At 73.9% G+C, this 55761-nt stretch carries 55 protein-coding genes, 1 tRNA gene, 1 pseudogene and 2 riboswitches (2 of these 59 only partly in view); of the genes and pseudogenes, 30 read left to right on the top strand and 27 right to left on the bottom strand.

Annotation, left to right across the window (positions count from 1 at the left end; translation table 11 throughout):
* On the top strand, positions 1–1267 hold the 3' portion of the coding sequence (locus ABD823_RS01850) for a DEAD/DEAH box helicase (RefSeq protein ID WP_344855146.1). Its footprint begins 482 nt before the window's first position; 1267 of the gene's 1749 nt are visible here — the last part of the coding sequence; the start codon falls outside the window, past its left edge; its stop codon occupies positions 1265–1267.
* A gap of 85 nt (positions 1268–1352) precedes the next feature.
* Here the strand turns inward: ABD823_RS01850 and ABD823_RS01845 are convergent, their stop codons facing one another.
* From ABD823_RS01845 to ABD823_RS01835, 3 genes are all read right to left on the bottom strand, one after another.
* Positions 1353–1973 (bottom strand): hypothetical protein, encoded by a 621-nt coding sequence (locus ABD823_RS01845; protein WP_344855145.1) that lies wholly within the window; start codon positions 1971–1973, stop codon positions 1353–1355.
* A gap of 112 nt (positions 1974–2085) precedes the next feature.
* Positions 2086–2661, bottom strand: a complete 576-nt coding sequence (locus ABD823_RS01840; RefSeq protein ID WP_344855143.1) for an isochorismatase family protein — start codon at positions 2659–2661, stop codon at positions 2086–2088.
* 24 nt (positions 2662–2685) lie between these two features.
* Positions 2686–3963 (bottom strand): nicotinate phosphoribosyltransferase, encoded by a 1278-nt coding sequence (locus ABD823_RS01835; RefSeq protein WP_425566554.1) that lies wholly within the window; start codon positions 3961–3963, stop codon positions 2686–2688.
* Positions 3964–4033: 70 nt separating this feature from the next.
* Between ABD823_RS01835 and clpS the strand changes: the two genes are divergently transcribed.
* The 6 genes from clpS to ABD823_RS01805 all read left to right on the top strand — a co-directional run bounded on the left by clpS (position 4034) and on the right by ABD823_RS01805 (position 6973).
* On the top strand, positions 4034–4303 hold the full coding sequence (gene clpS / locus ABD823_RS01830) for an ATP-dependent Clp protease adapter ClpS (protein ID WP_344855278.1): 270 nt from the start codon (positions 4034–4036) through the stop codon (positions 4301–4303).
* Between the two features lie 85 nt (positions 4304–4388).
* Positions 4389–4913, top strand: coding sequence for a DUF2017 domain-containing protein (locus tag ABD823_RS01825; RefSeq protein WP_344855140.1), 525 nt, complete (start codon positions 4389–4391; stop codon positions 4911–4913).
* A 9-nt stretch (positions 4914–4922) separates the two neighbouring features.
* A complete protein-coding gene (locus ABD823_RS01820) occupies positions 4923–5339 on the top strand; it encodes a M67 family metallopeptidase (RefSeq protein WP_344855138.1) in 417 nt (138 codons plus the stop codon).
* Between the two features lie 80 nt (positions 5340–5419).
* On the top strand, positions 5420–5557 hold the full coding sequence (locus ABD823_RS01815) for a hypothetical protein (protein ID WP_344855136.1): 138 nt from the start codon (positions 5420–5422) through the stop codon (positions 5555–5557).
* Between the two features lie 87 nt (positions 5558–5644).
* Positions 5645–5923: a MoaD/ThiS family protein gene (locus tag ABD823_RS01810; RefSeq protein ID WP_344855135.1), complete on the top strand. Its 279-nt coding sequence runs from the start codon at positions 5645–5647 to the stop codon at positions 5921–5923.
* A 102-nt stretch (positions 5924–6025) separates the two neighbouring features.
* Complete coding sequence (locus tag ABD823_RS01805) at positions 6026–6973, top strand: PLP-dependent cysteine synthase family protein (RefSeq protein WP_344855133.1); 948 nt, start codon at positions 6026–6028, stop codon at positions 6971–6973.
* Positions 6974–7101: 128 nt separating this feature from the next.
* Here the strand turns inward: ABD823_RS01805 and ABD823_RS01800 are convergent, their stop codons facing one another.
* A complete protein-coding gene (locus ABD823_RS01800) occupies positions 7102–8907 on the bottom strand; it encodes a DUF3352 domain-containing protein (RefSeq protein WP_344855131.1) in 1806 nt (601 codons plus the stop codon).
* A gap of 445 nt (positions 8908–9352) precedes the next feature.
* On the opposite strand from ABD823_RS01800, the gene ABD823_RS01795 reads away from it, so the two are divergent.
* The 8 genes from ABD823_RS01795 (at position 9353) to ABD823_RS01760 (ending at position 16279) form a co-directional block, all read left to right on the top strand.
* A complete protein-coding gene (locus tag ABD823_RS01795) occupies positions 9353–10144 on the top strand; it encodes a thioesterase family protein (protein WP_344855129.1) in 792 nt (263 codons plus the stop codon).
* Between the two features lie 159 nt (positions 10145–10303).
* The gene (gene murI / locus ABD823_RS01790) at positions 10304–11140 is read left to right on the top strand and encodes a glutamate racemase (RefSeq protein WP_344855127.1); all 837 of its coding nucleotides are present in this window, start codon (positions 10304–10306) and stop codon (positions 11138–11140) included.
* A gap of 14 nt (positions 11141–11154) precedes the next feature.
* Complete coding sequence (locus tag ABD823_RS01785; protein WP_344855125.1) at positions 11155–11907, top strand: MBL fold metallo-hydrolase; 753 nt, start codon at positions 11155–11157, stop codon at positions 11905–11907.
* Between the two features lie 5 nt (positions 11908–11912).
* Positions 11913–12629 carry a ribonuclease PH gene (gene rph / locus ABD823_RS01780; protein ID WP_344855123.1) on the top strand — a complete coding sequence of 239 codons (717 nt, stop codon included), beginning with the start codon at positions 11913–11915 and terminating at the stop codon, positions 12627–12629.
* On the top strand, positions 12626–13252 hold the full coding sequence (rdgB, locus tag ABD823_RS01775) for an RdgB/HAM1 family non-canonical purine NTP pyrophosphatase (protein ID WP_344855120.1): 627 nt from the start codon (positions 12626–12628) through the stop codon (positions 13250–13252). Before rph ends, rdgB begins: the two co-directional genes overlap by 4 nt.
* Positions 13253–13446: 194 nt before the next feature.
* The gene (locus tag ABD823_RS01770; protein ID WP_344855117.1) at positions 13447–15147 is read left to right on the top strand and encodes a molybdopterin-dependent oxidoreductase; all 1701 of its coding nucleotides are present in this window, start codon (positions 13447–13449) and stop codon (positions 15145–15147) included.
* 116 nt (positions 15148–15263) lie between these two features.
* Positions 15264–16013, top strand: coding sequence for a toxin glutamine deamidase domain-containing protein (locus ABD823_RS01765; protein WP_344855115.1), 750 nt, complete (start codon positions 15264–15266; stop codon positions 16011–16013).
* Complete coding sequence (locus ABD823_RS01760) at positions 16010–16279, top strand: hypothetical protein (RefSeq protein ID WP_344855113.1); 270 nt, start codon at positions 16010–16012, stop codon at positions 16277–16279. The genes ABD823_RS01765 and ABD823_RS01760 overlap by 4 nt, the downstream gene beginning before the upstream one ends.
* A gap of 17 nt (positions 16280–16296) precedes the next feature.
* Here ABD823_RS01760 and ABD823_RS01755 read toward each other — a convergent pair whose 3' ends face one another.
* The 5 genes from ABD823_RS01755 to ABD823_RS01735 all read right to left on the bottom strand — a co-directional run bounded on the left by ABD823_RS01755 (position 16297) and on the right by ABD823_RS01735 (position 22653).
* Positions 16297–18816, bottom strand: a complete 2520-nt coding sequence (locus ABD823_RS01755; protein WP_344855111.1) for an ABC transporter permease — start codon at positions 18814–18816, stop codon at positions 16297–16299.
* Between the two features lie 2 nt (positions 18817–18818).
* Positions 18819–19589 (bottom strand): ABC transporter ATP-binding protein, encoded by a 771-nt coding sequence (locus ABD823_RS01750; protein WP_344855109.1) that lies wholly within the window; start codon positions 19587–19589, stop codon positions 18819–18821.
* 291 nt (positions 19590–19880) lie between these two features.
* Positions 19881–20489, bottom strand: a complete 609-nt coding sequence (locus ABD823_RS01745) for a dihydrofolate reductase family protein (RefSeq protein WP_344855107.1) — start codon at positions 20487–20489, stop codon at positions 19881–19883.
* A gap of 272 nt (positions 20490–20761) precedes the next feature.
* Positions 20762–21454: a response regulator gene (locus ABD823_RS01740; RefSeq protein ID WP_344855105.1), complete on the bottom strand. Its 693-nt coding sequence runs from the start codon at positions 21452–21454 to the stop codon at positions 20762–20764.
* Entirely contained in the window at positions 21451–22653 is a 1203-nt protein-coding gene (locus ABD823_RS01735) for a sensor histidine kinase (protein WP_344855103.1), read from the bottom strand. The genes ABD823_RS01740 and ABD823_RS01735 overlap by 4 nt, the downstream gene beginning before the upstream one ends.
* Positions 22654–22817: 164 nt before the next feature.
* On the opposite strand from ABD823_RS01735, the gene ABD823_RS01730 reads away from it, so the two are divergent.
* Complete coding sequence (locus ABD823_RS01730; protein ID WP_344855100.1) at positions 22818–23417, top strand: hypothetical protein; 600 nt, start codon at positions 22818–22820, stop codon at positions 23415–23417.
* Between the two features lie 53 nt (positions 23418–23470).
* On the opposite strand, the pseudogene ABD823_RS01725 reads toward ABD823_RS01730, so the two are convergent.
* The 3 genes and pseudogenes from ABD823_RS01725 to ABD823_RS01715 form a co-directional block, all read right to left on the bottom strand.
* A pseudogene (locus tag ABD823_RS01725) lies at positions 23471–24273 on the bottom strand (transposase).
* A 278-nt stretch (positions 24274–24551) separates the two neighbouring features.
* A tRNA-Leu gene (locus tag ABD823_RS01720) sits at positions 24552–24624 on the bottom strand.
* 905 nt (positions 24625–25529) lie between these two features.
* Complete coding sequence (locus ABD823_RS01715) at positions 25530–26204, bottom strand: winged helix-turn-helix transcriptional regulator (RefSeq protein ID WP_344855098.1); 675 nt, start codon at positions 26202–26204, stop codon at positions 25530–25532.
* A 140-nt stretch (positions 26205–26344) separates the two neighbouring features.
* Here ABD823_RS01715 and ABD823_RS01710 point away from each other — a divergent pair, with 140 nt between their 5' ends.
* On the top strand, positions 26345–26917 hold the full coding sequence (locus ABD823_RS01710) for a dihydrofolate reductase family protein (protein ID WP_344855097.1): 573 nt from the start codon (positions 26345–26347) through the stop codon (positions 26915–26917).
* Between the two features lie 222 nt (positions 26918–27139).
* Here ABD823_RS01710 and bcp read toward each other — a convergent pair whose 3' ends face one another.
* Positions 27140–27607 (bottom strand): thioredoxin-dependent thiol peroxidase, encoded by a 468-nt coding sequence (gene bcp, locus ABD823_RS01705; RefSeq protein WP_344855095.1) that lies wholly within the window; start codon positions 27605–27607, stop codon positions 27140–27142.
* 111 nt (positions 27608–27718) lie between these two features.
* Here bcp and ABD823_RS01700 point away from each other — a divergent pair, with 111 nt between their 5' ends.
* Positions 27719–28066: a DUF3618 domain-containing protein gene (locus tag ABD823_RS01700; protein ID WP_344855093.1), complete on the top strand. Its 348-nt coding sequence runs from the start codon at positions 27719–27721 to the stop codon at positions 28064–28066.
* Between the two features lie 38 nt (positions 28067–28104).
* On the opposite strand, the gene ABD823_RS01695 is transcribed toward ABD823_RS01700, so the two are convergent.
* Complete coding sequence (locus ABD823_RS01695) at positions 28105–29298, bottom strand: amino acid deaminase/aldolase (RefSeq protein ID WP_344855092.1); 1194 nt, start codon at positions 29296–29298, stop codon at positions 28105–28107.
* A gap of 184 nt (positions 29299–29482) precedes the next feature.
* On the opposite strand from ABD823_RS01695, the gene ABD823_RS01690 reads away from it, so the two are divergent.
* Positions 29483–30121, top strand: coding sequence for a DUF6286 domain-containing protein (locus ABD823_RS01690; protein WP_344855090.1), 639 nt, complete (start codon positions 29483–29485; stop codon positions 30119–30121).
* A gap of 182 nt (positions 30122–30303) precedes the next feature.
* Here ABD823_RS01690 and ABD823_RS01685 read toward each other — a convergent pair whose 3' ends face one another.
* From ABD823_RS01685 to ABD823_RS01650, 8 genes are all read right to left on the bottom strand, one after another.
* Positions 30304–32085 carry a hypothetical protein gene (locus ABD823_RS01685; RefSeq protein ID WP_344855087.1) on the bottom strand — a complete coding sequence of 594 codons (1782 nt, stop codon included), beginning with the start codon at positions 32083–32085 and terminating at the stop codon, positions 30304–30306.
* 226 nt (positions 32086–32311) lie between these two features.
* The gene (locus ABD823_RS01680; RefSeq protein WP_344855086.1) at positions 32312–33688 is read right to left on the bottom strand and encodes an L-serine ammonia-lyase; all 1377 of its coding nucleotides are present in this window, start codon (positions 33686–33688) and stop codon (positions 32312–32314) included.
* Between the two features lie 78 nt (positions 33689–33766).
* Complete coding sequence (gcvH, locus tag ABD823_RS01675; protein ID WP_344855084.1) at positions 33767–34150, bottom strand: glycine cleavage system protein GcvH; 384 nt, start codon at positions 34148–34150, stop codon at positions 33767–33769.
* Complete coding sequence (gene gcvT, locus ABD823_RS01670; protein ID WP_344855082.1) at positions 34147–35241, bottom strand: glycine cleavage system aminomethyltransferase GcvT; 1095 nt, start codon at positions 35239–35241, stop codon at positions 34147–34149. Before gcvT ends, gcvH begins: the two co-directional genes overlap by 4 nt.
* Before the next feature lie 33 nt (positions 35242–35274).
* A riboswitch (glycine riboswitch) is annotated at positions 35275–35371 on the bottom strand.
* Positions 35372–35470: riboswitch (glycine riboswitch) on the bottom strand.
* Between the two features lie 69 nt (positions 35471–35539).
* On the bottom strand, positions 35540–36235 hold the full coding sequence (locus tag ABD823_RS01665; protein ID WP_344855080.1) for a gamma-glutamyl-gamma-aminobutyrate hydrolase family protein: 696 nt from the start codon (positions 36233–36235) through the stop codon (positions 35540–35542).
* A 104-nt stretch (positions 36236–36339) separates the two neighbouring features.
* The gene (locus tag ABD823_RS01660; protein ID WP_344855079.1) at positions 36340–37104 is read right to left on the bottom strand and encodes a 3-oxoacyl-ACP reductase; all 765 of its coding nucleotides are present in this window, start codon (positions 37102–37104) and stop codon (positions 36340–36342) included.
* A complete protein-coding gene (locus ABD823_RS01655) occupies positions 37104–38447 on the bottom strand; it encodes an aldehyde dehydrogenase family protein (protein WP_344855077.1) in 1344 nt (447 codons plus the stop codon). The genes ABD823_RS01660 and ABD823_RS01655 overlap by 1 nt, the downstream gene beginning before the upstream one ends.
* 91 nt (positions 38448–38538) lie before the next feature.
* Positions 38539–39882, bottom strand: a complete 1344-nt coding sequence (locus tag ABD823_RS01650; protein WP_344855075.1) for a glutamine synthetase family protein — start codon at positions 39880–39882, stop codon at positions 38539–38541.
* Positions 39883–39969: 87 nt separating this feature from the next.
* On the opposite strand from ABD823_RS01650, the gene ABD823_RS01645 reads away from it, so the two are divergent.
* The 5 genes from ABD823_RS01645 (at position 39970) to ABD823_RS01625 (ending at position 42831) form a co-directional block, all read left to right on the top strand.
* Positions 39970–40689, top strand: coding sequence for a FadR/GntR family transcriptional regulator (locus ABD823_RS01645; protein ID WP_344855073.1), 720 nt, complete (start codon positions 39970–39972; stop codon positions 40687–40689).
* Positions 40690–40701: 12 nt separating this feature from the next.
* Entirely contained in the window at positions 40702–41481 is a 780-nt protein-coding gene (locus ABD823_RS01640) for a hypothetical protein (RefSeq protein WP_344855071.1), read from the top strand.
* Positions 41482–41533: 52 nt separating this feature from the next.
* Positions 41534–41851: a hypothetical protein gene (locus ABD823_RS01635; protein ID WP_344855069.1), complete on the top strand. Its 318-nt coding sequence runs from the start codon at positions 41534–41536 to the stop codon at positions 41849–41851.
* A gap of 4 nt (positions 41852–41855) precedes the next feature.
* Positions 41856–42545, top strand: a complete 690-nt coding sequence (locus tag ABD823_RS01630; protein ID WP_344855067.1) for a nucleotidyl transferase AbiEii/AbiGii toxin family protein — start codon at positions 41856–41858, stop codon at positions 42543–42545.
* Between the two features lie 94 nt (positions 42546–42639).
* Positions 42640–42831 (top strand): CsbD family protein, encoded by a 192-nt coding sequence (locus ABD823_RS01625; RefSeq protein ID WP_344855065.1) that lies wholly within the window; start codon positions 42640–42642, stop codon positions 42829–42831.
* Positions 42832–42843: 12 nt separating this feature from the next.
* Here the strand turns inward: ABD823_RS01625 and ABD823_RS01620 are convergent, their stop codons facing one another.
* Positions 42844–43197, bottom strand: a complete 354-nt coding sequence (locus ABD823_RS01620) for a hypothetical protein (RefSeq protein WP_344855063.1) — start codon at positions 43195–43197, stop codon at positions 42844–42846.
* Between the two features lie 246 nt (positions 43198–43443).
* Here ABD823_RS01620 and ABD823_RS01615 point away from each other — a divergent pair, with 246 nt between their 5' ends.
* The 3 genes from ABD823_RS01615 to ABD823_RS01605 all read left to right on the top strand — a co-directional run bounded on the left by ABD823_RS01615 (position 43444) and on the right by ABD823_RS01605 (position 48459).
* Positions 43444–45564 (top strand): ABC transporter ATP-binding protein, encoded by a 2121-nt coding sequence (locus ABD823_RS01615; protein ID WP_344855061.1) that lies wholly within the window; start codon positions 43444–43446, stop codon positions 45562–45564.
* A gap of 299 nt (positions 45565–45863) precedes the next feature.
* A complete protein-coding gene (gene hutU / locus ABD823_RS01610) occupies positions 45864–47528 on the top strand; it encodes a urocanate hydratase (protein ID WP_344855059.1) in 1665 nt (554 codons plus the stop codon).
* 28 nt (positions 47529–47556) lie between these two features.
* Positions 47557–48459 carry a MurR/RpiR family transcriptional regulator gene (locus tag ABD823_RS01605; RefSeq protein ID WP_344855057.1) on the top strand — a complete coding sequence of 301 codons (903 nt, stop codon included), beginning with the start codon at positions 47557–47559 and terminating at the stop codon, positions 48457–48459.
* Between the two features lie 91 nt (positions 48460–48550).
* On the opposite strand, the gene ABD823_RS01600 is transcribed toward ABD823_RS01605, so the two are convergent.
* From ABD823_RS01600 to ABD823_RS01590, 3 genes are all read right to left on the bottom strand, one after another.
* Positions 48551–49303 carry an ABC transporter permease gene (locus ABD823_RS01600; protein WP_344855055.1) on the bottom strand — a complete coding sequence of 251 codons (753 nt, stop codon included), beginning with the start codon at positions 49301–49303 and terminating at the stop codon, positions 48551–48553.
* Between the two features lie 21 nt (positions 49304–49324).
* Positions 49325–50284: an ATP-binding cassette domain-containing protein gene (locus ABD823_RS01595; protein ID WP_344855053.1), complete on the bottom strand. Its 960-nt coding sequence runs from the start codon at positions 50282–50284 to the stop codon at positions 49325–49327.
* A 140-nt stretch (positions 50285–50424) separates the two neighbouring features.
* Entirely contained in the window at positions 50425–50958 is a 534-nt protein-coding gene (locus ABD823_RS01590; RefSeq protein WP_344855051.1) for a PadR family transcriptional regulator, read from the bottom strand.
* A gap of 84 nt (positions 50959–51042) precedes the next feature.
* On the opposite strand from ABD823_RS01590, the gene ABD823_RS01585 reads away from it, so the two are divergent.
* Entirely contained in the window at positions 51043–51732 is a 690-nt protein-coding gene (locus tag ABD823_RS01585) for an SDR family oxidoreductase (RefSeq protein ID WP_344855049.1), read from the top strand.
* A 204-nt stretch (positions 51733–51936) separates the two neighbouring features.
* Here the strand turns inward: ABD823_RS01585 and ABD823_RS01580 are convergent, their stop codons facing one another.
* On the bottom strand, positions 51937–53034 hold the full coding sequence (locus ABD823_RS01580) for a glycoside hydrolase family 19 protein (RefSeq protein WP_344855047.1): 1098 nt from the start codon (positions 53032–53034) through the stop codon (positions 51937–51939).
* A gap of 261 nt (positions 53035–53295) precedes the next feature.
* Between ABD823_RS01580 and ABD823_RS01575 the strand changes: the two genes are divergently transcribed.
* Together ABD823_RS01575 and ABD823_RS01570 are read left to right on the top strand one after the other, a co-directional pair.
* Positions 53296–54579 carry an allantoate amidohydrolase gene (locus tag ABD823_RS01575; RefSeq protein ID WP_344855276.1) on the top strand — a complete coding sequence of 428 codons (1284 nt, stop codon included), beginning with the start codon at positions 53296–53298 and terminating at the stop codon, positions 54577–54579.
* Positions 54567–55761, top strand: the 5' portion of a protein-coding gene (locus tag ABD823_RS01570; RefSeq protein ID WP_344855044.1) for a formimidoylglutamate deiminase. Its footprint extends 164 nt past the window's final position; the window shows 1195 of its 1359 coding nt (coding positions 1–1195); the start codon lies at positions 54567–54569; its stop codon lies off the right edge, out of view. Before ABD823_RS01575 ends, ABD823_RS01570 begins: the two co-directional genes overlap by 13 nt.

Below are 55761 nucleotides of genomic sequence, written 5' to 3'. Positions count from 1 at the left end.
GGCGTTCGAGCCCGCCGCGCGGCGCCTGGCCCTGACCGGCACCCCCTTCCGGTCCGACGTGAACCCCATCCCGTTCGTCACCTACGCCGAAGACGGCGAGGGCGTGCTGCGGAGCGTTTCCGACTACTCCTACGGGTACGGCCCGGCGCTCGCCGACGGCGTCGTCCGGCCGGTCATCTTCCTCGCCTACGCCGGGGAGATGCGCTGGCGCACCCGGGCGGGCGACGAGATCGCCGCGACGCTCGGCACCCCCCTCACCAAGGACCAGATCGGCCAGGCGTGGCGGGCCGCGCTCGACCCCAAGGGCGACTGGATCCGGCAGGTGCTGCGCGCCGCCGACCGGCGCCTGACCGAGGTGCGCCGGGGCGTGCCCGACGCGGGCGGCCTGGTCATCGCCACCGACCACGAGACCGCCCGGGCCTACGCCCGCCACCTGCGCACCATCACGGGCGAGGGCGCCACCGTCGTGCTCTCCGACGACCCCGACGCCTCCAAGAAGATCAAGCAGTTCTCGGCCTCCACGGACCGCTGGCTGGTCGCGGTCCGGATGGTCTCCGAGGGCGTCGACATCCCGCGCCTGGCCGTCGGCGTGTACGCCACCAGCACCTCCACGCCGCTGTTCTTCGCCCAGGCCGTCGGCCGCTTCGTCCGGGCCCGCAAGCGCGGCGAGACCGCCTCGGTGTTCCTGCCCTCGGTGCCGACCCTGATGGGCCTGGCCGGGGAGATGGAGGCCGAGCGCGACCACGTGCTCGACCGCAAACCGCCGGAGGAGGGCCTCGACGACTTCCTCGTCGAGGACGCCAACCGGAAGAAGGACAACCCCGACGTCCTGGGCGACGAGCTGCCGTTCGAGACCCTGGAGGCGGTCGCCACCTTCGACCGGGTGCTCTTCGACGGCGGCGAGTTCGGCACGGCCGCCGAGCCCGGCTCCCCGGAGGAGGAGGACTTCCTCGGCCTACCCGGCCTGCTGGAGCCCGACCAGGTCCGGACCCTGCTCAGCAGGCGCCAGTCGGAGCAGCTCAAGGCGGCCCGGAAGAAGCCGGAGCGCAGGGAGCCGGAGCGCGCCCCGCACGAGGTGCTCGCCGACCTGCGCCGGGAGCTCAACGGCCTGGTCGGCGCGTGGAACCACCGCACCGGCCAGCCCCACGGGGTCATCCACGCCGAGCTCCGGCGCGCCTGCGGGGGCCCGGCGATCGCGCAGGCCACCGCCGAGCAGGTGCAGGCGCGCATCGACAAGATCCGCCAGTGGGCCACCCAGCGGCGCTAGCCGTACGGCCGTCCGCGGGCGGCGGGTCCGGTGCCCGCCGACGACCGGCGGCCCCGACGCCCGCGGCGCGGACGGTGGCGCCGGGTCAGCCCGGCGTGATCGGCAGGCCGGTGCGGCCGTCGACCGCCACCAGGTCCGCGCCGCCGGGCAGGGGCGGCACGAGGCGGACCCGGGTGGAGGCCGTGCCGCCGAGCACGCGCACCGGCAGGGTGCGGGCGCCGGCGCGCCGCACCGCGGCGCCCTCGTGCAGCCACACCCGCAGCGTGCGGCCGCGGCGGCGCAGGACGACGGTCGCGGTGTCGCACTCGCCCACCGCGGCCGTCCAGGACAGCGCCACCGCGCGCAGCTCGCCCCCGCGGGTGATCAGCCTCGCCTGCTCGGGTGCGCGGGGCGAGGAGGCGCACGTCACCGGGCGCGCCACCACGTCGCCCGGTGTGGACGGCGCCGGGGCCAGCGGCTTCGGTGAGGCGGGCGCCAGGGGCCGGGCAGAGGCGGACGCGGCGGGCCGGGAGAGCGCGGGCTCGGGCGCCGCGGGCAGCGCGAGCGGGGCGGTGGGAGCCCGCTCCGCGGCGTCGAGCCCGACGGTGGCCGCCTGCAGCGCGACGAGCACGAGGAGCGCGCCGACCCGCACCCGGGCCCGGCCGCGCACCAGCAGCCACAGGCACACGGGGGCCAGGACCAGCCACGAGACACCGAGCACGAGCATGTGGTCACCACCGCGAGGTATGAGGATCTCGACTCTCCGTCATACTCCTGCGGCATCCGGTGATGGCGGGGTTTACCCCCTCCTTGCCGATCGGTGATCGTTCGTATCCGCGTCAGGAGGGGCGGACCACCGGGGTGCCGCTGAGGCGGACCCCGGCGGCGGCGAGCTCCGCCAGCGCGGCCTCGGTGGTCTGCGGGGCGACCCCGGCGGTGAGGTCCAGCAGCACGCGGACGGCCAGGCCGCCGCCGGCCGCGTCCAGGGCCGTGGCGCGCACGCAGTGGTCGGTGGCGATGCCGACGACGTCCACCGTGTCGACCCGGCGCTCGGCCAGCCAGTCGGCCAGGCCCGTGCCGTCGCCCGCCGCGCCCTCGAAGCCGCTGTAGGCGGCGGCGTGGGCGCCCTTGCTGAACACCTCCTCCACCCGCGCGGTGTCCAGGGCGGGGTGGAAGCCGGCGCCCGGGGTCCCGGCCACGCAGTGCGCTGGCCAGGAGGCCACGAAGTCCGGCTCCGCGGCGAAGTGGTCGCCCGGGTCGATGTGGAAGTCGCGGGTGGCCACGACGTGGTCGTAGCCGTGCGTGGCGGCGTGCCGGGAGATGGCGGCGGCGACCTCCGCGCCGCCGCTCACCGCGAGGCTGCCGCCCTCGCAGAAGTCGTTCTGGACGTCGACGATGATCAGCGCGGTTGCCATGAGGTCAGTCAAACACGGCCGGGACTAGCCGAACACGGTGGGGATGGCCGCGTCCCCCCGGGACAGCTGGTGGGCGGTGACGGGGAGCTCGGCGAAGGCGGCGCGGTGCCGGGCGCGGGACTCCTCCAGGCCCTCCTTCCAGACGACCTCGCCGTCGCGGACCAGCGGCACCTGGAGCGGGCGGGTACCGGGCGGCTGCTCGCGCGCGACGGTGACCAGCTCGGCGACCGCGGTGCCCGAGTCGTCGAGCCGCCGGAAGGCCTCCTTCCGGCCGCCCCGGCTGGGCTTGCCGACGGACCTCTTGGCGACCGGCTCCAGGACGCCGGAGGCGCTCTCCCGCGCGACGAGCTTGTACACCAGGGCTGCGGTGGGCGCGCCGGAGCCGGTGACCAGGGAGGTCCCGACGCCGTAGCCGTCCACCGGGGCGGCGGCCAGCGCCGCGATGGAGTACTCGTCGAGGTCGCCGGTGACCACGATGCGGGTGCGCTGCGCGCCCAGCGCGTCGAGCTGCGCCCGCACGTCGCGGGCGGCCTCGGCCAGGTCACCGGAGTCGATCCGGACCGCGCCCAGCTCCGGCCCGGCGAGCTCCACCGCGGTCCGCACAGCCTGCGCCACGTCGTAGGTGTCCACCAGGAGCGTGGTGCCGGCGCCGAGCGAGGCGAGCTGGGCGGCGAAGGCCTGCTCCTCGGAGTCGTGCAGCAGCGTGAACGCGTGGGCGGCCGTCCCCGCGGTCGGCACGCCGTACACCCGGCCGGCCATCAGGTTGGAGGTGGAGGCGAACCCGCACAGGTAGGCGGCACGGGCGGCGGCCACGGCGGACAGCTCGTGGGTGCGGCGCGAGCCCATCTCGATGAGCGGCCGGGAGCCCGCCGCCTGCACCATCCGGGAGGCGGCGCACGCGATCGCGCAGTCGTGGTTGAGGACGGACAGGATCAGCGTCTCCAGCAGAACGGCCTCGGCGAACGTGCCCTCCACGGTCATGATGGGGGAGCCGGGGAAGTAGCACTCGCCTTCGGGATAGCCGTCCACCCGGCCGCGGAAGCGGTAGCCGGCGAGGAAGTCCAGGGTCGGGGCGTCCACCACGCGGTGGGCGGCCAGGAAGGCGAGCTCGTCCTCGCCGAACCGGAAGTGCTCCAGCGCGTCGAGCACGCGGGCGGTCCCGGCGACCACCCCGTAGCGCCGCCCCCCGGGCAGCTGCCGGGCGAACACCTCGAAGACGCAGCGGCGCGACGCCGCCCCGCTGCGCAGCGCCGCCTGCAGCATCGTGAGCTCGTAGTGGTCGGTCAGCAGCGCCCCGCTCATGCTCGTCGTCACGAGTCGAAGACTAAGCCCGCGATGAGGCAGACTGGTGAACGTGAGTACCACAGCTCCGATGGAGGTCGAGCGTCCGTCGATCGACAACCGGCCGGATCTGCCGTGGTTGACGATCGTCTGGAACGACCCGGTCAACCTCATGTCGTATGTCACGTACGTCTTCCAGTCCGTCTTCGGCTACCCGCGGGAGAAGGCGGAGAAGCTCATGCTGGACGTGCACCACAAGGGCAAGGCGGTGGTCTCCAGCGGCACCCGCGAGGAGATGGAGCGCGACGTGCAGATCATGCACTCCTACGGCCTGTGGGCCACCCTGCAGCAGGACTCGTGAGCGGCGGCGCGCAGTGGGCCGGCGGGGGCCGCGGAGCCGGCGGGCCGCGGGGCGGCTCCCCGAATGGCGCCGGGGGCGGTGACCGGTGAGCGAGGGATTCTCCCCCGGGAACCGGGGCGGGGTGACCGCCCGGTTCGACGCCGAGGAGGTCGCGGTGCTGCGGTCGCTGGTCGCCCAGATCCTGGAGTTGGTCGAGCCGGGGAAGGCCGGCGACGACCCGCTGGAGCGCGCCCTCGGCATCGGCCCGGCCGAGCAGCCCACCGACCCGGTGCTGGCCCGGCTGTTCCCCGCGGCCTACGCCGACCGGGAGATGTCGGCGGAGTTCCGCCGCTACACCGAGGTGGGGCTGCGCGAGGGCAAGCGGGCCGACGCGCGGACCCTGCTGGAGACCGCGGTGCCCGGCCGGGTGGAGCTGGAGCACGAGCAGGCGCTGGCGTGGATGCGGGCGCTGAACGACGTGCGGCTGGCGCTCGGCACCCGGCTGGAGGTGACCGAGGAGGTCCACGACGAGATCGCCGGGATGCCCGAGGACGACCCCCGCTACCCGGCGTACGTGACGTACGACTGGCTGACCTACCTCCAGGACAGCCTGGTCCGGGCTCTTTGGTAGCTTCCAGGCATGCTCACGATCTCCCAGGAACTGGTCGACAAGATGATCGCGCACGCCCGGGCCGACCACCCGGACGAGGCGTGCGGCGTGATCGCGGGCCCGGTGGGCTCGGACACCCCGGTGCGGTTCATCCCGATGGAGAACGCCGAGCGGTCGCCGACCTTCTACCGCTTCGACTCCATGGAGCAGTTCCGGGTCTGGCGGGAGATGGACGACCGAGACGAGGAGCCGGTGGTCATCTACCACTCGCACACCTCGACCGAGGCCTACCCCTCGCGCACCGACGTCGCCTACGCCTCCGAGCCGAACGCCCACTACGTGCTGGTCTCCACCCGCGAGGAGCTGGGGGAGGAGGCCGAGGTGCGCTCGTACCGCATCGTCGACGGTGTGATCACCGAGGAGGAGGTCACGGTCCTGCCGTCGTGAGGCCCGCCGGGCGGGGCCGCGGTGTCCGCCAGGCGGGACGGCCGTGGGGGCGCGCGACCCCGTTGGGTAAACTGGCCGGCATGCCGACCGTTGATCCGAGCTTCGAGGACGTCGTGTGCTCACGTCCCGGCGTTCGCGTGCGGCACGCGGGTCTCGCGCCCGTGCAGAACTTCCTGTTCGGGCACACGCCTTTCTCCGTCGTCTACGACTGTCGCTGACCGGTTCCGGCCGGAAATCCCCGCAGTCCCTCCGGTGTTCCCATCCGGTGGGCGCTTCCCCATGACGACACGAGGAGAAGATTCACGATGGCCATCGAGGTCCGCATCCCGACCATCCTGCGCACCTACACCGGCGGCGCCAAGACCGTGGACGCCAAGGGCGCCACGCTGGAGGAGCTGATCGGCGACCTGGAGTCCCGGCACCCGGGCCTGCAGGACCGCCTGGTCGAGCAGGGCGCGCTGCGCCGCTTCGTCAACGTCTACCTGAACGACGAGGACGTCCGCTTCCTCGGCGGCCTGGAGACGCCGGTGGCCGACGGCGACACCGTCACGGTCCTGCCCGCCGTCGCCGGCGGCTCCCGCTGACCTGTACTGCGCCGTCGGGGCCGCCGCCCCGGCGCCGCCCGGCCGTCCCGGCGGCGCGCCCCGACGCTCCCGTTCCCCGACCCGAAGCGGAAACCGGCACCCATGCGTTTTGACTCGCTGATCGACTCGGTCGGTCGCACACCCCTGGTCGGGCTGCCCCGGCTCTCGCCGTCGGAGGACGTGCGGATCTGGGCCAAGCTCGAGGACCGCAACCCGACCGGTTCGATCAAGGACCGGCCGGCGCTGTGGATGGTCGAGCAGGCCGAGAAGGACGGGCTGCTCACCCCCGGCTGCACGATCCTGGAGCCCACCAGCGGCAACACCGGCATCTCGCTGGCGATGTCCGCCAAGCTCAAGGGCTACCGGCTGATCTGCGTGATGCCGGAGAACACCTCCGAGGAGCGCCGCCAGCTGCTGCGCATGTGGGGAGCGGAGATCATCTCCTCCCCGGCGGCGGGCGGCTCCAACGAGGCGGTCCGGGTCGCCAAGAGGCTGGCGGAGGAGAACCCGTCCTGGGTGATGCTCTACCAGTACGGCAACCCGGCCAACTGGCGCTCCCACTACGAGACGACCGGCCCGGAGATCCTCGCCGACCTGCCGACCGTCACCCACTTCGTGGCGGGCCTGGGCACCACGGGCACGCTGATGGGCGTGGGCCGCTTCCTGCGCGAGCACGTGCCCGGTGTGAAGATCGTCGCCGCCGAGCCGCGCTACGGCGAGCTGGTGTACGGCCTGCGCAACGTCGACGAGGGCTTCATCCCGGAGCTCTACGACCCCGACGTGCTGACCACCCGGTTCTCCGTCTCCTCCGGCGACGCCCTGCGCCGGACCAGGGAGCTGCTGGCCGCGGAGGGCGTCTTCGCCGGCGTGTCGACCGGCGCGGCCCTGCACGCCGCCCTCGGCATGGCCGCCAAGGCGGTCAAGGCGGGGGAGCGGGCGGACATCGTGTTCGTGGTCGCGGACGGCGGCTGGAAATACCTGTCCACCGGCGCCTACGAGGGCACGCTGGACGAGGCGGAGGAGCGCCTGGAGGGCCAGCTCTGGGCCTGACCCGCACGCAGGGCCCTTCCCCGGGCCCGACCGGGACCCCGGCGCCCGCCGGGGGCGGCGGCAGCGGAAAGAGGGCGGGTGTCCCGGTGGGACACCCGCCCTCTTCGATGGGCGGCCTCAGCGGGCGCTCAGTTGAACAGGACCCTCAGCGAGAAGTCCGCGTCGCCGCCGGACTGCGAGCCGCTGATGCCCACGGCGCGCAGGACCTTGACGTTGGCCTGCTCGTCGCCCTGCATGTTCTGCAGGTAGAGGTTCTCGATCTTGTCGAGGTCGACGAAGGCGGCGAAGGTCGCGCTGTCGGCGTTGGCGACGGCGAGCTGGAAGGTCTCGCTGTCGGCCAGGCTGCCGTCCTTGGCGAGCTCGTCGGCGTAGTCCTGGGCGCTGGCCAGGACGAGGACGCCGTCACCGGTGGCCTTGCCGATCTGCGCGGTGGCGCCGGAGTCGGCGAGGAGCTTCTCGAGCTTGCCGACGACCTCCTGGGCCTTGGCCGGGTCGGTGGCGATCCGGGCGCCGAACTTGGGCGCGTTGGCGTCGAGCCCGGCGGAGTCCAGGGCCACGGTGAGGTTCGAGCCGAGCAGGGTCACCAGGTCGCCGGGGAGCGTCAGCCCGTACCGCTGCTGGGCCTGGTCGGTGAACTGCTGGAAGGACTGGGCGCCGCCGGCCTGGTCGGCCGCCTTCATGACCTCGCTCCACTGCTTGCCGAGGGTCTCGCCGAGACCGGAGACGGAGATCGCCGCGGCGGTGGACGCCGGCAGCTTGCCGATCTGGTTCGGCTCGGGGTCGCTCATCTCCGGGGACTCGACGCCGCGGACGACGCCGGCGACCTCGACGTAGTCGCCGTCGAAGCGGAGGGCGCCGGCCATGCGGGCGTTCTTGACCATCTCGAGGGTGGCGGCGTTCTCGGCGGAGGCCGCCTGGGGGGCGAGCTTCACGATCTCGCCCGCGTTCACCCAGAAGGACAGGACGCCGTCCTCGCCGAGGTCGGCCAGGTCGGCGGAGAAGTTCGCGTTCTCCGAGAGCGGGGCGGCCTGGACGGCCTGGTCGGCCAGCTGCTGGGTCTCGGCGATCAGCGCGTAGTCGTCGCGGAAGGCGATGCCGTACTCGCCGTCACCGGCGAGCTTGGCGATCCCGGCCTTGGCCTGGTCGGCGTCGGTGACCTGGACGGCGACCACGGCGCCGGGCTCCTCGCCGCTCCTGGCGGGGGCGGTGACGGCCACGCCGATGCGGGAGCCGAGCCAGGGCTCGACGTCCTTGGCGTAGTCCAGCTTGCCCAGGTCCTCGTCGTCCTTCTTGATCAGGTCGAAGATGGCCTTGCGCGGGTCGTCGCCGCTGAAGGAGTCCTTGGTGACGGTGAACTTCCGCGCGATCTCGAACAGCGCCAGCTTCTGGTTGGCGGCCGGGTCGAGGTCGAGGCGGACGTAGCCGATGGCGTTGCCGGGCAGCACGTCGTGCGGCTGGGCGCCGCCGCCGCTCAGCAGGCTGACCGCGGCGTAGCCGCCGCCGCCGAGGAGGGCCACGACCAGCGCGGCGACCACCGCGACGAGCCAGCCCTTGCCGCCCTTGCGCGCGGGCGGGGCGGGCGGCTGGCCGGCGCCGAGGAACTCGGGGGCCTGCTGCCAGTTGCCCTGCTGGGGGTGGGCCTGCTGGCCGTAGGCGGGCTGGCCGTACGGCTGCTGCTGGCCGTAGCCCTGCGGTCCCTGCGGGGGGTAGGGAGGCGGAGGGGCCTGCTGGTACCCGCCCTGCTGGGGGTATCCGCCCGGGGGCTGCTGGGGCTGGCCCTGCTGCGGGTAGGCGCCGCCCTGCTGGGGGTATCCGCCCGGCTGGGGATAGGCCTGGGTGTGCGGCTGGTCGTTCGGCTGAGGACGGTAGGCGATCGTCCTGTCCGGATTCTGACCCGGGTCAGGGAACTGACCGTGGGGGTTGTTGGCAGACATGTTCACTCACAAGGTGGACTTCGGGGATATGTAGAAGCTAGTGCATCTCGCTAGCGAATCACTTGCATTGAACTAACCACACGTTTGGTGCATCTAAGGACGATTCATGGTCGCACGCCGCTGACCGGCGGCTTCGCCCCTTCCCTCACCTCCCGGCGTGCGGGCGGACGGACCCGGCCGAGGGGCGGCGTTCCGCCCCTGAAAGTGATCTCCGGTGCCGCTTCGGCGCTTTGTCGGAATCACGGGGAAACGAGGTGATCGAATCGCGGCGGGGGGCGGGGGAGGCGCGGGCCGTCCGGGATCGGTAGAGTGAGCCCACTAGAACAAGGTTCGGTGAGCCGTCCCGCGAGGCGCCGCCGCGCCGTACATCAGGAGCGAGGGGACGCGGCGGGAGCACCGCCCGCGGGCGCCCGAGCCGCCGGGTGAAGCGAGGTAGTGGACACAGATGACGAAGTTCGACGAGGCGACGCAGGCGATCCGGGTGGACGAGACCACCTACGACGTGTGCCTGGACCCCGGCTACTCGATCGGCGGGCCCCTCAACGGCGGCTACCTGATGGCGGTGATCCTCCGCGCCGCCGTGGACGCCTCCGCGCACGCGCACCCGGTGACCACCAGCGCCCACTTCCTGCGCGCGGCCCGGCCCGGCCCCGCCCGGGTCCACCTGGAGCAGGTCAAGACCGGCCGCACCGCGACGGTGACCCGCGCCACCCTCGTCCAGGACGGCCTGCCCTTCATCGACACCTTCGTCACCACCGCCACCCTCACCGGCGCGGCCCCCGACTGGACGGACGGCCCGTCGGCCGCCATGCCGCCCGTCGAGGAGTGCGTCAAGCTGCCCGACCCCAAGCCCGAGTCCAACATGACGCTCAACGCCCAGGTGGAGGTCCTGTTCGACCCGCCCACCATCGGCTGGCTCGGCGGCGAGCCCACCGGCAGGCCCGAGGGGCGCGCCTACTTCCGGATGTCCGAGCCGCAGGACCCCGACCCCTACGTGCTGGCCCTGGCCGTGGACGCGCTGCCGCCGGTGGTCTTCTCCGCCGGGGCCCGGGGCTGGGCCCCGACCGTGGACCTCACCTGGCACCTGCGCGCCCTGCCCGCTCCCGGCTGGCTCACCGTGCTCGGCAGCGGCAGGCTGATAGGCGACGGCTGGTTCGACGAGGACGTCGAGGTCTGGGACTCCGCCGGCCGGCTCGTCGCCCAGTCCCGCCAGCTCGCCCGCGTCGGCCGGGGCTGACCCGGCGCCCCCGCGGGCACGGCCGCCGGCCCGCCGCGCCCCGCCCCCGGGCACGGCGCGCAGGGCCCGGCGACTACCAGCTCCCCGGCGGCGGCGCAACCGGAAGTGTGAGGATTCTTACCGTGAGTGCCCGCCGGCGGTCGCCTAACCTTGGGAACCGTGTCGCAAACGAGCATTGGAATCTTCGACAGCGGTGTGGGCGGCCTCACTGTGGCCAGAGCCATCATCGACCAGCTGCCCGGTGAGTCGGTCCTGTACGTCGCCGACACCGCGCGCCAGCCGTACGGGCCCAAGCCGATCGCGCAGGTGCGGGCCTACGCGCTGGAGGTGATGGACCACCTCGTCGAGCACGGGGTCAAGATGCTCGTCATCGCCTGCAACAGCGCCAGCGCGGCGGTGCTGCGGGACGCGCGCGAACGCTACGACGTGCCGGTCGTGGAGGTCATCCAGCCCGCGGCCCGGCGGGCCGTGCGGGCCACCCGCAACGGCCGGGTCGGCGTCATCGCCACCCGCGCCACCATCGAGTCGATGGCCTACCAGGACGCCTTCGCCGCCGCCCCGCACGTCCACCTGACCGGGGTGGCCGCGCACCGGCTGGTGGAGTTCGTCGAGCGGGGGGAGACGATGAGCGAGGAGCTCATCGGGGTCCTCCGCGGCTACCTGGAGCCGATCCTCGCCGACGGCTGCGACACGCTCATCCTCGGATGCACGCACTACCCGCTGCTGACCGGCGCGATCTCCTACGTCGCCGGGGACGGCGTCACCCTGGTCTCCAGCGCCGACGAGACGGCCAAGGACGTCTTCCGGATCCTGCACGACCGGGGCCTGGCCGCCGCGCCCGGCGCGCCGGCCCGCCACCGCTTCCTCACCACCGGCGACACCGGCCTGTTCGCCCGACTGGGCCGGCGGTTCCTCGGACCGGAGATCGAGGCGGTGGAGGCCGCCGCGGTCGGAGGGCTCCCCAGCGACGCCGGCGTCGCGATGACCACGCGCTGAGACAGGAGGCCGCGGTGAAACTGACGATCGTCGGATGCTCGGGAAGCTTTCCCGGGCCGGACAGCCCCTCGTCCTGCTACCTGCTGGAGGCCGAGGGCTACCGGCTGGTGCTGGACTTCGGCAACGGCGCGCTGGGCGCGCTCCAGCGGCACATCGGCCTGTACGACGTGGACGCGATCTGCCTGTCCCACCTGCACGCCGACCACTGCCTGGACCTGTGCCCCTACCACGTGGTGCGCACCTACTCCCCCGACGGCCCGCTGCCCCGCATCCCGGTCCACGCGCCCGCCGACGCGCCCCGCCGCCTGGCCGCCGCCTACGGCATGCCCGACGAGCCGGGCATGGAGACCGCCTTCGACTTCAGCCCGCTGACCCCCGGCACCTTCGAGGCGGGGCCGTTCGAGGTGACGTGCGCGCGGATGAACCACCCGGTCGAGACCTTCGGCTTCCGCGTCTCGTACGGCGGGCGCTCGGTCGCCTACTCCGGCGACACCGGCGAGTCCGCCGAGCTGGTCAGGCTGGCCGCCGACGCCGACCTGCTGCTGTGCGAAGCGTCGTTCCTGGACCGCCCCGACCTCCCCACCGACCTGCACCTGACCGGCCGCCAGGCCGCCGAGCACGCCGCCAAGGCAGGGGCGGGCGCCCTGGTACTGACCCACCTCGTCCCCTGGTACGACCCCGCCGAGATCCTCCGGGACGCCTCCCGGGGCGGCTTCGGCGGGCGGATGGAGCTCGCACGGAGCGGGGCCGTGTATGACCTAGGGTGATGTCCATGGCTCGTGCAGACGGACGCAATCCCGACCAACTCCGCCCGGTGACCATCACCCGAGGCTGGCTCACCCACGCCGAGGGCTCGGTGCTCGTCGAGTTCGGCGGCACCAGGGTGCTGTGCGCCGCCTCCGTGCAGGACAGCGTGCCGCGCTGGCGCAAGGGGAGCGGCCAGGGCTGGGTGACCGCCGAGTACGCCATGCTGCCCCGGGCCACCAACACCCGCAACGACCGCGAGTCGGTCCGCGGCAAGATCGGCGGCCGGACGCACGAGATCTCCCGCCTGATCGGCCGCTCGCTGCGCGCCTGCGTCGACTACAAGATCATGGGCGAGAACTCGATCGTGATCGACTGCGACGTGCTCCAGGCCGACGGCGGCACCCGCACCGCCGCCATCACCGGCGCGTACGTCGCGCTGGTGGACGCGGTGCGCTGGATGCGCGAGCGCAAGATGTGCAAGGGCGACCCGCTGGTCGCCTCGGTCTCGGCCGTCTCGGTCGGCGTCGTGGGCGCCACGCCGCTGCTCGACCTCTGCTACACCGAGGACGTCGCCGCCGAGACGGACATGAACGTCGTCATGACCGGGACCGGGGAGTTCGTCGAGGTGCAGGGCACCGCAGAGGGCAGGCCGTTCGACCGGGCCGTGCTCGACCGGCTGCTCGACCTCGGCGTCGCCGGCTGCGCCGAGCTCACCCGCCTGCAGCGGGAGGCGCTGGCATGAGCGCCGCAGGGGAGCGCGCGCGGGTCGTCCTCGCGACGCGCAACGCCGGAAAGGTCACCGAGCTCCGCCGCATCCTGGCCGACGCCGCGCTCCCGGTCGAGATCGTCGGCCTGGAGGAGTTCCCGCAGATCGGCGACGTCGCCGAGACCGGGCTGACCTTCGCGGAGAACGCCCTGCTCAAGGCGCACGCCGTCGCCGGAGCCTCCGGCCTGCCCGCGATCGCCGACGACTCAGGGCTCTGCGTGGACGCGCTGAACGGCATGCCGGGCATCTTCTCGGCCCGCTGGTCCGGCAGGCACGGCGACGACGCGGCGAACCTGGAACTGCTGCTCGCCCAGATCTCCGACGTGCCGGAGGGCCGCCGGGGAGCGTACTTCGCGTGCGCCGCGGCGCTGGCGCTCCCGTCGGGGCAGGAGCGGGTGGCCGAGGGCGCGCTGCACGGCGTGGTCGTCCGCACCCCGCGCGGGACCGGCGGCTTCGGCTACGACCCCGTCTTCGTGCCGGAGGGCGAGACCCGCACGACCGCGGAGCTGGCGCCCGGGGAGAAGGACGCGATCAGCCACCGGGGCCGCGCCTTCCGCGCCCTGGTCCCGCTGCTGGCCGAGGCGCTCGGCCTGGAGTGACCGCGCCAGGCGCGTCCGGTGCGATCCGCCCGGCGCGACCCGCCCGGCGTGGCCGGTGCGACCCGCCCGGTGTGACCGCGTCCGGTGCGACCCGTCCGGCCTGCTCGGCGTGGCCGGGCCCGGGGCGTGTCCGGCATGGCGGACGTAACCGGCGCGTAATGATCCCGCCCGCCCGGCGGGCGTAGCGTCGGGGCATGGAGAGGAACGGGCGCGTGCCCTCATGGGCCGCGGCGCTGGCCGGGCTGGTCGCGGGCGCGGTGGCGGTCGGGGTGTCCCTGCCGGCCGCCGGGGTGGTGAAGGCCTCCGCCTTCCCCCCGGCGGCGGCCGGCGCCGCCGCCGTCGACCTGGCCCCCGCCTGGCTGAAGGACTGGGCGATCCGGACCTTCGGCGAACACGACAAGACCGTCCTGCTCGCGGGCGTGCTGCTCGTCCTGGCCGCGGCCGCGGCGGCCGCCGGGCTCCTGGCCGCCCGGAACCCCCGGTACGGCCCGGCGGTCCTGGGCGCCTTCGGCGCCCTCGGCCTCCTGGCGGTGCTCACCCGTCCCGGCGCGGGCCCGGCCGACGCCCTCCCCACGCTGCTGGGGGTCGCCGCCGGGGTGTTCACGCTGCCCCTCCTGCTCCGCCGAGCCCTCGCCCCCGCTCCGGCCGGCCGCAGGCGCCCGTCCCCCGGACCGGGCGCGGGTCCGCGGGACGCCTCGGGACCGGCCGGCGGATCGGACCCGCGCCCGGCCTCGCACCCGGATCCGCTGCCGGGCGGCGGATCGGACCCGCAGCGGCCCGCCCCGCAGACCCCGGCGGTCATGCGGGCGGGTGAGGAGCTGCGCGCCTTCGACCGGCGGGGGCTGCTGACCGCCGCGCTCGGCGGCGCGGCCGTGGCCGGGGCCGGCGCGGTGGCCGGGCGGCTGCTCACGGGACGGGCCGAGGTGGACACGGCCCGCGCGGGCCTGGCGCTGCCCCGCCCGGCGGTCCCGGCCCGGCCGGTCCCCGCCGGGAGCGATCTGAGGATCCCGGGCCTGTCGCCCTTCTTCACGCCCAACCGCGACTTCTACCGGGTGGACACCGCCCTCGTCGTCCCCCGGGTCGACCCGGCCGACTGGACCCTCAGGATCGGCGGCATGGTCGACCGGCCGGTCGAGCTGACCTTCGCCGACCTGCTGGCCCGCCCCCTGGTCGAGGCCGACGTCACGCTCTGCTGCGTCTCCAACGAGGTCGGCGGACCGTACGTCGGCAACGCCCGCTGGCTCGGCGTGCGCCTGGCCGACGTGCTGCGCGAGGCGGGCGTGCGGGCCGGTGCCGACATGCTGCTCAGCTCCTCCGCCGACGGCTGGACCTGCGGCACCCCGTCCGACGTCGTCCTCGACGGCCGCGACGCGCTCCTGGCGGTCGCGATGAACGGCGAGACGCTCCCCGTCGACCACGGCTTCCCCGTCCGCCTGGTCGTCCCCGGGCTGTACGGCTACGTCTCGGCGACCAAGTGGGTGACGGAGATCAAGGCGACCCGGTTCGACCGGGACGAGGCCTACTGGACGCCGCGGGGCTGGTCGGCCAGAGGGCCGGTCAAGACGCAGTCCCGCATCGACCTGCCGAAGGCCGGCGCGGAACTGCCCGCGGGCCGCACGGTGATCGCCGGAGTGGCCTGGGCCCAGCACAGGGGGGTGGACGCGGTCGAGGTGCGCGTCGACGGCGGGCCCTGGCGGCAGGCGAGGCTGGCCGAGGCGCCCACGGCCGACACCTGGCGCCAGTGGGTGCTCGACGACTGGGACGCCACGCCGGGCGGCCACACCATCGAGGTGCGGGCCACCGACGCCACCGGCCGCACCCAGACCGCCGAGCGGGCGCCGGTGGCCCCCGACGGGGCCACCGGGCTGCACGCCGTCACCGTCACGGTGACCTGACCCCGCGCCGCCCCGCGGACGAGGACGACCGGCTCCGATCTGGCCAACTCCCCCGCACCGCCCCCGCGACCGCCCTACGATCGGGGCTTGCGAAACGTGGGTGATGGGGGGTGCCTGTGACGCGATGGTCCGTGCCCGCGGGGGTCTACAACCCGGTCGTGACCGCGGACGGCAAACGGTGGCGCGACTTCGAACTGGACGGGGCCGTCTCGGTCGTCGTGGCCGCGCCCCGGGAACCCGAGCGGGAGCCGTGGCGCCCGCCCCGCCTCGACCGCTGCCGACCGTACGGCGTGGCGGGCGGCCTGTCCAGGCCCGAGCCGCAGGCGCAGACCGACCTCGAACGGGCCGTACCGGCCGACGAGCGCGGCGCGCCGCGGCGCTTCCCCGACCCCCGCGGCATGTGGATCCGGCTGATCAACGCCTCCGGTCCCGCCGACGACCCGTTCCGCGCGACCAACGCCCTGGACTGCGCGCTGGCGGTGCTCGCCACCTGGTACGGCATGCCGACCGTGGCCGCCGCCCGCCACCCCGAGTACGACCGGATCGGCAAACCCGTGCTCGACGGCGAACACGGCGGCGCGGCCCGCGCCGAACGCTGGCTGGGCCACCGCCTCCGGCTCGCCGGCCAGGGCCGCGGCGCCTACGCCCTGATCGCCCGCAGGCTGCTGGAGGGCGGGCACGGCTCGGCCGCGCTCCTCGTCACCCGCTGGCCGGGCGGCGGCAGTCACGCCTGGAACGCCGTCAACTCCGGCGGCGAGGTCATCTGGATCGACGCCCAGCGCGGCCACATGGCCGTCGAACCGCCCTACGACGCGGTGACCGGCGTCTTCTGCGTGATGCTCGACGGGGAGGGGAGGCCGCTGTGAACCTCGACCAGGCCAGAGCCGTCGCGGAGGAGTACTTCAACGGCGTGCGCCCGCTCGACGCCGCCCTGGAGGTCAGGGTCCACGCCTTCACGGAGGGCTACGTCGCCTGGGCCAGGCAGCCGGGGGAGGAGGACCCCACCGCGCCGCCCGAGACCGTCGGCGCCGGCTGCATCGTCATCGACAGGGCCACCGGGGAGATCTTCATCCGGCCGCTGCTCGGCCCCGAGACCGTGGCCGAGCAGTGGCCGGGGCTCCGCCCCCGGTAGCCCCGTCCCGGCCGCCGTCAGCCGCTCGCCAGCGAGCCGACGATGGAGGCCCGGGCCGCCCGGCGGGCCGGCAGCACCGCCGCGAGGACCCCGGCCAGGCCCGACAGCGCCATGAACGCCAGCACCTGCAGGACCGGCACCTCGAAGTAGACGTCCTCGGTCAGCGCGTGCGCCGCCGCCCAGGCGTAGACCACCCCGAGCACGACGCCGACCAGGGCGCCGATGAGACCCAGGATCAGCGCCTCCACCGAGAGCATCCGCCGCAGCTGGGGCCGGGTCAGGCCCAGCGCCCGCAGCAGCGCCGACTCCCGGGTCCGCTCGTGCACCGACAGCGACAGCGTGTTGGCGATGCCCAGCAGCGAGATGAGGACCGCCAGGCCCAGCAGGCCCGTGATGATCATCAGCATCATGTCGAGCGCCTCGTCGAACTCGCCGCGGATGTCCGTCGAACTGGCGACCTTCGCCGTCGGGTACGGCTGCGCCGCCGCGTCCACGGCCGCCCGCGCCCGCTCCAGCGCCACCCCGTCCCGGGCGTTCACCATGATCTGGCTGTCGCCCAGCGCGCCGAAGTAGCGGTCGAAGTCCCGCTCCGGCACGGTCACCGCGGACAGGCTCACGTCCGCCGCGTCGAACAGCGCCACCACCGTCAGCTCGACGGTCCCGGCCTCCTTCGTCTCCACCGGGATCCGGTCGCCGGCGCCGACCCCCAGATCACGCGCCGCGTGCTCGGCCAGGATCGCCGTACCCGGCTTCAGCAGGTCGATCGAGCCCGAGGTCAGCTCCGGCCGGAAGCCCGCGGACGCGGTGAACGTGCCGACCTCGAACTCCGCGCCCTTCCCGCCGACCTCCGCCCGGGTGCCGCGCAGCGCGAGGACCGACGTCAGCTCCGGCCGCGACCGCAGGTCCTGGGCCAGCGCCCGCGGCAGGTGCGCGTTCCAGTCCTGCGGCTGGACCATGTAGTCCACCGGGAACTGCTCGTCCAGCTTCGCGGAGTACGTCGCCTGCAGGGTGCCCGTCACCACGGCGATCAGCGTCATCAGCGTCACGCCCACCGTCAGCGCCACCGTGGTGGTCGCCGACCGCTTCGGGTTGCGGTGCGCGTTGTCCGTGGCGAGCCTCCCCGGCACCCCGAAGAGCCTGCCCGGCAGCCAGCCCACGAACGCGCTCAGCGGCCGCACCAGCACCGGGCCCAGGATCAGCACCGCCAGGAACACCAGCGCCCCACCGGCCATCACCGTGAACAGCGCCGCCTCCCCGGCGTCCATGACCAGCCCCATGGCCGTCACCCCCGCCCCCGCCAGCAGGAACAGCGCGGCGAAGACCGTGCGGATCACGCCCGCCCGGAAGGTGTGCTCCTCCACCTGCGTGCGCAGCGCCGCGATCGGCGCGACCCGCGTCGCCGAGCGCGCCGGCAGCAGCGCCGCGCCCACGGTCACCACGACCCCGATGACCAGCCCCAGCGCGATCGTGCGCGGAGCCAGGGACACCGCGGCCGACGGCAGCGGCGCGTCCAGCGACCTCAGCACGGCCAGCGCCGCCGCACCCAGGCCGTAGCCGAACAGCAGCCCCAGCACCGAGGAGAACAGCCCCACCACCGCCGACTCCAGCAGGACGGAGCCGAACACCTGCCGGCGCGTCGCGCCGATGCAGCGCAGCAGCGCCATCTCCCGCGTGCGCTGCGCGACCAGGATGTTGAACGTGTTGTAGATGACCAGCGCCGCCACGAACATCGCCACCACGCCGAACAGCAGCAGACCCATCATGATCATCTGGTTGTCGGCGCCGTTCGCCTCGGCCATCTCCGCGGCGTACGCCTCACCGGTCTTGACCGTGAACCCCTCACCGAGGGCGGTGGCGACCGCGTCGCGCAACCCCTCCTGGCTCACGCCCTCGGCGGCGAGGGCGTCGATCTCGCGGAAGCCCTTCTCCCCGGTCATCTCCATCGCCGTCTCGGTGGTGAACCCCACCGCACCGGCGAAGGCGAGCTCCTGGTCCAGCCCGGCGTCGAACAGACCCACCAGGGTGAACTCGTGCCGGACCTCCTCGGAGTCCAGCACCGCGACGGTGTCGCCCACCGCGAAGCCGTACCGCTCGGCGGTGTTGTCGTCCAGTACGGCCTGCCGCCCGTCCGCGGGCGCGGCGCCGCTGGTGATCACCGTGCGGTTGAGCTCACCCGAGGGGATCGAGATGCCGCTCGTCGGGAAGTCGCCGGCGGCCTTGCCGTCCTTGCCGAGCAGCACGGCCGTGCCCCGCACCAGCCCCTGCGCGTCGGCGAGCCCGTCCACCCGGCGGATCTCCGCCAGCGTCTCCTGCGACAGGACAGGCCGCTCGTCCCCGCCCCGCCCCTCGTCGGCCGGGAACACCGCGACGTCGATCCTGTCGCCCGCCGCGGCGAACTTCTCCGTGTACCCCGCCTCGATCGTGTCGGTGAGCACGAACGTGCCCGCGATGAAGCCCACCCCCAGCGCGATCGCCAGGGACGTCAGCAGCAGCCGCAGCCTGTGCGCCCGCAGCCCGGCCAGAGTCGTCCGCAGCACCGTCACGCCTCCAGCTTCATCAGCGTGTCCAGCACGCCCTGCGGACTCGGCCGGTCCAGCTCGCTGACCAGCTCGCCGTCGCGCAGGAACACCACCCGGTCGGCGTAGGACGCCGCCACCGGGTCGTGGGTGACCATCACGATCGTCTGCCCCAGCTCCCGCACCGACGCCCGCAGGAACGACAGCACCTCCGCGCCGCTGCGCGAATCCAGGTTGCCGGTCGGCTCGTCGGCGAAGATGACCTGCGGCTTGCTGATCAGCGCCCGGGCCACCGCCACCCGCTGCTGCTGGCCGCCCGACAGCTCCGTCGGCTTGTGCCCCAACCGGTCGCGCAGCCCCACCGTCTCCACGACCCGGTCGAACAGGACCTGGTCGGCCTGGCGGCCAGCGATCTCCAGCGGGAGCCGGATGTTCTGCTCGGCGGTCAGCGTCGGCAGCAGGTTGAACGCCTGGAAGATGAAGCCGATCCGCTCACGCCGCAGCAGCGTCAGCTGCTTGTCGTTCAGACCGGTCAGCTCCACGTCCCCGATGTGCACCTGCCCGCCGCTGACCGTGTCGAGCCCCGCCAGGCAGTGCATCAGCGTGGACTTGCCGGACCCCGACGGGCCCATGATCGCGGTGAAGGCACCGGTCGCGAAGGAGACGTCGACCCCCCGCAGGGCGTGCACCGCCGCGTCCCCCTGCCCGTAGACCTTCGTCAGCCCCCGGGCCACCACCGCGGGCGCCCCGTTCCCCCGCGCGTTCCACGCGCCCACCTCTCCGGTGACGGTCATGTCGTTCTCTCCTCGGCAGTCAGTGCGTTTCACCGGGGAAAACGCTATTGCCGGGAAAGTTCCGATCCATCGGACCAGCGGACGGACCTGCCCTCAGCCGAAGGGCCACGCGGGGCGGGGCGGTGCGACCCCCGCAGTAGAGCCCCCATCGGCCATTCGGCCGATGGCACCCGCCGCACCGCCCGCGAGACGACAGCACCGCCCGCGAGGTGACGCCCGCCGCCCGTGGGTGCGGCCGCGCGGTCCGCGGGGCGCCGCCCCGCCCGCCGTACCGGCCCGCCGGGCGTCGCCTCACCGCACCACGGAATACCGCAGGTGCGTCACCCCGGACGACCCCGCCACCCGGGTGCTCTCCAGCGGGATGAACTCACCGCCGAGGTTCTCCAGCAGCCGCAGGCCGCGCCCGATCAGCACCGGCGCCACGTGCAGGTCCAGCTCGTCCACCAGCCCCGCCGCGATCGCCTGCTGCGCCACGCTCACCCCGCCCGCGATCAGCACGTCCCTGCCCTGCGCCGCCTCCACGGCCTGCTTGACCGCGCTCTCGAGCCCGTCGGTGACGAACGTGTAGCTGGTCCCGCCCTCCTTGACGACCCGCTCCTGCTCCCGGTGCGTCACGATGAACACCGGCGCGTGGAACGGCGGGTTCTCCCCCCAGTGCTCCACCCCGAAGTCGAACATGGTGCGGCCCATCACCTGGGCCCCGATCCGCCCGTAGGACTCCGCCCACAGCTCGGAGTCGGCGTCGTCCCGCCCGCCTTCCATGCCCTGGGCGGCCCGCCAGCTCCTCAGGTCGAACACCCAGCCGAGGACCTTCTCGTGGACCGGCCACCAGTCCGCCTCGTCCGCACCACCGGCGATCCCGTCCAGCGATACCGACATGCCCACGATGACCCTGCTCATTCTGGTCTCTCCTCCTCACGGCCCCTCAGGAGAGGGGCTCCGAACCGCTCTGTCGCCAACGAGTCGGAGCCGGCCCCGCACCTTTGACATCCCCGCGGAGAAAAATCCGGAGGAATCCCATCCCTACAGGGGACCCCGCGCAGGAACCCACGGAGGACCCCGCGCAGAACCCACGAGGAGCCCCGGGAGCCCTCCCGCAGAACCATCCGAGGAGAGCCCGCTGAAGAGAGACCGCCGAGGGGAACCCGCCCCGGCCCGTCAGGGCCCGGAACCTAGCCCGCCGCGCCCGGAACGATCAAGCCCGTCTCGTAGGCGAACACCACCGCCTGCGCCCGGTCCCGCAGACCCAGCTTCGCCAGCACCCGCCCCAGATGCGTCTTCACCGTCGCCTCCGCCAGCTCCAGCCGCCCGGCGATCTCCGTGTTCGACAGCCCCCGCGCCACCAGCACCAGGACCTCCCGCTCCCGCGCCGTCAACCCCGACACCGCGGCCGGATCCGCCCCGCCCGGCGACGGCAGGTGCACCGCGAACCGCTCCAGCAGCCGCCGCGTCGCACTCGGCGCCACCACCGCGTCCCCGCCGTGCACCGCCCGGATCGCGCTCACCAGCTCCGCCGGCGGCACGTCCTTCAGCAGGAACCCCGACGCCCCCGCCCGCAACGCCGCGAACACGTACTCGTCCAGATCGAACGTCGTCAGGATCAGCACCCGCGGACCCCCCTCCGCCGCACAGATCAACCGGGTCGCCTCCACCCCGTCCATCACCGGCATCCGCACGTCCATCAGCACGACGTCCACAGCGGCCCCGCCGGCCCCGCCGGCCCCATCGGCCCCGCGCAGCGCCTCCACCGCCGCCCGACCGTCGGCGGCCTCCGCCACCACCTCGATGTCCGGCTGCGCCCCCAGCACCATCCGGAACCCCATCCGCAGCAGCTCCTGGTCGTCGACCAGCATCACCCGGATCACGCCGCCCGGCTCCCGCCCTGCTCGCCCACCGGCAGCCGCGCCACCACCTGGAACCCGCCCCCCGGCCGCTGCCCCGCCCGCAGGCTCCCCCCGAACACCGCCACCCGCTCCCGCATCCCGACCAGGCCGTGACCGCCCGGCCGCCCCGGCGCCGCCGCCCCCCGGCCGTCGTCGGACACCCGCACCACCAGCTCACGCACGCCGTACTCCAGATCCACCTCGGCCCGGCTCCCCGGACCGCCGTGCTTGAGCGTATTCGTCAGCGCCTCCTGGACGATCCGGTACACCGTCAGCTGCTCGCCCTCCGGCAACTCCCGCACCACCCCCGAGACCCGCACCTCCACCGGCAACCCCGACGACCGCACCTGCTCGACCAGCCCGTCCAGCTGCGACAGCCCCGGCTGCGGCGCGTACTGCTCCTCCACCGCCGCCGCCCCGTCCGTCCGCAGCACCCCCACCATCCGGCGCATCTCCGCCAGCGCCCGCCGCCCCGCCGCCGACACCGCCTGCACCGCCAGCCGCGCCTGCTCCGGATCGCTGTCGATCGCGTACCCCGCCCCGTCCGCCTGCACGATCATCACGCTCACGTTGTGCGCCACCACGTCGTGCAACTCCCGGGCGATCCGCGCCCGCTCCGCGGCCGCCGCCAGCCGCGCCTGCTGGTCCCGCTCCCGCTCCGCCCGCTCCGCCCGCTCCTCCAGGCCCTCCAGATAGCGGCGGCGCGTGTTCGCGTAGATCCCCGCGATCCAGACCGTCACCACGAACACCGACGTGCTCGCCCACGTCTCCAGATCGGGCTTCTCCGTGATCCGCCCGAACGCCAGCGCCAGCCCCAGCTCGGCCACCGCGCCCGCCGCCACCGCCCAGGCCGCCGACCGGTACGACGCCACCGCGTACATCGCGATCAACACCGACAGGTTGACCGGCGTCGCCTCCACCCCGGCCAGCCACTGCACGAAACAGACCAGCGAGACGACCGCGAACACCTCCACCGGCCGCCGCCGCCGCCAGAACAGCGGCACCACCAGCGCCGCCCCCAGCACCCAGTGCACCGCCACCGGAGGATGATCCGGATAGAGCTGCGGATACACGGTGACGAACACCAGGAAGTAACCGGAGAGCAGAAGGAACGGCACCAGCCACAGGGCGTCCACGACCCTTGAATGACACCCGCTCCAGGCACGCAGTCTGCCGAACATGACATAACCATACGTATCCGCAGATCAGCGCCCTTCCCCCGAAAGGCGGAGACCGTCTACGACTCAGGTCGCACACCGTCCGCCGCTTACACGACCCTTACGCCCCCTCCGGCACCATGGTCTCCGGGAGCACCCCATCGGGGTGAGTAAAGGGAGAGTGGTCTGTGACGGCGGATCGCAACGACCCCGGGTCGCGCGGCGAGGAGAACGGGCCGCACGACCCGGGGACCCGGGACGGAGACACCCGACGCCTTCCCGCGCAGGAACCCGCGTCCACCGGCACCGGAGCCTACGGCGGCCCCTACGCCCCCGGAGGCCCCGGCTGGAACGCCCCCGGTTGGACCCCCACCGCCTCCGGCCCGACCGCCCCCACCGCGGAACACCCCCGGCCCGGCCGCGCCGCCCGCCTCACCCGCGCCGCCCGGAGCAAACCCCTCCAGATCACCGCCGCCGCCCTCATCGGCGCGGTCATCGGCGGCGGAGCCGTCGCCGTCGTCGACGCCGTCGGTGACCGCCACCGCGACAGGGCCGCCTTCACCCGGACCGACGAACGACGCGGCGGGGACGGCGAGCGGCACGGAACCGGACACGACCGCGGCGGATGGGGCGACCGGTACGGCTACCGCAACGGGCCCGGCGGCTCCGCCGACGGATCCGTCCTCCCGGACGCCTCCGGCGGCCACCTCCCCGGCGACGGCTTCCGCGCGCCCGACGCCTGCGAACCCACCGGCGACGGCCTCCGCTGCACCCTGCCCTACCCTTAGACCGCGCTTTCCGCGGTTCCGCTCCACCTGACGGCCTGTTCCGTCATCGACGGTCACCAACAGGAGGATCTCAGAGCCTCGCACGCCAGGTGGTGTCGTCCCAAGGGTGCCCTTGCTGCCGTCCCACTCGCTGAAGGCGATCTCGTGCTCGTGTTCAGGACCACCGGGGACGGCCTCGTGTCCGATAGCGTCGCGGCGGCGCGTTCCCCGATCGCCCGGATGCGGGCGTGTGCGCGGTCGACGCGGCCTTCTGGTGGCGCGACAGGCGCGGACGGTGCCGGTGGCGCTTGAACGGCGTGCGGATCGTGCCGCCCGCGCCCTGGTACCCCCGGTCGGCGAAGACTCAGGCACCGGCGCCGGTCAGCGCGTCGACCAGGCCGGCCCGCCGGGCCGCGGTCAGATCGTGCACCGCCCCGGGCAGTGCGGGCGAGGCCCACACCAGCCGGCCCGCCGGGTCGGCGAGGAACGGGACGACCCCGTGCCGGTGATGTTTTCCGGAGGAGTACGGCGCATCGTCGGCCAGCCGGTCGATCGGAAGGAGCGCGCCGTCACCGGCGGCATAGGCCAGGCGCGAGGCCTTCTGCGCGGCGGTGTGCACGTCGTCGGCCAGGGCGGCGAGCAGGTCGACGCTCTCCTGCACGTAGCGCCAGGCGGTGGTGGTGCCGATGGCGGACCCGCCGGCCAGGCGGGCGTAGGTGTCGCCGCCCGCGCAGATGCGCCAGGACCAGGAGGGCTTGCTGCCCGGGGCCGAGGCGGCGCCAGCGGGAGCGGCGTCCGGCGCGGTGGGCGCGGATCAGGCCGGCCAGGCGGACGAGGGTGCGGCCGGCAGCGGAATCGCGGCACGGTAGGACAGCAACGAGGCTCCCGGTCGGGGTATCGGATCTTGATCGACTGCTGTCTTACCGGGAGCCTCCTCTCACCTCAACCCAGTTCCCCTTGCGCCCACGCTGATCAGTGCCGTCAGGTTGAAAAGGGCTCCTTCTCGAAGAAGGTGGCTCATGTCGCGCATTATCGTGGGTTTGGATTGCAGGTTTGCACTGATGATGCATTCCCCGGCGAGGGGGTAGCGTGTCCGGGAACTCATCCTTGTGGCCGCCGGATCAAGATCGACCGAACGTATATTTGATTGTCGTGTAGGGTCGGCGGGATTCGAACCCGCGCTGGCACGGACCTAAACCGTGTGTCTCTACCGCTGGACTACGACCCCTTGCCCTTTCCCGCAAAATTATCCGTCTGTGAATGGCAGTTCGGACAGAGAAAGCGCAGGTTCTCTTTTCTGTTGTCCAGCCAGTCGCCACTGATGTGATCAACGTGCAGTGTCAGTGGCTGACCTCGCCAGACGGGCCCGATCTTACATCCCGCGCAGCGATGTGGCACCCCGAGGGTGATCAGGCACCTCCGGAGCTGCCTGGGGCTGGGGCGAGGGCTTCCTGCGGGGAGAACGACGAGAATCTGATCGGGGCTGCGCCGATGGGTGAGGTCTGGCCTCGGCGGTGCGCCTGTCCCAGGAAGTGGGAAGTGTCGATGCCGAAGTGCTCCAGGCGCCGGCTGATGTGGGCGTGGGATCCGCCCGTCCACTTGACTCCGAGGCAGCGGAGGACGTCGGCGATGCCGCGGGAGTTGGCCGCCGCCTCGGCGAGTATTTCTGGGGTGTACTTGTATTCGGTAGGAATGCCCCAAGTCCAGGTCGGGGGAGTGACGATTCTTGCGGCATGGATAAATAGCATCAAACGGTGAAAAATGGCATCTTGCCAGGGTTTTTCGTTCTGCCGAGTCTCGGCTCGCGGAGTTGCAGCGGCTTAACGGCCGGGCCGGTCGCGGTCGGGCGGCGACCGGGTGCCCTCCATGGGGTCGGGATGGGCGGGCGGCGCCGGCGGGACGATCTGCGGCCGGTCGGCGCTCTCGGTGATGCGGCTCCGTATCCGCGTGCAGGCGTGCCGGTTGGGGCCGTCCCGCGCCACCGTGGTCGGTGCGCCCGGCTGCGGGTGTGCCATGACGGGCAGAGCCGCAGCGGACGGTCGGGACCGCGGTGGTCGCACCGGCTGAGGCCCGGTGTCTCGCCGGCGCGTCTCCGGGACCCGGCGCGGCCGCATGATCGCTGGCGTCGTGAGATCAAGGGGCGGCGGGTGTGAGCGGTGGGGGGAAGCTGAACGCGCTCGGAAGGCGTGCGAACGATGCGTGGTCACCGTCGACGCGGATCTCTCCCGCGGCGGTTGCCTCGTCGGGGTCGTGTCCGCCGTAGATCACGCGGGCGAGGGCGGTGGGAGCCCCGGTGACGACGGCGTCCGGCTGCTCGAGGGTGCCGCGTTCGACCAGGAGCGTGCCGTCCTGCAGGACCACGCGGAAGACCTCCCCGTTCATGTGCAGCTCGTAGCGCCCGCGCACGCCGCCGCGGGTGCGGTCGGGGTCGAAGAACGTGCGCAGGGACAGCAGGAACGAGGTCGCGCTCAGGTTGGCGGTGCGGTCGTGGTCGGGGGAGCGGACGGCCCACCGGGTCAGTGCTCGCACCACCGGTTCGAGTTCGTATCCCCAGTCGGTGAGTTCGTAGGCGGTCGTGCCGGCGGGTGGCGGGAGCTGGATCTTGCGGAGGACTCCGGAGGCTTCCAGCTCGCTGAGGCGCTGGGCGAGCACGTTCGTGCCGATGCCGGGCAGGTCCGAGCGCAGCTGGCCGTACCTCTTGGGGCCGAGAAGGAGTTCGCGTACCACCAGCAGTGCCCAGCGTTCTCCGATCAGGTCGAGCCCGTGGGCGGTGCCGCAGGCGTCGTGGTAGGTCCGCTTGGTTGCCATGGCGGCAGCCTACCCGCGCTACTTCTAGATTGAAAGTGGAATGTTGTCTTTCTGAAGTGCCATGCGCTACGGTGATCGCGCCGGCAGGGAGATCGGTCCCGGCACCCGAGAACGACAGCCAGACATACGGGAGACTCCGGATGCGCACTCTGATCAGCACCGCTTTCATCTCGCTCGACGGCGTTGTGGAGGCCCCGGGCGGCGAGCCCGGCCACCGGAGCTCCGGGTGGGCCTTCAAGGCCGTCGACTTCCTCCAGGAGGCGTACGAGATCAAGGACCGGGAGCAGCGGGAGGCCGCCGCGATCATGCTGGGGCGGACCAGCTACGAGGTGTTCAGCCCGGTGTGGCCGGACATGGAGGAGTTCGCCGACTACAACGCGATGCCGAAGTACGTCGTCTCCACCACCCTCACCGAGGGTGATCTGGTCTCGAACTGGGGCGAGACCACGATCCTGCGCTCGGTCGACGAGGTCGCAGAACTGAAGAAGACCGAGGGCGGCCCGATCGTCATCCACGGCAGCGCCACCCTCAACCGGAGTCTCTCGGACGCCGGTCTCATCGACCGCTACCACCTGCTCGTCTACCCGCTGCTGCTCGGTGCGGGCAAGCGGCTGTTCAGCGACACCGACAAGGACGCCCAGAAGCTGAGGCTCGTCGAGTACGAGGCCTACGCCAACGGCGTGCAGAAGAACGTCTTCGAGGTCGTCCGCTGACGCCGACGCGGGTGCGCCTCGGCACCCGGGCCGGCTGCTCCCGGACGGGGCGGCTCACGTTCCGTCCGGGAGCAGCCGGTTGCCGGGCCTCCACGGCCCGATGCCGGTCCGGGGCGGCGCCGTGGTCGCCGGATGCCCCGACCGGCCGGAGGCCGCCCGTGCGAGGTCGTCGCCGTCCTGCGGGGCCGTCGCGCCGGCCGGGCCGCATGGGGCGGGAGGGGGTCAGCCGAGGCCGAGGTCGCGGCGGAGGCGGGCCACGTGGCCGGTGGCCTTCACGTTGTAGAGGGCTTTTTCGATCTTCCCGTCGGGGTCGATGACGAAGGTGGAGCGGATGACGCCGACGGTGGTCCTGCCGTACATCGTCTTCTCGCCGTAGGCGCCGTAGGCCTTGTGCACGTCCAGTCCGCGGTCGGACAGCAGGGGGAAGGTCAGGGCGTCGTGCTCGGCGAACCTCGCCAGCTTCTCGGGGGTGTCCTTGGAGACCCCGAGCACGGTGAATCCGGCGGCGGCCAGGGAGTCGAGGCTGTCGCGGAAGTCGCAGGCCTGCTTGGTGCAGCCGGGGGTCATGGCGGCCGGGTAGAAGTACAGGATGACCCGTCGGCCGCGGTGGGCGTCCAGGGACACGGTGGTGCCGTCGGCGGCCGGGAGGGTGAAGTCCGGGGCGGCGTCGCCCGGTTCGAGTTTCGTCACGTTTCCTCCGAGGAATGGTTCTCGCCGGTCAACCTACCGGCCCGTCCGAAGTGTCGGGTGAGCTCCGGACCTGACAGACTGATCGGTGTCGAGGGCGACGAGAGGAGAGCCATGGCGGAGACCGATCCCGCGGAGCTGGAGCGGCGGATCGAGCGTACGCGCGCGGAGCTGGCCCGGACGGTCGACGAGATCGCGGACCGGGTGCGTCCGAGGAACGTCGCGCGGCGGACCGTCGCCAGGATGGAGGCGAACGCCAAGCAGTTCGTCATGTCCGTGGGCGACCGGATCGGTGACGCGGTGGGGGCGCCGACGGGCGCGCCGCGTGCGGCCGGGCCGGAGGGCGGGTCCGAGGAGCTGTGGGAGGAGCCGCCGCCGCTGGCGCCGGTGCTGGTCGGGGTGGGCGCGGTGCTGGTGGTCGGCGCGGTGGTCCTGCTGGTGCGGCGGCGCCGCCGCGGGTGAGGGCCGCGGCCGCCGGGGCGGGCGGCCGCCGGGGGTGGTCAGAGGAAGGTGCGGCCCTCGCCGCGGTAGGTGGGGACCTCGTCGACGACGCGGTCGCCGTCGACGAGGTGGAGGGCGGCGAAGCGTTCGCACAGTTCGCCGGCCTTGGCGTGGCGGAACCAGACGCGGTCGCCGGGGCGGAGGTCCTCGGCGGCCTGGCCGGTGAGCGGGGTCTGGACCTCGCCGGCGCCTTCGCGGGGGTCGTAGCGGAGGCCGGCGGGCAGGTAGGGCTGGGGGAGGCGGTCGGGGCCGGGTGCGCCGGAGGCGGTGTAGCCGCCGCCGAGGACGGTGACGGTGCGCGGGGCGGGGCGGCGGACGACGGGCAGGGCGTAGAGCGCGGCGGGGCGGCCGGTGAAGCCGCGGTAGAAGTCGAACAGGCGGGGATGGTAGAAGCCGGAGCCGGCGGTGAGTTCGGTGACGGCCTCCTCGCGGGCGGTGGTGTCGAGGCTGCCGGTGCCGCCGCCGTTGACGAATTCGAGGTCGGCGAGCTGGCGGACGGCCTGGGTGACGCGGGCCCGGCGGGGGGCGAGTTCGCGGCGGGAGCGGTCCTGCATCCAGCGGATGGCGCGGCTCATGAGGGGGTTGCCGGGCGGGGCGTCGCCGACTCCGGCGATCTGGGCCTCGTAGGCCATGAGGCCGACGAGGCGGAGGCCGGGGCGTTTGGCGATGTCGGCGGCGAGGGCGGTGGCCTGGTCGGCGTCGCGGACGGGGGAGCGGAGGGCGCCGGCGCGGAATCCGCCGCCGAGGGTGACGTAGCCGGCGTCGATGTCGATGCAGAGGCGGATCTCGTGGCGGTCGCGGAGGCCGGCGAGGGCGGTCTCGATGAGGTCGAGGTGGCCGGGGTGGTCGACCATGAGGGTGATCTCGCGGGCGGCGCGGGGGTCGGTGGCGAGCCGGGTGAGGGCGGTGCGGTCGGTGGTGGGGTAGCCGACGAGGATGTCGCGCAGGCCGGTGGAGGCGAGCCAGAGGGCTTCGGGGAGGGTGAAGGCCATGACGCCGGTGAAGCCGTCGAGGGCGAGGATGCGTTCGAGGACGGGCCGGGAGCGGATGGATTTGCTGGCGACCCTGATGGGCTTGCCGTGGGCGCGGCGGGTCAGGGCGGCGGCGTTGCCGGTCAGGGCCGCGAGGTCGAGGACGGCGAAGGGCGGGTCGAGGTGGGCGGTGGCGTGGTCGTAGCGCCGGCGGTCGTCCATCGTGCTCCTCGGGGGTCTGCGCGGTGGGTTCACGGGCAGGATAACCACGCGCCCGATAACGTGAGTAGCTCTCACGTTAACCGGGGGCGGGTAATTTCTCGCCCAAGACCGTTCCCCGATTCGCGCGGGTGGGTGCGTCGTGCCGCCCGCCGCCGGGCGGGGCGGCCGTAGACCTGGCCGGGTGATGACTACTCTCCAGGAGACCCCGGTGGTCGCGGGAGGCGCACCGGAGGCGCCGGGCCGTCCGGCGGACCGCCGCAGGGCGGTGCGGTCGCTGCGGCCGGACCGGAGTCCGGCGGGTGCGGTGACCGCGCTGGCGGCCTCCGCCGTGCTGTGCGCCGCCGCGGGGGGAACGGTCGCCCTGCTGACGGGGGCGCCCGCCGCGCAGGAGGCGTACGCCGGGCTCGCGGCCGGGGCCGGCGCGCTGAGCTGGTCGGATCCCGCGGTGCTGGGCGCGGGGCTGGCGCTGGCGGCGGTGGGCGCCTGCCTGGTCGCGCTCGCGCTGGTGCCGGGGCGGACCCGGCTGGTGCCGTTGGAGACGGGCGATCCGCTGGCGGTGATCGGGCTGACCCGGCCGGGGCTGCGCCGTACGCTGCGGGCGGCGGCGCTGGCGGTGGACGGCGTGGCCGGGGCGCGGGTGCGCCTGGGGCGCCGGCAGGTCGAGGTCGTCGTGGTCGCCGAGGTCTCCGGGGCGGACGGGGCGGACGGGGCGGAGCGGCTGCTCCGCCGGGTCGGCGCGGCGGTCGGGGACCGGCTGGTCGAGCTGGGCGCGGTGTGCGGCGACGAGGTCGTGGTGCGGCTGCGCGGGCGGGCCGGGCGATGAGGGCCTACCTGGGCAACCGGATCGGCCTGGCCGTCACCGGGACGGTGCTGGCCGGGGCGGGGCTGTACGGCGTGCTGCGCGGGCTGGGGGAGATCCCCGGCCATCCGGGCGGGGAGCCGGTGCTGGATCCGGGGCTCCCGGTCCGGCTGGCGGAGGACCCGGGGTCGGGGTGGCTGGTGGCGCTAGTACTTGTAGTACTGGGGCTTGTCTGCGTCCGCTGGCTGCTGCGGGCGCTGGGCTGGGGGCGGTGCGGCCGGCGCAGCGAGACCGGGATCGCGATGCTGGGCGTCGCGCTTAAAGAAGTCGAAGGGCTGGGCCGGGTGCAGGTCAGGACGGTCGAGGGGGACCGGATCCGGATCGGCGTGGGCTGCGGGCCCGACACCGACGTCGGCAGGCTGGTGGCGCGGATGAACGAGGACGCCGTCGACCGGGTTCGGCGGGCGGTAGGGAACGATGGTCTCGGGGTTGTCGTCCGCCTTCATGTGCGCGGTCGCTGAGGGCCACCACCCTTCCTCCTCGTCGCCGTCCGCGGGCTCGGCTGGGGCGGGGCGCGCGGCGCGGTCCGCGGGGCCCCCGGGCCCGGCGGGGGCGGTGCGCCCGCCGAAGGCCAGTCCGGCGGCCAGGCAGGCCAGCGGTACGGCCGGCACCACGTAGCGGTGGTCGAAGGCCGCGACGAACTGCGGCAGCGCGATCAGGACGACGGCGGCGGACCAGGGCAGGAGCACCGGGCCGCCCAGGCGCCGCCACTGGGTCAGCACGCCGATCAGGCCGATGAGCAGGACGACGCCGAGGAAGGGGCCGCGCAGGAAGCCGTGCTCCTGGTAGGCGCGCAGCCAGCCGGCGTAGGGCTCGGCGATGTAGGTGTCGCCGGGCGCGCCCTGGTAGGCGACGGTGATCTCCTCGGCGGTGCGGCCGCGGGAGGCGGTGCCGTCGGGCAGTGAGGCGGTGCCCTCGGGGAAGACGTAGGCGCTCTGGTCGCCCTCGGTCGGGTAGACGCGCCGGTCCCAGTCGAAGACGTGGGCCAGGTCGGCCAGGCCGGTGCGGAGGAAGTCCGCGGGCTGGGCGGCGACGGCCCGCATGGCGAAGTCGCCGGCCAGGGCGTCGCGTTCGGCCCAGGAGCCCTTGATCTTGTTGAAGGGGGACTCGCCGTCCCAGATGTAGAGCGGGGGCGCCTTGCGCGCGCCCGGCGGTTCGGTGGGGCAGAGTGCGGCCTCGGGGCCGGTGGGCCGGATCTTCGCGCAGTCGGCGAACGTCATGGTGCGCGCCCACAGGAAGGCGTTGCCGCGGGTCATGGCGTAGTCGCCGTGCTCGGCGTGGAACCAGACGGCGTAGCCGCCGAGGACCAGGGCGCTCGCCGCCGCGGTGGCGAGCAGCGCCCGCCATCCGGCCCGGCGGAGCAGCAGGCAGACGCAGACGACGGCGATCAGCGGCAGTCCGACGGTCCGGGTGACGGTGGCGGCGGCGAGCAGGAGCCCGGCCAGGAGCGCGGCCCGCAGCGGCGGCCGGCGCCGCCACAGCACCAGCGTGACGGCGAACACGACCAGGGCCTCGAAGAGCAGGTCCGCCATGACGAGGTGTTCGAGCTGGACCTGGTGGACGTCGAGCAGGGCGGGGAGCGCGGCGAGCGTCGCGCCCCAGCCGGGGAGCCGGGCCAGGCGGCGCAGCAGGAGGTAGACGCAGACGGCGACGGCCAGGCCGAGCAGGTGCTGGACGACGACCACGGCCTGCACGCTCTGCAGGGGGCCGAGCAGCCACAGGAACAGCGAGTAGCCGCTGGGGCGCGACTCCATGGGCCGGGGGTCGAGCGCGGTGTTCAGGTAGGCGAAGGAGTCGGCCCAGAACCACAGGGCGGGGCGGTAGCCGAGCACGGCCAGGGCGCGCAGGGCGCAGCCGGCCAGCAGCGCGGTCAGGAAGAGCCAGTGGGTGCGGAAGAAGCGGCCCGCCGGTGGGGCTTCCGTCGTCACGCGACCTCCCTGACCTCCGCGGACCCTCGCGGCCCTTCGCGAACTTTCGCAGACCATCGCGAAAACTGCCTGACCTTCGCGAACAGGTCAACCACGATAGCCGCCGTGCCGAGCGCTCCCGTACGGGAGCGCGGAACCCGGCGGCCTCCGTCCCGCTCGCCCCGCCCGCCCTGTCCGCCGGAGAGGCGGGGGACCCGCGGCCGGCCCGGGAGGCGGGCCGGCCGGGTCAGCACTCGATGACGTTGACGGCGAGGCCGCCGCGGCTGGTCTCCTTGTACTTGTCGAGCATGTCGCGGCCGGTGTCGCGCATGGTCTTGATCGCCTTGTCGAGGGAGACGAAGTGGTGGCCGTCGCCGCGCAGCGCGATCCGGGCGGCGGTGATGGCCTTGATGGAGGCCACCGCGTTGCGCTCGATGCACGGGATCTGCACCAGGCCGCCGATCGGGTCGCAGGTCAGGCCCAGGTTGTGCTCGATGCCGATCTCGGCGGCGTTCTCCACCTGCTCGGGCGTGCCGCCCAGCACCTCGGTGAGCCCGGCGGCGGCCATGGAGCAGGCCGAGCCGACCTCGCCCTGGCAGCCCACCTCGGCTCCGGAGATGGAGGCGTTCTCCTTGAACAGCACGCCGACGGCGCCGGCGGTGAGCAGGAAGCGGACCACGCCGTCGTCGTCCGCCTCGCGGACGAACCGGTCGTAGTAGGTCAGGACGGCGGGGATGATGCCGGCCGCGCCGTTGGTGGGAGCGGTGACGATCCGGCCGCCGGCGGCGTTCTCCTCGTTGACCGCGAGGGCGAACAGCGAGACCCAGTCCATCACCTGCAGCGGGTCCTTCTCGTGGCTCTCGCTCTGCAGCCGCCGGTGGAGCCGGTGGGCGCGGCGGCGGACCTTGAGCCCGCCGGGCAGCACGCCCTCCTTGGTGATGCCGCGCCGCACGCACTCGGACATGACGCGCCACAGGTCGAGCAGACGGGTGCGGATCTCGGTCTCGTCGCGGCCGAAGGCCTTCTCGTTCTCCAGCATCAGGCCGGAGACCGACAGGCCCGTCTCGCGGCAGTGGGCGAGCAGCTCGGCCGCGGTGGTGAACGGGTACGGCAGCGCGGTGTCGTCGGGCTTGATGCGGTCGGTCCCGGTGGCGCTCTCGTCGACGACGAAGCCGCCGCCGACCGAGTAGTAGACCTTCTCCCGGAGGGTCTCGCCGTGCTCGTCGAAGGCGGTGAAGCGCATGCCGTTCGGGTGGCCGGGCAGCGAGACCTTGCGTTCGAAGACGAGGTGCTCGCCGACGACGAACGGGATCTCGCGGGAGCCGTACAGGCGGATGGTGCCGGAGGCCTTCATGGCGGCCAGCCGCTCGTCGACGGTGTCGACGTCGACGAGCTCGGGCTTCTCCCCGGACAGGCCCAGCAGGACGGCCTTGTCGCTGCCGTGGCCCTTGCCGGTCAGGCCGAGGGAACCGTACAGGACGGCCTCGACGCGGGCGGTCTTGTCCAGCAGGCCGTCGTGGTCGAGGCCCCTGGCGAAGCGGTGCGCGGCGGCCATCGGGCCACCGGTGTGGGAGCTGGACGGGCCGATCCCGATCTTGAAGAGGTCGAAGACGCTGATCGCCATTGATCATCGGTCCTTAGAACCGCCGTGACCGCGCGCGTCCGCAGGGCGCGCGCGGTCACGGCACGGAGAGGGGACGTGTCAGGACTCGCCGGAGGTGAGGGCGGCGTACTCCTCGGCGGAGAGCAGGTCGCCGGTGTCGCCCTCGACGCGGACGCGGAAGAGCCAGCCCTCGCCGTAGGGGTCGCTGTTGACCAGGGAGGGGTCGTCGACGACGGTCTGGTTGACCTCGACGACCTCGCCGCCGACGGGGGCGTAGATGTCGCTGACCGACTTGGTCGACTCGACCTCGCCGACCGCGTCGCCGGCGGCGACGGTGGAGCCGGCCTCGGGGACCTGCACGTAGACCACGTCGCCGAGCGCGTCGGCGGCGTAGGCGGTGATGCCCACGGTGACGGTCGGGCCGTCACCCGCCACCCACTCGTGCTCCTTGGTGTAGCGCAGGCCGTCGGGAATGCTGCTCACTTGTTCCTCCTGTAGAAAGGCAGGTCGACGATCTCGACCGGCTCACGGCTGCCCCGGATGTCCACCGCCAGACCGTCGCCCAGGGCCGAGGTGTCCACGTAGGCCATGGCGATGGGCCGGCCGAGCGTCTGGGAGGGCGCTCCGCTGGTGACCTCGCCGACGGTCGCGCCGGTGTCGGCGCGCACCACCGGGTAGCCGTGCCGGGGGACCCGGCGGCCGGTGGAGACCAGGCCGACCAGGCGGCGGGCGGGGACGTCGTCCTTGAGCGCCTCGAGGGCGGCGCGGCCGACGAAGTCGCCCGGCTTGTCGAACTTCACCACGCGGCCGAGCCCGGCGTCGAACGGGGTGCGGGTGGTCGACAGCTCGTTGCCGTACAGCGGCATGCCGGCCTCCAGTCGGAGGGTGTCGCGCGCCGACAGCCCGGCGGGGCGCAGGCCGTACGGCTCGCCGGCCTCGGTGAGCGCGGCCCACAGCGGTTCGGCGTCGTCGCAGGCGATGAAGAGCTCGAAGCCGTCCTCGCCGGTGTAGCCGGTGCGGGCGATGAGCGCCGGGCGGCCGGCGACCGTGGCGGGCAGGCCCGCGTAATACTTCAGGCCGGCGAGGTCGGCGTCGGTGAGGCGGGCGAGGATCTCCTGCGAGCGGGGGCCCTGCACGGCGATGAGCGCGTAGCGGTCGGAGCGGTCCTCGACGGCGGTGTCGAACGCCTCGGCGCGCCCGGTGAGCTCGGCGGCGACCATGGGGTAGTTGGAGGCGTTGGCGACGACCATGAACTCCTCGGGGGCGAGGCGGTAGACGATCAGGTCGTCCAGCACGCCGCCCTGCGCGTTCACGATCATCGTGTAGCGGGCGCGGCCGGGCTCCAGCGTGGACAGGTGCCCGACGAGGGCGTGGTCGAGGGCCTCGCCGGCCTGCGGCCCGGTGACGAAGATCTCCCCCATGTGGGACAGGTCGAACAGGCCCGCGGCCTGGCGGACCGCGTTGTGCTCGGCGGACTCGCTGCCGTAGCGGAGCGGCATCAGCCAGCCCGCGAAGTCGGTCAGCGTCGCGCCGAGGGACTCGTGGACGCCGCGCAGCGGCGTGGGTCGGGACATGATCGCACCTCGGACATGGGTCGGATGAGAGCATCCTCCCCCTCTGTCATGGGTGCCTGAGAGCTTCGCCCGGGTTTTAACCGGACTTTCACCTTCGGCGAGGCCGCGGAGGCCTGCTTTCCAGAGGGCACCTACCCGCACGGTCCTTTGCCTTGAGAGGTTCGCGGGGAGGGCTTGCTCCTTCAGGGGTCCTGGCCTGGCTGTCAGGACGCTCTCCCGCACGGGCTCATCGGTGTCCCGGCCAGCCTAACGGCCGCCGCCCGCCGAGCGAAATCCCCGGATCCGGGATCCGGCGGGCTCACGGGCGGACGTGGTCGACGAGCGCGCGGAACAGGGCGCACTCGTCGTCGGCCTCGGGGTGCCACTGCACGGCCAGGGCGAAGGGGTGGCCGTCCAGTTCCACGGCCTCGACGGTGCCGTCCCCGGCGTGGGCGGTCGCGCGCAGGCCGTCGCCGAGGCGGTCGGCGGCCTGGTGGTGGTAGTGGGCGACGTCGGCGCTGTGCGCGCCGAGGATCTCCGCGATCCGGCTGCCGGGCGCGAGCCGGACCGGGAGGCGGCCGTAGGCGCCGGGGGCCGGGCAGTGCCCGCGGTGGCCGACCGCCTCGGGCAGGTGCTGGTGCAGGGTGCCGCCCAGGGCGGTGTTGAGGACCTGCAGGCCCCGGCAGACGCCCAGCAGCGGCAGGCCGCCGTCGAGCGCGGCCCGGACGAGACCGAGCTCGAAGTCGTCGCGGAACGGGCGGACGTGGCTCGTGGCGGGATGGGGCGGCGCGCCGTACCGGGCGGGGTCGACGTCGCCGCCGCCGGCCACGATGAGCGCGTCCAGGCGGCCGGCGAGCGCCGCGGGGTCGCCGGCCGGGGGCAGGATCACCGGCTGGCCGCCGGCCCGGACCACGTGGTCGACGTAGCCGTACGGCAGGAGCGCGGCGGGCGTGTCCCAGACGGTGAAGCGCGCGGGCTCGACGTAGCAGGTGATGCCGATGACGGGACGGGACACCGCGACCTCCCTCGACCTCCCTCGATCTGCCCGGGCCCTCCGCGGCCTGCCGTGACGTGCCGGGCCCCTCTCCTTGCGGGCCTTCCCGGCGCCGGGGCCGCCTTCTACAGCGGGGTGACGTAGGCGCCGGAGATGCCGCCGTCGACGAGGAACTGCGAGGCGGTGACGAAGCTGGCGTCGTCGGAGGCCAGGAACGCCGCGGCCGCGGCGATCTCGGAGGCCTCGGCGAAGCGGCCGAGCGGGACGTGCACCAGGCGGCGCTGCGCCCGCTCGGGGTCGGCGGCGAACAGCTCCCGCAGCAGCGGCGTGTTCACCGGCCCGGGGCAGAGCGCGTTGACCCTGATGCCCTCGCGGGCGAACTGCACGCCGAGCTCCCGGGACATCGCCAGCACGCCGCCCTTGGAGGCGGTGTAGGAGATCTGGGAGGTCGCCGAGCCCATCACCGCGACGAACGAGGCGGTGTTGATGATCGAGCCCCTGCCCTGCCGCCGCATGTGGGGGATGACGTGCTTGCAGCACAGGTAGACGCCGGTGAGGTTGACCTCCTGCACCCGGCGCCAGGCGTCGATGCCGGTCTGGAGGATGGAGTCGTCGTCCGGCGGGGAGATGCCCGCGTTGTTGAAGGCGACGTCCACGCTCCCGTAGGTCTCGACGGCCGTGCGGTACATGCGCTCGACGTCGTCCTCGCTGGTGACGTCGGCGCGCACGAACAGGCCGCCCACCTCGGCGGCGGCCTCGGCGCCGGCGGCCTCGTCGACGTCCGCGCACACCACCTTCGCGCCCTCCTGGGCGAAGCGGCGCGCGGTGGCCAGGCCGATCCCGCTCCCGGCGCCGGTGATGACGGCCACGCGGTCCTGCAGGCGCTGCATCAATCCTCCGAAATGAAGACGTTCTTGGTCTCGGTGAACGCGTACAGGGCGTCGGGGCCGAGCTCCCGGCCGAGCCCGGACTGCTTGAACCCGCCGAACGGCGTCCAGTAGCGGACCGACGCGTGCGAGTTGACGCTGAGGTTGCCCGCCTCGACGGCCCGGGCCACCCGCAGGGCCCGCCCGACGTCGCGGGTCCAGATCGACCCGCTGAGGCCGTAGCGGGTGTCGTTGGCGATCCGCACGGCCTCCGCCTCGCCGTCGAACGGCACCACCGAGAGCACCGGCCCGAAGATCTCCTCGGTGAAGGCCGGGTCGGCGGGATCGGGGGTCAGGACCGTCGGAGGGAACCAGAAGCCGGGCCCGGACGGGCAGGTGCCCTGCAGGTAGGGGGTGCCGGTGACGAAGGAGGCGACCCGGTCGCGGTGGGCGGCGCTGATCAGCGGGCCCATCCCGGTGTCCTCGGCGCGCGGGTCGCCGACCTTGACCGCGAGCACCGCCTCCGACAGGCGGTCCATGAACTCCGCGTAGACGGAGCGCTCCACCAGCAGGCGGGAGCGGGCGCAGCAGTCCTGCCCGGCGTTGTCGAAGACCGCGTACGGGGCGGTGGCGGCGGCCCTGGCCAGGTCGGCGTCGGCGAAGACGATGTTGGCGCTCTTGCCGCCGAGCTCCAGGGTGAGCCGCTTGACCTGCCCGGCGCAGACCCGGGCGATCCGCTTTCCCGTCTCGGTCGAGCCGGTGAAGACGATCTTGGCGACGTCCGGGTGCTCGACGAGGCGGGCGCCGGCCACCCCGCCCTCCCCGGGCACCACCTGGAGCACCCCCTCGGGCAGGCCGGCCGCCAGGGCCAGCTCGGCCAGGCGCAGCGCGGTCAGCGGGGTCTGCTCGGCGGGCTTGACGACGACCGTGTCGCCCGCGGCCAGCGCGGGGGCGACCCCCCACATCATGATCACCATGGGGAAGTTCCACGGCACGATCACGCCGACCACGCCGAGCGGTTCGGCGAAGGTGACGTCCCAGCCGCCGGGGACGGGGATCTGCCGGCCGTGGTTGCGCTCGGGCGCGCCGGCGTAGAAGTCGAGCACGTCGGCGACGTTGCCTGCCTCCCAGCGGGCGTTGGCGGCGGTGTGCCCGGCGTCGGCGGTCTCCAGGGCGGCCAGCTCCGCGCCGTGCTCGCGCACCAGCGCGGCGAAGGCGCGCAGCAGCCGGGCGCGGTCGCCGGGGGCGACCCTCCGCCAGGCGGGGAAGGCCGCGCGGGCGCGCTCCACCGCCCGGTCCACCTCGGCGGCGTCGGCGGGCTCGACGTCGGCGATGACCTCCTCGGTCGCCGGATTCACGATCTCCACGTCGCCTCCGTCCGGGCCGTGCCGCCTGCGCGACCGGCCGTGCCGTGCCCGCTGGCGCGGGCCGTGCCGCCGTCTCCGGGCCGCATCCGCGTCACATCCGCTCGAATCCGCGCCGCAGCTCCCAGTCGGTGACCGCGGCGTCGAAGGCGGCCAGCTCGACCCGGGCGGCGTTGGCGTAGTGCGCGACGACCTCCTCGCCGAAGGCCCCGCGGGCGAGCGCGGAGCCCTCCCACAGGGCCAGGGCGTCGCGCAGGGTGCGCGGGACCGTCGGGGAGTCGGAGGCGTAGGCGTTGCCCTCGAAGGGCTCGGGCAGCTCCAGGCCGCTCTCGACGCCGTGCAGCCCGGCCGCGACCATCGCCGCGACCGCCAGGTAGGGGTTGACGTCGCCGCCGGGCACGCGGTTCTCGACCCGCAGCGACGGCCCGTGCCCGACCAGGCGCAGCGCGCAGGTCCGGTTGTCCACGCCCCAGCGCACCGCGGTGGGGGCGAAGCTGCCCGGCGCGTACCGCTTGTAGGAGTTGATGTTGGGCGCGTAGAGCAGGGTGAACTCGCGCAGGCAGGCGAGCTGCCCGGCGATGAAGCGCCGCCCGGTCTCCGACAGCCCGTGCGGCCCGTCCCCGGCCATGACCGGCTCCCCGCCGCCGTCGCGCAGCGACAGGTGGATGTGGCAGGAGTTGCCCTCGCGGGAGTTCGGCTTGGCCATGAAGGTCAGCGACACGCCCCGCTGGGCGGCGATCTCCTTGGCGCCGTTCTTGTAGACGACGTGGTCGTCGCAGGCGGTCAGGGCGTCGGTGAAGCGGAAGGCGATCTCGTGCTGGCCGGGGTTGCACTCGCCCTTGGCCGACTCGACGTACATGCCGGCGCCCTCCATGCCGAGCCGTACGGCGCGCAGCAGCGGCTCGATCCGGGCGGTGCCGAGCAGGGAGTAGTCGACGTTGTAGAGGTTGGCCGGGGTCAGGTCGCGGTAGCCGCGGCGCCAGGCGTCCTCGTAGCTGTCGGTGAAGACGACGAACTCCAGTTCGGTGCCGGCGAACGCCCCCCAGCCCCGGGCGGCCAGGCGGTCGAGCTGGCGGCGCAGGATCTGCCGGGGCGAGGCGGCGACGTCCGAGCCGTCCTGCCAGACCAGGTCGGCCTGGAGCATGGCGGTGCCCTCCTGCCAGGGCACCCGGCGCAGGGTGGCCGGGTCGGGGCGCATCACGAAGTCCCCGTACCCGTCGTCCCAGGACGACATCGCGTAGCCGTCGACGGTGTTCATGTCCACGTCCACCGCCAGCAGGTAGCTGCAGCCCTCGGCGGCGTGGTGGAGCACCTCCTCCAGGAAGTAGCGCGCGGACAGCCGCTTGCCCTGGAGCCGGCCCTGCATGTCGGTGACCGCCAGCAGCACCGTGTCGATCCGCCCGGCCGCCACCTCGTCGCGCAGCTCGCCGATGTCCACGCGCCCTCCTCGCCGGAGTCCTATTGGGCTAGTGTCAGACCATTGATGTGCACCGAGGATGGGGTTGTCAAGAGCCGGAGGTGAGGTTTGCAGGAGTCGCCGCGACCGACGACCGTGTTCCGGCCGGTGCGGGCGGGCAACGCCTTCGAGGAGACCGTGGAGCGGCTGCTCCAGGCCGTCAAGCTCGGGCTCGTCGTCGACAAGCTCCCGCCCGAGCGGGAGCTCGCCGCGCAGCTGGGCATCAGCCGCGTCACCCTGCGCGAGGCGATCCGAGCGCTCGCCGAGGCGGGCTACCTGCAGGTGCGGCGGGGCCGCTACGGCGGTGCGTTCGTCACCTACACCCCGCCCCCGCCCCGCCAGGAGGACCTGCGCCGCGCGGTGGCCGACATGGGCACCGGCCACCTGGCCGACGCGCTCACCTTCCGGCTGGCCGTCGAGTGCGGCGCCGCCCAGGTGCTGGCCACCGCCGAGCCGGCCGGCGGGTGGCGCGAGACGCTGCGCCGGCGCCTGGCGGAGGTCAACTCCGCGAGCCCGGAGGACTACCGGCGGCTGGACACCGCCTTCCACCTGTCCATCGCCGAGCTGACCGGCTCGGAGTCCCTCGCCGCGGCCTGCGCCGACGCGCGGCTGCGGGTCACCGACCTGCTCAACGCCATCCCGGTGCTGCAGCGCAACATCGAGCACGCCGCCGTCCAGCACGAGGCGATCGTGGCGGCCATCCTGGCCGGGGACCCCGAGGCCGCCCGCCGCGCCGTGACCGAGCACCTGGAGGGGACGGCGGCGCTGCTACGGGGGTTCCTGGCATAACCTGTAACGGCTGTGGGGGAGTGGTTCCAGCAACGCATCATCGAGACAGGACGGCTGCCGCTGTTCTGTTTCTTCGTCGCGCTGATCGTCGCCTTCGTCTTCACCCGGATCAACGTCCGGCTCATCCGGGCCGGGGTCGGCCGGTTCCGTGACATCAACGTCGGCGAGATGCACATCCACCACATGGTCTTCGGCGTGGTGCTGACCCTGCTCGGCGGGGTCGCCGGGCTGCTCGTCTCGGGCGTCTCCGACACCTGGTACGCGGTGACGGCCGCCGTCTTCGGCGTCGGCGCGGCCCTGATCCTCGACGAGTTCGCGCTGATCCTGCACCTGCACGACGTCTACTGGGAGGAGGAGGGCCGCACCTCGGTCGACGCCGTGTTCGTCGCGGTCGCGGTCACCGGCCTGCTCCTGCTGGGCCTGCGCCCGCTGGGCTGGGAGGACTCCGGCGGCGCCCCGCAGGGGCCCTGGGTGGCGGTCGCCCTCGTCGTCGCCAACCTCGTGCTCGCGGTCGTCACCCTGCTCAAGGGCAAGATCTGGACCGGTCTGGTCGGCCTGTTCCTGCCGTTCCTGCTGATCGTCGGGGCGCTCCGGCTGGCCCGCCCCGGCTCGCCCTGGGCCCACTGGTTCTACGCCTCCACCGCGCGCCGTCCCCGGCCCGCGCTGATGGCCCGCGCGATCCGCCGGGAGAAGCGCTGGCGGCGCCCGGTCATCCAGGCCAAGATCGCCTTCCAGGAGTTCGTCTCCGGCCGCCACGACCTGCCCCCCAGCCGCCTGCGCACCCGCAGGTGACGGGCCTCGAACGCGCTGACGAATCCCGGGCCCCAGGGGCATACTGGGACCCGTGAGCACCCTTCCGTCCCGCTGGCAGGACGTGGACCGGCGGGTCCCCGACTCCCTGGCCGACCTGCGCGGCCCCGCCACGGGGCTGGTCGCGCTCCCGCTCCACCTGGCCTGGTCGGGCCTGACCGAGTTCGACCTGGCGGACCCGCGCCTGCGGATGAGCCTGTACCGCACGGTCATCACCGGAGGCGGCCGGGCCGACGCCGAGGCCTACCTCAACGGCGAGCTGCTGCGCGCCGACTGGCCGGTGCTCCGCCGGGGGATCGGACCCGCCTACCGCAGGGCGTGGGAGGACAAGCTCTCCGCCCTGGGCGCCTGAGCGGATGGGCTTCCCGCCGTTCCAGGAGCGGATCCTGCGGACCGTGCTGCCGGTCTGCGACCGGTTCGGGCTGGTGCTGGCCGGCGGCCACGCCATGCGCCTGCACGGCCTCACCGACCGGCCGAGCCGGGACCTGGACCTCGCGACGGCGGCCGGGACGCCGCTGCCGGAGGTCGCCGACGGGGTGGCGGAGGCGCTGCGGGCGGCCGGGCTGGAGGTCGCCGCGCACGAGGTGACGGCGCGCACGGGCCGGCTGGTCGTCACCGACCCGGTGACCGGGCAGGCGTGCGAGCTCGACCTGCTGCGGGAGGCGCTGCAGCGCGGTGCCGTGACGGTGGCGGACCTGCCGGTCGTCGGGCTGGAGGACGCCGTCGGGCTGAAGATGCGCGCCCTGCACGAGCGGGGGCTCGCCCGCGACGTCATCGACGTCGCCGCGGTCGCCGACCTGTACGGCTTCCGCGAGCTGGAGCGGCTCGCCCGCCTGCACAACGAGGAGTTCTCCCTGGCCGAGCTGGTGATGCGGCTGGAGTTCGTCGACTTCATCGCCGACGAGGAGTTCGAGGCCTACGGGCTGGACGAGGAGGCGATCCGGCGGATGCGGTTGTTCGCCGCGGCCTGGGTGGAGGACATCGCGCTGCGCCGTGCCGACGAGGGCGACGCCGACTACGACGTCGACGTCCCGGAGCCCGACTGATCCGGTGTGCCCGGCCCCGCCGTGAGCGCCCGGGCACGCATGGCCGGGAGGCTCCCGGGCAGGTGACGGTCCAGCCTGACGAAAGGAGCGTCCCGTGGACGGATTCGGTCTGCGTGAGCTGAAGGCCCGGGCCAAGCGCGCGCTGGGCAGGAGCACCGGGAACCGCCGCCTGGCCGCCGAGGGGCGGACCGAGGAGGCCGAGGCGAGGCTGCTGCGGACCCGGGAGGAGATCCTGGAAACCGTGGCCGAGGTGCGCCGCGAGCACGCCGCCCGCCGTACCCGCTGACGGGCGCGGCTCTCAAGGATCACCGGCGCGCGCGGCCGTCTCCGTCGACGGCGTCGAAGGCCGGGTCGCCACGCAGGGGCGCGGGTCGGCGGCGCCCAGGCGCTCCCCGCCGACCAGGACGTTTCCCGGGTGCGGGTCGCCGCGGACCAGCCCCGCAGGACCGCTGCCGGCCAGGCCGAGCGCGGCGGCCCTGCGCGCGGCCGAGCAGGCGTTCGGCGGTTTCGAGCCCCCCGGCGGCCCCGGGGTCCTCCGCGGCATCGAGGGCGCCGGAGTCCCCGCGGCCGCCGGCCCTGGCCGCAGCCGGCGCCCGGCGAGCGCGGGCAGGGCGGCGAGCCGGTCGCGCACGCCGGGCCCGAATCGGGTCACCAGGCGGGCCTCGGCCTCGCAGGACGCTTCCGGTACGGCATGCGGCACGGGACCGGTCCGCCATCCCTGTCAACCGTAGTTGACATCTCTCCAGTCGTCAACCTATGTTGACATACGTCCGACTTCTGTCGGTGAAGACCGACTTTGGTCTACGAAAACCGGCGAAACGCTCGCGGAGGCGGCATGGACGGTAGAGAGGAAGGGCGGCGGCCGGGGGTCGGCCACGCCGTTGCGGAGGGGACGAGGGTGACCGAGAGCAGGGCCGGGAGCGGCGCGGAGGCCGCGGACGGAGCCGGTGCGGTGAGCGGATCCGGGGCCGGTGCGGGGAGGACCGCCGACGGCGGAGGGCGCGGTGCGGGCGCCGGGTCCGGCCACGGCGGGGCCGGAGGCGGGGGCGAGCCCGGGTCGTGGCGGCTGCTGCTGGGCTACGTCCGGCCGTACCGGAAGGTGCTCGCGCTCGGCGGCGTGCTGAGCCTCGTCAGCTCGCTGGCCGGGCTGGCGATGCCGCTGCTGGCCAAGGCGGTGATCGACGCCTTCGGCGCGGAGCGCTCCCTGACCGGGCCGGTGCTCGGCCTGACCGCCGCCGTGCTGGCGGGCGCGGCCGTCGGCGCCCTCGGCCGGTACGTGCTGGAGCGCATGGGCGAGGGCATCGTCTTCTCCGCCCGCCGGGGCCTGGTGGACCGCATGCTCCGGCTGCGCGTCTCCGAGGTGGACCGGCTCAAGCCCGGTGACCTGCTGGCCCGGGTCACCTCCGACACCACCCTGCTCCGCGCCGTCTTCACCGACGGGATCGTCGAGTCGGTCGGCGCCGTCTTCGTGCTGGTGGGCGCGGTCGTGATGATGGCGCTGATGGACGGGTTCCTGCTCCTGGTCACCTTGGCGGTGCTCGTCTGCGTCGGCGGGCTGGTGGGCCTGGTCATGCCGCGCATCCAGCGGGCCACGGTCGAGGCGCAGGCCGCCGTCGGGGAGATGGGCGCGGTGCTCGACCGGGTGCTGCAGGCCTTCCGCACGGTCAAGGCGAGCGGCGCCGAGGAGCGGGAGATCGCCGCCGTGGAGGAGGCCGCCCGCGAGGCCCGCGACCGCGGCGTCGCGGTCGCCTGGTGGAGCTCGATCGCGGGCATCTCGGCGTGGGTCGCCGCGCAGTTGGCCTTCGTGGCGGTGCTCGGCATCGGCGGGGCGCGCGTCGCCTCCGGCGAGCTGGAGGTGTCGTCGCTGATCGCCTTCCTGCTCTATCTCTTCTACCTGGTCGCCCCTGTCGGCCAGCTGGTGCAGGGCGCGACCCAGGTGCAGAGCGGTCTGGCCGCGGTCCGGCGGATCCGCCAGGTCGAGGAGCTCCCCGTCGAGGAGCCCGCCCGCCCGGTGCCGGGCGGCGGGGCCGCCGCGGCTCCCGGGACGGCTCGTCCGGCCGCCGCGCCGTACGCGGAGGCGGTCGCGGGGCCGGCGGCGGGATCCGCCGGCGCGGTCCGGGCGTCCCGGACGGTGCCCGCCGGGGTGGTGTTCGAGAACGTGTCCTTCCGCTACGGCGACGACCGGCCGGTGGTCCACCGGGAGGTGTCCTTCGAGGTCCCGGCGGGCGGGATGACCGCGCTGGTCGGCCCCTCGGGGGCGGGCAAGTCCACGGTCTTCGCGCTGCTGGAGCGCTTCTACGAGCGCACCGCCGGCAGGATCGCGATCGACGGCCGCGACATCCGCGACTGGCCGCTGGCCGGGCTGCGGGCGGCGCTCGGCTACGTCGAGCAGGACGCGCCCGTGCTGGACGGCACGCTCAGGGAGAACCTGGTCCTGGCCGCCCCGGACACGGTGGAGGCCGAGATCCGCCGGGTGCTCGCGCTGACCCGGCTGGAGGACCTGGTCGCCCGTCTCCCCGAAGGGCTGGAGACCATGGTGGGCCACCGCGGCATCATGCTCTCCGGGGGCGAGCGCCAGCGGGTCGCCATCGCGCGGGCGCTGCTGCGCAGGCCCCGGCTGCTCCTGCTGGACGAGGCCACCTCCCAGCTCGACGCGGTCAACGAGCTGCGGCTGCGCGAGGTGATCGCCGAGGTGGCGAAGGAGACGACCGTGCTGGTGATCGCCCACCGGCTCTCCACGGTGACCGGAGCCGACCGGATCGTGGTGATGGAGGGCGGCCGGGTCAGGGCCGTCGGCACCCACGACGAGCTGCTGGCCGGTGACGACCTCTACCGCGAGCTCGCCGCCACCCAGTTCCTGCTCCCCGCCGGGACCGGGGCGGAGCTCGCCGCCGGGGTCGAGGCGGGGGTCCCGGACGGGGGCGCGGCCGGGACGACCGGCGGGGCCGCCGCCGGGACCGAAGGCCGGACGGGGGCGCAGGAGACCACCGGCCGGACACGGGCATCCGTGGACTCCTGACCGGTTCCGGGTTCCGGTAATGGACAGAACACGGCAAATAACGTCAAAGATCGGTTTCTTCCCTCATGGCGGGGCATCCCGCCTGCTACGGAGTCTCTCCTCCGTTCACGGGCGCGTCAGGCGCCCGCCGTGCCGATCTCACCGGCCCGTCCGTGCGGGGCGGGCCGCTACGGCGGCCGGCAGGTAAGAGGGCGCCCCGGGGAGCCGTTCCCCGGGGCGCCCGCCGTCCACCGGGTTGACCCGTGGCCTGCGAGTGACAAATATGAATGCATTCATTCATGCCATGAGGAGGCTCGGTCATGACCGGCAGCCGGACCGTCCGCGCGCCGCGCGGCACCACGCTCACCGCCAAGGGGTGGCCGCAGGAGGCGGCGCTCCGCATGATCTGCAACAACCTCGACCCCGAGGTGGCCGAGCATCCGGAGCGGCTGGTCGTCTACGGCGGCTCGGGCAAGGCCGCCCGGGACTGGCGCTCCTTCGAGGCGATCACCCGCACGCTCACCTCGCTGGAGGGCGACGAGACGCTGCTGGTGCAGTCCGGCCGCCCGGTCGGCGTCTTCCGCACCCACGAGTGGGCGCCCCGGGTCCTCATCGCCAACTCCAACCTGGTGCCCGACTGGGCGGACTGGGAGGAGTTCCGCCGCCTGGAGGCCGCGGGCCTGACCATGTACGGGCAGATGACCGCCGGCTCGTGGATCTACATCGGCACCCAGGGCATCCTGCAGGGCACCTACGAGACCTTCGCCGCCGTGGCCGCCAAGCGGTTCGGAGGGTCCCTGGCCGGCACGATCACGCTGACCGCCGGGCTGGGCGGCATGGGCGGCGCCCAGCCGCTGGCCGTCACCATGAACGGCGGGGTGGCGATCTGCGTCGACTGCGACCCGCGCAGCATCGAGCGGCGGATCGGGCACCGCTACCTCGACGTGCGCGCCGCCGACCTCGACGAGGCGCTCCGGCTGGCCTACGAGGCGCGCGACGCGCGGCGCCCGCTCAGCATCGGCGTCGAGGCCAACGCCGCCGAGGCGGTGCCCGAGCTGCTGCGCCGCGGCGCCGAGATCGACGTCGTCACCGACCAGACCTCGGCGCACGACCCGCTGATGTACCTGCCGCTCGGCGTGGCCTTCGCCGACATGGCCGCCGAGCGGGACAAGGACCCGGCGGGCTTCACCGCGCGGGCCCGCGAGTCCATGGCCCGGCACGTGGAGGCGATGGTCGGGTTCGCCGACGCGGGCGCGGAGGTCTTCGACTACGGCAACTCCATCCGCGGCGAGGCCAAATTGGCGGGCGTGCAGCGTGCATTCGATTTCCCCGGCTTCGTGCCCGCCTACATCCGGCCGCTGTTCTGCGAGGGCAAGGGCCCGTTCCGCTGGGCGGCGCTGTCGGGGAACCCCGCCGACATCGCCAAGACCGACCGGGCGATCCTGGAGCTGTTCCCCGACAACGAGCCGCTGGCCCGGTGGATCCGGATGGCGGGGGAGAAGGTGCACTTCCAGGGACTGCCCGCCCGGATCTGCTGGCTCGGGTACGGCGAGCGGCACCTGGCCGGCGAGCGGTTCAACGACATGGTGGCCTCCGGCGAGCTCGAGGCCCCGGTCGTGATCGGCCGCGACCACCTCGACTGCGGCTCCGTGGCGAGCCCGTACCGCGAGACCGAGGGCATGCTCGACGGCTCCGACGCGATCGCCGACTGGCCGCTGCTGAACGCGATGCTCAACGTGGCCTCCGGCGCGGCGTGGGTCTCCATCCACCACGGCGGCGGCGTCGGCATCGGCCGGTCGATCCACGCGGGCCAGGTCACCGTCGCCGACGGCACGGCGCTCGGCGCCGAGAAGCTCCGCCGGGTGCTCACCAACGACCCCGGCACGGGCGTGATCCGGCACGTCGACGCCGGCTACGACGAGGCCGCCGCGGTCGCGCGGGAGCGCGGCGTGCGCGTCCCGATGCGCGAGACCGGAGGGGAATGACCGCGCGGGCCGGCCGGTTGGAGGGGACGTGGGCGACGGACTCGATCGACTCCTTCAGGGCCGGAGGCTCTCGCCGGTGCAGCGGCGGATCGCGCGCTATCTGGACGGCAACCTCGCCGAGGCGATCTTCCTGTCGAGCGTGGAGCTGGCGGACCGCGCCGGGGTGAGCCAGCCGTCGGTGACCAGGTTCGCCATGGCGCTCGGGTTCGCCGGCTACCCCGAGCTCCGGCAGGCGCTGCGGCCCCTGGTGGTCGGCGGGGCCGAGGGCGCGGAGGCCGGGGGAGGCGCCGCGGCCCCGGAGGCGGACGGCCGCGGCGCGGCGCCCGCCGCGGCGCCTGCCGCGGGGCGGGGCGCGGGGCGGGCCAACGACCTGCAGGCCGCGATCGACGCCGAGATCCGCAACCTGTGCGCGGTCCGCGAGACGCTGGCCGACCCGTCGGCCGTCACGGAGCTGGGCGCCGCGCTGGCCTGCTGCGAGCCGCTGCCGGTGCTCGGGCTGCGGGTCTCCAGCGGCCTGGCCACCACGTTCGCCTACTACGCCCGCCGGATCCACCCGGACGTGCGGCTGCTGACCCACGGCGGGTCGGAGCTGGCCGACGGCCTGCACGCCGCCCGCCGCGCGGGAGCGGCCTGGCTGCTGGCGGTGGTGCTGCCGCGCTACCCGGCCGAGGCCGTGGCGGCCCTGGCGGACGCCCGGGGGCTGGGGCTGCGGACCGCTGTGATCACCGACCGGCGGGAGGTGCCGTTCGAGGCGGACGTGGTCCTCGCCGCGCCGGTCGGCGAGCGGCTGGTGTTCGACTCGCACGCGGCGCCGCTCGCCCTGGCCATGGTGCTGGTGGAGGCCATGGCGGACGCGGCGCCGCTGCGCACGCAGGCGAGGCTGGAGGAGTACGAGCGCATGACCGACCAGGCCGGGACCTTTCTGTCCTGACGGCTCCGCCCTGACCGCGCCGGGGCCGTCCCCACCGCCGGCGGCGGGGACGGCGGGGCGCCGAGGGCCGGTACGGCTCCGCCGTCCGCGCCTACCCGGCCAGCTTCCGCAGCGAGCGGAGCGACCAGGTCAGGGTGAGCACGCTCAGCGCCAGGAAGAGGCCGAAGGCGACCGGGACGGTGCCGTCGGAGAAGTCACCGGCGAACAGGGCGCGGCCCGCCTCGACCGCGTAGTAGAGCGGGTTGAACCTCGCCACGGCCTGCATCCAGTCGGGGGCGACCGAGATCGGCAGCATCAGACCGGACAGCAGCATCAGCGGGACCAGGAAGAACTGCACGATCTGCGACATGCCGTTCTCGTCGCGCACCGCCAGCGCCAGGCCGTACGAGAGGTTGGCCGCGAACAGGCCGGCCGCGGCCATGAGCAGCAGCACCAGGCCGACCGCGGGCAGGCCGACCCGCAGGCCCATCAGCGCGGCCACGCCCAGGATGATCAGCGACTGGAGGACCAGCATGATCACGTCCTTGGCCACCCGGCCGAGGACGATCGCGGGCCGCCACGCCTGGCTGACCGCGAGCCGCTCCAGCACCCCGTTGCGGGTCTCGTTGATCATGCCGAACCCGGAGAACATCGTGCCGAACAGGGCGATCATCACCAGCGCGGCCGGGGTGAACATGACCAGCGCCTCCTCCAGGGTCCCGTTCGGGGTGATGCTGGTCAGCAGCGGGGCGAACAGCAGCAGGTAGAGGATGGGCTGCATGATGCCGAACAGCGGCCAGACCGGGTTGCGGCGCAGGATCCCGAGCTCGTGGCCCAGGAACAGCATGGTGTGTCGGAATCTCATCGGGAGGGTCGTTCCTCTCGGTCAGGCGGCGTCGCGCAGCGAGCGGCCGGTGTGCTTCAGGAAGACGTCGTCGAGGGTGGCCCGCTCCAGGGAGATGGAGCGGATGGCCAGGCCGGCGCCCTCCAGGGCGCGCAGCAGCGCCGGCAGGTTGTGCTCGCCGTCGTCGAGGTAGGCGCGCAGGCTCTCGCCCTCCGCCTGCGTCTCCGCGATGTACGGCTGGGCGTCCAGCAGCGCGCGGCCCGTGGCCGGGTCGTCGAGCCGGAGCGTGACGACGTCCCCGGCGATCTCCTTCTTGAGCGCCGCGGGGGTGCCCTCGGCGACGACCTTGCCGTGGTCGACGATGACCAGCCGGTCGCAGAGCGCGTCGGCCTCGTCCAGGTAGTGGGTGGTCAGCAGGACGCTGGTGCCCTGCTCGCGCAGGGCGCGGATCTCGTCCCAGAGGTTGGCGCGGTTCTGCGGGTCGAGGCCGGTGGTGGGCTCGTCCAGGAAGACCAGCGGCGGCCGGTTCACCAGGCCGATGGCCAGGCTGAAGCGGCGCTTCTGGCCGCCGGAGAGCGTCTTCACCGGCCGGTCGGCGATCTCGGTCAGGCTGAAGGCGGCCATCAGCTCGTCCGCGCGGGCCGCGGCCCGCGCGCGGGAGAGCCCGGCGATGCGCCCGGCCATGACCAGGCTCACGCGGCCCGGGGCGTTCTCGTCGACCCCGCCGTTCTGCCCGACGTAGCCGATGTTCTCCCGGACCTTGGCGGCCTGCTTCACCACGTCGTACCCGGCCACCTTCGCGGTGCCCGAGGTGGGGACGGTGAAGGTGGCCAGCATGCGGACCGTGGTGGTCTTGCCCGCGCCGTTCGGGCCGAGGCAGGCGAAGATCTCGCCCTCGCCGACGGACAGGTCGATGCCCCGAACGGCCTCGACCTCCTCGGCCTTGCCGCGTCCCCGCCTGGCGACGAAGGTCTTGCGCAGGTCGTGCGCTTCGATGATCATTTGGTCTCCGTTCGTGAGGGATGCCGAGCATGGGGCCTCCCCCCGGGGGAGGCGCAAACGGTTTTCCGCCCGCAGGCCCCGCCGGGGCCCGGGGCGGTCGTGCGGCGCAGGGCGGTCCGGCCCGTTCCGGAGGGCTCCGCTCAGGGGAGCTCGCCCCTGGCGACCCTCTCCAGGGCCTCTTCGATCCAGTCGAGCTGCGCCTGGAGCTGGGCGGCGTTGAGCCGCAGGGTCTCGTCGACGTGGCGGGGGGCGTCGTGGGCGCGCTTGGCCGCGATCGCCCGGTCCAGCATCCCGACCGAGGCCCGCAACTGCACCGCCCGGCCCTTCATCGCCGCGGTGAGGTCGGCGGGGGAGAGCCGGTTCATGAAGGTCAGGGCCACCTGGAAGGGGTCCACGATGGGCTTGATCTCCCACCAGTGGTTCATCAGCAGCAGCGCGAACTCCGCCCGGCCGGCCTCGGTGATCTCGTAGACGGTCTTGCCGCCCCGGCCCTCCTCCACCCGGCGCAGCAGGCCCTCGTCGGCCATCCTGCCGAGCCCGTGGTAGATCGAGCCGTAGGCCACGCTGGCCCATTTGTCGGCGCCCCAGGTCTCCAGGCGGCGCCGTACCTCGTAGCCGTGGAGCGGGCCGTCGAGGAGCACACCGAGGAGGAGGACGCGCGTGGAGGAGGACATGCTCAAATTTATACTCAAATTTGTATAGGTCGTCAACCGCGGGCGCCTCCGGACGGCGGAGAAGGGGGCCATAGGCTGGGCGGCATGTCAGAACGACCGACCGCGTTGATCACCGGAGCGTCCCGGGGGGTGGGGGCCGCCGTGGCCCGCGCCCTGGCACCCACCCACGACCTGCTGCTCGGCGGCCGCGACCGCGACGCGCTGGAGGGCATGCGGGCGGAGCTGCCGGGCGCCGCCCGGCCCTGGCCGGTGGAGCTGACCGCCGTCACCGAGGCCGACGTCGCCGGGATCGACCGGCTCGACGTGCTGGTGCACAGCGCCGGCGTGGTGACGCTGGGGCGGATCGGGGAGACGCCGGCCGAGGTGTGGCGGCGCACCCTGGAGGTCAACGTGGTCGCGGTCGCGGAGCTGACCCGGCTGCTGCTGCCCGCGCTGCGCGCCGCGGGCGGCCACGTCGTGCTGGTCAACTCCGGCGCCGGGCAGCGGGCCAACCCGAACTGGGCGTCGTACGCCGCCAGCAAGTTCGCGCTGCGGGCCTTCGCCGACGCGCTCCGCCTGGAGGAGCCGGGCCTGAGGGTGACCACGGTCTACCCGGGGCGGGTGGACACCGACATGCAGCGCGGGGTCCGGGCCCAGGAGAAGGGCGACTACCAGCCGGAGAAGTACCTGCGGGCGGACTCGGTGGCCCGCGCCGTGCTGGCGGCGGTGACGGCCTCCCCGGACGCGCACGTCACGGAGATCACCGTCCGGCCGTCGGCCGGTCCCGCCAACTGAGACGCCGCCCGGGGCGCGGCGGAGGACGGGGCCCCGCCGGCCGGACCGGCCGGAAGGCTCGCCCCGGGGGTCCGGCGGGAAGGCGCGCTCGCGCCCGGACGCGGCGGAGGGCGGGGCGCGGCCGCGCCGCACCCCGCCCTCCGTGCCCTCCGTGCCCTCCGCGCCCGGCCGCGCGAGGCCCCGCGCGGCCGGGCCGGGGGAGGCTCAGCAGCTCAGGTTGCCGCCCGGAGCCACCCCGAGGATCTGGGTGAACTTCTGGTAGGCGTTGATCCGGCTCTGCACCTGGGCGGGGTTGCGGCCGCCGCACTCCAGGCTGCCGTTGATGCTGCGGATCGTCTCACCGAAGCCGCGCCCGTTGACCATGGCGCTGTGCCCGGTCATCGTGCCGGGGCCGTTCTGGGTCATCCAGTACCAGATGGCGGTCTTCCAGGCCACCGCCGGGTCGGTCTGCACCAGGTTCGGGTTGTTCAGCAGGTTGATGCCGAGCGCGTCGCCGGCCGCCTTGTAGTTGAAGTTCCAGCTCAGCTGGATCGGGCCGCGGCCGTAGTACGCCGACTGGCCGGCCGGGCAGCCGTAGGGCTGGCTCCGGTCGCAGTAGTGCGAGTAGTTCGCGGTGTTCTGCTCGACCACGTGCACCAGGCCGCCGGTCTCGTGGTTGATGTTGGCCAGGAAGGCCGCCGCCTCCTGCTTCTTCACCGTGTCGCCGCCGGTCCTGGCGAAGGCCGGGTAGGCGCTCAGCGCGTCGACCAGGCCCTTGTAGGTGTAGAAGGGGTTCCGGCTCGGGAACATCTGGTTGAACTGAGCCTCGCTGACGACGAAGCCCGACGGGTTCGACGGGGCGGGCGTCGTGGGGGCGGGGCTGGAGCCGCCGCAGGTGTAGGGCTCCCAGTACCACGTGCTGATGACCGGGTCGTAGCCCGGGTTGGCGTGCTCGGCCCTGTACAGCTTCCCGTCGGTGTACCTGACGACGTCACCGGCGGCGTAGGACCGGCCGGCCACCCAGTCCGGGTGGTTGCACGAGCCGGACGCGGGCGGCTGGGACGGCGTCGACGTGCCGCCGCCGCAGGTCCCCTTGTCGGCCCAGACCCCGGAGGAGCCGCCCGGGGTCTCGTTCTGGGTCCACCACTTGGCGGTCCAGTTGCGCCCCTTGTAGGAGACGGTCGCACCGCCGTGGTAGGCCGCGGCGGAGTTCCACGCGGCCGCGCAGTCCGCGGCGGCGGCGGGGGACGCCGGCAGGACGACCGTCAGCGCGCCCGCGGCCGCCGCGGCCGCGAGAGACGACATGATGCGCTGTCTCGACACCTGATCACTCCTCGGTGCGGCATGGCCGCACGTGTTCCGTACGGCCGCGCGGCCGTACACGTTCGACGGTTGGAGGGCCGGACCGCCCGCGCGCCGCACCGCGGCGTTCCGCCGGACGGGCCGGAGAAGGAAGCCCGTGTGCCCGGCATGCTGGCAGATCCCGCCTTAACGCCGCCTTAAGTGATCCTTTCGGTCGGCATATCGCTCGCCCCTCTCGCCATTGAATGACTTCATTCACATAATGGGAGGGTGTTCGACGAGATGTGGGGTGCCATCGAGCACCTCGGACGCGACGGCCGGACCGGCGGCTACCTGCGCGACGCGTGGTCGGCCGCCGACCTGGAGCTGCGGGAGTGGTTCCGGCAGGAGGCCGCCCGCCGCGGCCTCGACCTGCACCAGGACCGCAACGGCAACCTCTGGGCCTGGCGGGGCGACCCCTCGCGGCGGCCTGGCGTGGTCACCGGCAGCCATCTCGACTCGGTGCGGCAGGGCGGCGCCTTCGACGGCCCCCTCGGGATCGTCTCCGCCTTCGCCGCCCTCGACCTGCTCGACCGCCGGGGCTTCGCGCCCGCGCGGCCGCTGGGGATCGCCTGCTTCACCGACGAGGAGGGCGCGCGCTTCGGCGTGCCGTGCGTCGGCTCCCGGCTGCTGACCGGGGCCCTCGACCCCGACCGGGCCCGCGGCCTCACCGACGACGAGGGCTCCTCCCTCGCCGAGGTGCTCCGCCGGGCCGGGCGCGACCCCGGCGCCCTCGGCCGGGACGACGAGACCCTCGGCCACGTCGCCGCCTTCGTCGAACTCCACGTCGAGCAGGGCCGCGGGCTCGTCCACACCGGCTCGCCGGTCGGCGTCGCGAGCACGATCTGGCCGCACGGCCGCTGGCGGTTCGGCTTCCGCGGCCGCGCCGACCACGCGGGCACCACCCGCCTGGCGGACCGCGACGACCCCATGCTGCCCTTCGCCCGGACCGCGCTGCACGCCCGCGAGGCCGCCCGGCGCGGCGGCGTGGTCGCCACCTTCGGCAAGCTGCGCGTCTGGCCCGGCAACGCCAACGCCGTCCCCGGGCTGGTCACCGCCTGGCTGGACGCCCGCGGCGGATCCGAGGACGCGGTCCGCGCCCTGGTCGCCGAGTTGGCGGAGTTCTCCGGGGCCGAGGTGACGGAGGAGTCGTGGACGCCCGCCGTGGACTTCGACGCCGTGCTCCGGGACCGCCTGGCCGCGGTCATCGGGGCCGCGCTCGCCCGCCCCGCGGCGGGCGCGGAGGTGGCGGGCGCGGGGGTGGCGGGCGCGGGGACGGCGGGTGCGGAGACCGCGGGCGGCGCGGACGGCGAGCGGGCGGGTGCGGCCGGTCCCGTCCCCGTGCTGCCCACCGGAGCCGGGCACGACGCCGGGATCCTCGCGGCCGCGGGGGTTCCCGGCGCGATGGTGTTCGTGCGCAATCCAACGGGCATCTCACATTCTCCGGAAGAACACGCGGAGGCGTCCGACTGCCACCTGGGCGTCCTCGCCCTCGCCGCCACCTTGGAGGAGCTGTGTCGGAGCTGAGCTACTGGTGCGAGCTGGCCTGGCTGCCGCCCGGGGAGGTCGCCGCGGGCGTCGTCGTCACGGTCGCCGGCCCGCGGATCACGGAGGTCGCCCCCGGGGTGACCGAGCCGCCGCCGGGAGCGGTCCGGCTGCGCGGCCTCACCCTCCCGGGCCTGGCCAACGCCCACTCCCACGCCTTCCACCGCGCGCTGCGCGGGGTGACGCAGGCCGAGCGGGGCAGCTTCTGGACCTGGCGCGACCGGATGTACGGCCTGGCCCGGACCCTGGACCCCGACTCCTACCTCCGGCTGGCCACGGCCGTCTACGCCGAGATGGCGCTGGCCGGCGTCACCTGCGTCGGGGAGTTCCACTACCTGCACCACGCTCCGGACGGCACGCCGTACGACGACCCCAACGCCATGGGGCACGCGCTCGTCGCGGCGGCGCGCGAGGCCGGGCTCCGGATCGCGCTGCTGGACTCGTGCTACCTGAGCGGCGGGATGGGCGTCGCGCTGGACGGCGTGCAGCACCGGTTCGCCGACGGCGACGCCGAGCGGTGGGCCGCGCGCGCCGAGGCCCTGCGCGCCGCCTACGCCGGCGCGCCGGACGTGGAGATCGGCGCGGCCGTGCACTCGGTCCGCGCCGTCCCGCCCGAGCACATGCGCGCGGTCGCGGCCTTCTCCCACCAGCACGGGGTCCCGCTGCACGTCCACGTCTCCGAGCAGCGGGCCGAGAACACCGCCTGCGTGGAGATGTACTCCGCCACGCCCGTCCAGGTGCTGCACGAGCACGGCGTGCTCGGCCCGCGCACCACCGCCGTGCACGCCACGCACGTCACCGAGGCGGACATCGCGCTGCTCGGCCAGTCCACCACGTACGTGTGCATGTGCCCGACGACCGAACGGGACCTGGCCGACGGCATCGGCCCGGCCCGGGCGATGCACGACGCGGGCTCGGCGATCACGCTCGGCTCCGACAGCCACGCGGTCGTCGACCTGTTCGAGGAGGCCCGCGCGGTCGAGCTGGACGAGCGGCTGGCCAGTGAGCGGCGCGGCCACTGGCGGGCCGCCGAGCTGCTGACGGCCGCCACCGCCGCCGGGCACGCCTCGCTGGGCTTCCCCGACGCCGGCACGCTCTGCCCGGGGGCCTGGGCCGACCTGGTCTCGGTCCGGCTCGACTCGGTCCGCACGGCCGGCGCGGGCG

Origin of the sequence: Planomonospora alba, assembly GCF_039534085.1 — a bacterium.
GTDB lineage: Bacteria > Actinomycetota > Actinomycetes > Streptosporangiales > Streptosporangiaceae > Planomonospora_B > Planomonospora_B alba.
This window is presented reverse-complemented; position numbering and strand designations above follow the sequence as displayed.

Excerpts from the sequence above, each read along its gene's own strand:
- ABD823_RS01795 (WP_344855129.1), top strand. The coding sequence starts at position 9,353 with ATGACGAAGTTCGACGAGGCGACGCAGGCGATCCGGGTGGACGAGACC.
- ABD823_RS01820 (WP_344855138.1), top strand. The coding sequence starts at position 4,923 with ATGCTCACGATCTCCCAGGAACTGGTCGACAAGATGATCGCGCACGCC.
- hutU (WP_344855059.1), top strand. The coding sequence starts at position 45,864 with ATGACCGGCAGCCGGACCGTCCGCGCGCCGCGCGGCACCACGCTCACC.
- ABD823_RS01840 (WP_344855143.1), bottom strand. The coding sequence starts at position 2,661 with ATGGCAACCGCGCTGATCATCGTCGACGTCCAGAACGACTTCTGCGAG.
- ABD823_RS01660 (WP_344855079.1), bottom strand. The coding sequence starts at position 37,104 with ATGCAGCGCCTGCAGGACCGCGTGGCCGTCATCACCGGCGCCGGGAGC.
- ABD823_RS01575 (WP_344855276.1), top strand. The coding sequence starts at position 53,296 with ATGTGGGGTGCCATCGAGCACCTCGGACGCGACGGCCGGACCGGCGGC.
- ABD823_RS01595 (WP_344855053.1), bottom strand. The coding sequence starts at position 50,284 with ATGATCATCGAAGCGCACGACCTGCGCAAGACCTTCGTCGCCAGGCGG.
- ABD823_RS01800 (WP_344855131.1), bottom strand. The coding sequence starts at position 8,907 with ATGTCTGCCAACAACCCCCACGGTCAGTTCCCTGACCCGGGTCAGAAT.
- ABD823_RS01600 (WP_344855055.1), bottom strand. The coding sequence starts at position 49,303 with ATGAGATTCCGACACACCATGCTGTTCCTGGGCCACGAGCTCGGGATC.
- ABD823_RS01845 (WP_344855145.1), bottom strand. The coding sequence starts at position 1,973 with ATGCTCGTGCTCGGTGTCTCGTGGCTGGTCCTGGCCCCCGTGTGCCTG.
- ABD823_RS01810 (WP_344855135.1), top strand. The coding sequence starts at position 5,645 with ATGGCCATCGAGGTCCGCATCCCGACCATCCTGCGCACCTACACCGGC.
- ABD823_RS01680 (WP_344855086.1), bottom strand. The coding sequence starts at position 33,688 with ATGGCGATCAGCGTCTTCGACCTCTTCAAGATCGGGATCGGCCCGTCC.
- gcvT (WP_344855082.1), bottom strand. The coding sequence starts at position 35,241 with ATGTCCCGACCCACGCCGCTGCGCGGCGTCCACGAGTCCCTCGGCGCG.
- rph (WP_344855123.1), top strand. The coding sequence starts at position 11,913 with ATGGCTCGTGCAGACGGACGCAATCCCGACCAACTCCGCCCGGTGACC.
- ABD823_RS01770 (WP_344855117.1), top strand. The coding sequence starts at position 13,447 with ATGGAGAGGAACGGGCGCGTGCCCTCATGGGCCGCGGCGCTGGCCGGG.
- ABD823_RS01710 (WP_344855097.1), top strand. The coding sequence starts at position 26,345 with ATGCGCACTCTGATCAGCACCGCTTTCATCTCGCTCGACGGCGTTGTG.
- ABD823_RS01735 (WP_344855103.1), bottom strand. The coding sequence starts at position 22,653 with ATGTTCGGCAGACTGCGTGCCTGGAGCGGGTGTCATTCAAGGGTCGTG.
- ABD823_RS01585 (WP_344855049.1), top strand. The coding sequence starts at position 51,043 with ATGTCAGAACGACCGACCGCGTTGATCACCGGAGCGTCCCGGGGGGTG.
- ABD823_RS01750 (WP_344855109.1), bottom strand. The coding sequence starts at position 19,589 with ATGACCGTCACCGGAGAGGTGGGCGCGTGGAACGCGCGGGGGAACGGG.
- ABD823_RS01590 (WP_344855051.1), bottom strand. The coding sequence starts at position 50,958 with ATGTCCTCCTCCACGCGCGTCCTCCTCCTCGGTGTGCTCCTCGACGGC.
- ABD823_RS01630 (WP_344855067.1), top strand. The coding sequence starts at position 41,856 with ATGGGCTTCCCGCCGTTCCAGGAGCGGATCCTGCGGACCGTGCTGCCG.
- ABD823_RS01695 (WP_344855092.1), bottom strand. The coding sequence starts at position 29,298 with ATGGACGACCGCCGGCGCTACGACCACGCCACCGCCCACCTCGACCCG.
- clpS (WP_344855278.1), top strand. The coding sequence starts at position 4,034 with ATGGAGGTCGAGCGTCCGTCGATCGACAACCGGCCGGATCTGCCGTGG.
- ABD823_RS01835 (WP_425566554.1), bottom strand. The coding sequence starts at position 3,963 with ATGAGCGGGGCGCTGCTGACCGACCACTACGAGCTCACGATGCTGCAG.
- ABD823_RS01745 (WP_344855107.1), bottom strand. The coding sequence starts at position 20,489 with ATGAGCAGGGTCATCGTGGGCATGTCGGTATCGCTGGACGGGATCGCC.
- ABD823_RS01715 (WP_344855098.1), bottom strand. The coding sequence starts at position 26,204 with ATGGCAACCAAGCGGACCTACCACGACGCCTGCGGCACCGCCCACGGG.
- ABD823_RS01690 (WP_344855090.1), top strand. The coding sequence starts at position 29,483 with ATGACTACTCTCCAGGAGACCCCGGTGGTCGCGGGAGGCGCACCGGAG.
- ABD823_RS01815 (WP_344855136.1), top strand. The coding sequence starts at position 5,420 with ATGCCGACCGTTGATCCGAGCTTCGAGGACGTCGTGTGCTCACGTCCC.
- ABD823_RS01700 (WP_344855093.1), top strand. The coding sequence starts at position 27,719 with ATGGCGGAGACCGATCCCGCGGAGCTGGAGCGGCGGATCGAGCGTACG.
- rdgB (WP_344855120.1), top strand. The coding sequence starts at position 12,626 with ATGAGCGCCGCAGGGGAGCGCGCGCGGGTCGTCCTCGCGACGCGCAAC.
- ABD823_RS01805 (WP_344855133.1), top strand. The coding sequence starts at position 6,026 with ATGCGTTTTGACTCGCTGATCGACTCGGTCGGTCGCACACCCCTGGTC.